The sequence below is a fragment of the Lentzea sp. NPDC060358 genome (assembly GCF_042725365.1).
GTDB lineage: Bacteria > Actinomycetota > Actinomycetes > Mycobacteriales > Pseudonocardiaceae > Lentzea.
The window spans coordinates 1-56,865 of record NZ_JBHXCW010000022.1 but is presented as its reverse complement, the minus strand read 5'-3'; the positions used below and the strand labels follow the sequence as shown (position 1 = coordinate 56,865).

The 56,865-nt window shown below is 73.3% G+C and carries 50 protein-coding genes (1 of these 50 only partly in view); 23 read left to right on the top strand and 27 right to left on the bottom strand.

The annotated features are described in order from the left end of the window. Window positions 1-7, bottom strand: partial view of a response regulator gene (locus tag ACFWGZ_RS07505; protein WP_382450640.1) — the 5' end (the start) only. 677 nt of this gene lie to the left of the window's left edge; only the first 7 of its 684 coding nucleotides appear in the window; it begins with the start codon at window positions 5-7; its stop codon lies off the left edge, out of view. A 246-nt stretch (window positions 8-253) separates the two neighbouring features. On the opposite strand from ACFWGZ_RS07505, the gene ACFWGZ_RS07500 reads away from it, so the two are divergent. The 3 genes from ACFWGZ_RS07500 to ACFWGZ_RS07490 all read left to right on the top strand — a co-directional run bounded on the left by ACFWGZ_RS07500 (window position 254) and on the right by ACFWGZ_RS07490 (window position 2,385). Beyond that, the gene (locus ACFWGZ_RS07500) at window positions 254-448 is read left to right on the top strand and encodes a hypothetical protein (RefSeq protein WP_382450639.1); all 195 of its coding nucleotides are present in this window, start codon (window positions 254-256) and stop codon (window positions 446-448) included. 184 nt (window positions 449-632) lie between these two features. Continuing rightward, a complete protein-coding gene (locus ACFWGZ_RS07495; RefSeq protein WP_382450638.1) occupies window positions 633-1,247 on the top strand; it encodes an NAD(P)-binding protein in 615 nt (204 codons plus the stop codon). 349 nt (window positions 1,248-1,596) lie between these two features. Next, a complete protein-coding gene (locus tag ACFWGZ_RS07490; RefSeq protein WP_382450637.1) occupies window positions 1,597-2,385 on the top strand; it encodes an ANTAR domain-containing protein in 789 nt (262 codons plus the stop codon). A 33-nt stretch (window positions 2,386-2,418) separates the two neighbouring features. On the opposite strand, the gene ACFWGZ_RS07485 is transcribed toward ACFWGZ_RS07490, so the two are convergent. From ACFWGZ_RS07485 to ACFWGZ_RS07475, 3 genes are all read right to left on the bottom strand, one after another. Beyond that, window positions 2,419-3,936, bottom strand: a complete 1,518-nt coding sequence (locus tag ACFWGZ_RS07485; RefSeq protein WP_382450636.1) for a catalase — start codon at window positions 3,934-3,936, stop codon at window positions 2,419-2,421. A 297-nt stretch (window positions 3,937-4,233) separates the two neighbouring features. Then, a complete protein-coding gene (gene zwf, locus ACFWGZ_RS07480; RefSeq protein WP_382450635.1) occupies window positions 4,234-5,628 on the bottom strand; it encodes a glucose-6-phosphate dehydrogenase in 1,395 nt (464 codons plus the stop codon). A 30-nt stretch (window positions 5,629-5,658) separates the two neighbouring features. After that, the gene (locus tag ACFWGZ_RS07475; RefSeq protein WP_382450634.1) at window positions 5,659-6,693 is read right to left on the bottom strand and encodes a zinc-dependent alcohol dehydrogenase family protein; all 1,035 of its coding nucleotides are present in this window, start codon (window positions 6,691-6,693) and stop codon (window positions 5,659-5,661) included. A gap of 182 nt (window positions 6,694-6,875) precedes the next feature. Here ACFWGZ_RS07475 and ACFWGZ_RS07470 point away from each other — a divergent pair, with 182 nt between their 5' ends. Together ACFWGZ_RS07470 and ACFWGZ_RS07465 are read left to right on the top strand one after the other, a co-directional pair. After that, window positions 6,876-7,586, top strand: a complete 711-nt coding sequence (locus tag ACFWGZ_RS07470) for a ThuA domain-containing protein (protein ID WP_382450633.1) — start codon at window positions 6,876-6,878, stop codon at window positions 7,584-7,586. After that, complete coding sequence (locus ACFWGZ_RS07465; protein ID WP_382450632.1) at window positions 7,556-8,635, top strand: Gfo/Idh/MocA family protein; 1,080 nt, start codon at window positions 7,556-7,558, stop codon at window positions 8,633-8,635. Before ACFWGZ_RS07470 ends, ACFWGZ_RS07465 begins: the two co-directional genes overlap by 31 nt. A 59-nt stretch (window positions 8,636-8,694) precedes the next feature. Here ACFWGZ_RS07465 and ACFWGZ_RS07460 read toward each other — a convergent pair whose 3' ends face one another. The 3 genes from ACFWGZ_RS07460 to ACFWGZ_RS07450 are packed head-to-tail and all read right to left on the bottom strand — an operon-like array spanning window position 8,695 to window position 10,749. Further along, window positions 8,695-9,801: a CU044_5270 family protein gene (locus ACFWGZ_RS07460; protein WP_382450631.1), complete on the bottom strand. Its 1,107-nt coding sequence runs from the start codon at window positions 9,799-9,801 to the stop codon at window positions 8,695-8,697. Continuing rightward, entirely contained in the window at window positions 9,798-10,364 is a 567-nt protein-coding gene (locus tag ACFWGZ_RS07455) for an RNA polymerase sigma factor (RefSeq protein WP_382450630.1), read from the bottom strand. Before ACFWGZ_RS07455 ends, ACFWGZ_RS07460 begins: the two co-directional genes overlap by 4 nt. Window positions 10,365-10,413: 49 nt before the next feature. Continuing rightward, entirely contained in the window at window positions 10,414-10,749 is a 336-nt protein-coding gene (locus tag ACFWGZ_RS07450; RefSeq protein WP_382450629.1) for a hypothetical protein, read from the bottom strand. A gap of 158 nt (window positions 10,750-10,907) precedes the next feature. Here ACFWGZ_RS07450 and ACFWGZ_RS07445 point away from each other — a divergent pair, with 158 nt between their 5' ends. The 5 genes from ACFWGZ_RS07445 to ACFWGZ_RS07425 all read left to right on the top strand — a co-directional run bounded on the left by ACFWGZ_RS07445 (window position 10,908) and on the right by ACFWGZ_RS07425 (window position 16,136). Beyond that, entirely contained in the window at window positions 10,908-12,266 is a 1,359-nt protein-coding gene (locus ACFWGZ_RS07445; RefSeq protein WP_382450628.1) for an alpha/beta hydrolase family protein, read from the top strand. A 127-nt stretch (window positions 12,267-12,393) separates the two neighbouring features. Beyond that, entirely contained in the window at window positions 12,394-13,296 is a 903-nt protein-coding gene (locus ACFWGZ_RS07440; RefSeq protein ID WP_382450627.1) for a transporter substrate-binding domain-containing protein, read from the top strand. Continuing rightward, window positions 13,293-14,183, top strand: a complete 891-nt coding sequence (locus ACFWGZ_RS07435) for an amino acid ABC transporter permease (RefSeq protein ID WP_382450626.1) — start codon at window positions 13,293-13,295, stop codon at window positions 14,181-14,183. The genes ACFWGZ_RS07440 and ACFWGZ_RS07435 overlap by 4 nt, the downstream gene beginning before the upstream one ends. Beyond that, window positions 14,180-14,986, top strand: coding sequence for an amino acid ABC transporter ATP-binding protein (locus ACFWGZ_RS07430; RefSeq protein ID WP_382450625.1), 807 nt, complete (start codon window positions 14,180-14,182; stop codon window positions 14,984-14,986). The genes ACFWGZ_RS07435 and ACFWGZ_RS07430 overlap by 4 nt, the downstream gene beginning before the upstream one ends. Continuing rightward, window positions 14,979-16,136 (top strand): CapA family protein, encoded by a 1,158-nt coding sequence (locus ACFWGZ_RS07425; protein WP_382450624.1) that lies wholly within the window; start codon window positions 14,979-14,981, stop codon window positions 16,134-16,136. Before ACFWGZ_RS07430 ends, ACFWGZ_RS07425 begins: the two co-directional genes overlap by 8 nt. Here ACFWGZ_RS07425 and ACFWGZ_RS07420 read toward each other — a convergent pair. Further along, window positions 16,124-17,032: a PaaX family transcriptional regulator C-terminal domain-containing protein gene (locus ACFWGZ_RS07420; RefSeq protein WP_382450623.1), complete on the bottom strand. Its 909-nt coding sequence runs from the start codon at window positions 17,030-17,032 to the stop codon at window positions 16,124-16,126. The genes ACFWGZ_RS07425 and ACFWGZ_RS07420 overlap by 13 nt on opposite strands. Before the next feature lie 237 nt (window positions 17,033-17,269). Further along, entirely contained in the window at window positions 17,270-18,190 is a 921-nt protein-coding gene (locus ACFWGZ_RS07415; protein ID WP_382450622.1) for a PaaX family transcriptional regulator C-terminal domain-containing protein, read from the bottom strand. Between the two features lie 70 nt (window positions 18,191-18,260). Here ACFWGZ_RS07415 and ACFWGZ_RS07410 point away from each other — a divergent pair, with 70 nt between their 5' ends. Genes ACFWGZ_RS07410 through ACFWGZ_RS07400 form a run of 3 tightly spaced genes read left to right on the top strand, consistent with a single transcriptional unit; the run spans window position 18,261 to window position 21,800 of the window. Beyond that, window positions 18,261-19,493, top strand: a complete 1,233-nt coding sequence (locus ACFWGZ_RS07410) for a CaiB/BaiF CoA transferase family protein (RefSeq protein WP_382450621.1) — start codon at window positions 18,261-18,263, stop codon at window positions 19,491-19,493. Window positions 19,494-19,495: 2 nt separating this feature from the next. Beyond that, window positions 19,496-20,560, top strand: coding sequence for a 2-hydroxyacyl-CoA dehydratase (locus ACFWGZ_RS07405; protein ID WP_382450620.1), 1,065 nt, complete (start codon window positions 19,496-19,498; stop codon window positions 20,558-20,560). Further along, window positions 20,553-21,800 (top strand): 2-hydroxyacyl-CoA dehydratase, encoded by a 1,248-nt coding sequence (locus ACFWGZ_RS07400; protein ID WP_382450619.1) that lies wholly within the window; start codon window positions 20,553-20,555, stop codon window positions 21,798-21,800. Before ACFWGZ_RS07405 ends, ACFWGZ_RS07400 begins: the two co-directional genes overlap by 8 nt. Before the next feature lie 270 nt (window positions 21,801-22,070). On the opposite strand, the gene ACFWGZ_RS07395 is transcribed toward ACFWGZ_RS07400, so the two are convergent. Further along, entirely contained in the window at window positions 22,071-23,753 is a 1,683-nt protein-coding gene (locus ACFWGZ_RS07395; protein WP_382450618.1) for an aminotransferase class V-fold PLP-dependent enzyme, read from the bottom strand. A 217-nt stretch (window positions 23,754-23,970) separates the two neighbouring features. Here ACFWGZ_RS07395 and ACFWGZ_RS07390 point away from each other — a divergent pair, with 217 nt between their 5' ends. Together ACFWGZ_RS07390 and ACFWGZ_RS07385 are read left to right on the top strand one after the other, a co-directional pair. Then, the gene (locus tag ACFWGZ_RS07390; RefSeq protein WP_382450617.1) at window positions 23,971-24,540 is read left to right on the top strand and encodes a M15 family metallopeptidase; all 570 of its coding nucleotides are present in this window, start codon (window positions 23,971-23,973) and stop codon (window positions 24,538-24,540) included. Window positions 24,541-24,648: 108 nt separating this feature from the next. Beyond that, the gene (locus ACFWGZ_RS07385; protein WP_382450616.1) at window positions 24,649-25,260 is read left to right on the top strand and encodes an SRPBCC family protein; all 612 of its coding nucleotides are present in this window, start codon (window positions 24,649-24,651) and stop codon (window positions 25,258-25,260) included. A 6-nt stretch (window positions 25,261-25,266) separates the two neighbouring features. Here ACFWGZ_RS07385 and ACFWGZ_RS07380 read toward each other — a convergent pair whose 3' ends face one another. The 7 genes from ACFWGZ_RS07380 to ACFWGZ_RS07350 form a co-directional block, all read right to left on the bottom strand. Continuing rightward, on the bottom strand, window positions 25,267-27,171 hold the full coding sequence (locus tag ACFWGZ_RS07380; RefSeq protein ID WP_382450615.1) for a glycoside hydrolase family 44 protein: 1,905 nt from the start codon (window positions 27,169-27,171) through the stop codon (window positions 25,267-25,269). Window positions 27,172-27,333: 162 nt separating this feature from the next. Further along, a complete protein-coding gene (locus tag ACFWGZ_RS07375; RefSeq protein WP_382450614.1) occupies window positions 27,334-28,296 on the bottom strand; it encodes an ABC transporter permease subunit in 963 nt (320 codons plus the stop codon). Next, window positions 28,293-29,171: an ABC transporter ATP-binding protein gene (locus ACFWGZ_RS07370; protein WP_382450613.1), complete on the bottom strand. Its 879-nt coding sequence runs from the start codon at window positions 29,169-29,171 to the stop codon at window positions 28,293-28,295. The genes ACFWGZ_RS07375 and ACFWGZ_RS07370 overlap by 4 nt, the downstream gene beginning before the upstream one ends. Then, window positions 29,168-29,563, bottom strand: coding sequence for a GntR family transcriptional regulator (locus ACFWGZ_RS07365; protein ID WP_382450612.1), 396 nt, complete (start codon window positions 29,561-29,563; stop codon window positions 29,168-29,170). The genes ACFWGZ_RS07370 and ACFWGZ_RS07365 overlap by 4 nt, the downstream gene beginning before the upstream one ends. Window positions 29,564-29,624: 61 nt before the next feature. Then, a complete protein-coding gene (locus tag ACFWGZ_RS07360; protein ID WP_382450642.1) occupies window positions 29,625-30,098 on the bottom strand; it encodes a DUF5980 family protein in 474 nt (157 codons plus the stop codon). 176 nt (window positions 30,099-30,274) lie between these two features. Then, window positions 30,275-31,666: an FG-GAP-like repeat-containing protein gene (locus tag ACFWGZ_RS07355; protein WP_382450611.1), complete on the bottom strand. Its 1,392-nt coding sequence runs from the start codon at window positions 31,664-31,666 to the stop codon at window positions 30,275-30,277. A gap of 295 nt (window positions 31,667-31,961) precedes the next feature. Further along, on the bottom strand, window positions 31,962-32,315 hold the full coding sequence (locus tag ACFWGZ_RS07350) for a YciI family protein (RefSeq protein ID WP_382450610.1): 354 nt from the start codon (window positions 32,313-32,315) through the stop codon (window positions 31,962-31,964). Between the two features lie 265 nt (window positions 32,316-32,580). Between ACFWGZ_RS07350 and ACFWGZ_RS07345 the strand changes: the two genes are divergently transcribed. Next, a complete protein-coding gene (locus ACFWGZ_RS07345) occupies window positions 32,581-33,777 on the top strand; it encodes a zinc-dependent alcohol dehydrogenase (protein ID WP_382450609.1) in 1,197 nt (398 codons plus the stop codon). Further along, window positions 33,774-34,661, top strand: coding sequence for an SDR family NAD(P)-dependent oxidoreductase (locus ACFWGZ_RS07340; RefSeq protein WP_382450608.1), 888 nt, complete (start codon window positions 33,774-33,776; stop codon window positions 34,659-34,661). Before ACFWGZ_RS07345 ends, ACFWGZ_RS07340 begins: the two co-directional genes overlap by 4 nt. A gap of 9 nt (window positions 34,662-34,670) precedes the next feature. On the opposite strand, the gene ACFWGZ_RS07335 is transcribed toward ACFWGZ_RS07340, so the two are convergent. After that, window positions 34,671-35,561 carry an alpha/beta fold hydrolase gene (locus tag ACFWGZ_RS07335; protein WP_382450607.1) on the bottom strand — a complete coding sequence of 297 codons (891 nt, stop codon included), beginning with the start codon at window positions 35,559-35,561 and terminating at the stop codon, window positions 34,671-34,673. 85 nt (window positions 35,562-35,646) lie between these two features. Between ACFWGZ_RS07335 and ACFWGZ_RS07330 the strand changes: the two genes are divergently transcribed. Beyond that, window positions 35,647-36,126: a MarR family winged helix-turn-helix transcriptional regulator gene (locus tag ACFWGZ_RS07330; protein WP_382450606.1), complete on the top strand. Its 480-nt coding sequence runs from the start codon at window positions 35,647-35,649 to the stop codon at window positions 36,124-36,126. Window positions 36,127-36,160: 34 nt separating this feature from the next. Here ACFWGZ_RS07330 and ACFWGZ_RS07325 read toward each other — a convergent pair whose 3' ends face one another. The 3 genes from ACFWGZ_RS07325 to ACFWGZ_RS07315 form a co-directional block, all read right to left on the bottom strand. Then, window positions 36,161-37,333, bottom strand: a complete 1,173-nt coding sequence (locus ACFWGZ_RS07325; protein ID WP_382450605.1) for a cytochrome P450 — start codon at window positions 37,331-37,333, stop codon at window positions 36,161-36,163. Next, a complete protein-coding gene (locus tag ACFWGZ_RS07320; RefSeq protein ID WP_382450604.1) occupies window positions 37,330-38,301 on the bottom strand; it encodes a hypothetical protein in 972 nt (323 codons plus the stop codon). Before ACFWGZ_RS07320 ends, ACFWGZ_RS07325 begins: the two co-directional genes overlap by 4 nt. Window positions 38,302-38,390: 89 nt before the next feature. Beyond that, window positions 38,391-41,894 carry a S8 family serine peptidase gene (locus ACFWGZ_RS07315; protein ID WP_382450603.1) on the bottom strand — a complete coding sequence of 1,168 codons (3,504 nt, stop codon included), beginning with the start codon at window positions 41,892-41,894 and terminating at the stop codon, window positions 38,391-38,393. A 187-nt stretch (window positions 41,895-42,081) separates the two neighbouring features. Here ACFWGZ_RS07315 and ACFWGZ_RS07310 point away from each other — a divergent pair, with 187 nt between their 5' ends. Both ACFWGZ_RS07310 and ACFWGZ_RS07305 read left to right on the top strand, forming a co-directional pair. Beyond that, entirely contained in the window at window positions 42,082-42,585 is a 504-nt protein-coding gene (locus tag ACFWGZ_RS07310) for a SigE family RNA polymerase sigma factor (RefSeq protein ID WP_382450602.1), read from the top strand. Next, entirely contained in the window at window positions 42,582-43,622 is a 1,041-nt protein-coding gene (locus ACFWGZ_RS07305; RefSeq protein ID WP_382450601.1) for a hypothetical protein, read from the top strand. Before ACFWGZ_RS07310 ends, ACFWGZ_RS07305 begins: the two co-directional genes overlap by 4 nt. A 109-nt stretch (window positions 43,623-43,731) precedes the next feature. Here the strand turns inward: ACFWGZ_RS07305 and ACFWGZ_RS07300 are convergent, their stop codons facing one another. From ACFWGZ_RS07300 to ACFWGZ_RS07280, 5 genes are all read right to left on the bottom strand, one after another. After that, window positions 43,732-44,895 (bottom strand): hypothetical protein, encoded by a 1,164-nt coding sequence (locus ACFWGZ_RS07300; protein ID WP_382450600.1) that lies wholly within the window; start codon window positions 44,893-44,895, stop codon window positions 43,732-43,734. 244 nt (window positions 44,896-45,139) lie between these two features. After that, window positions 45,140-45,628, bottom strand: coding sequence for a flavin reductase family protein (locus tag ACFWGZ_RS07295; protein ID WP_382450599.1), 489 nt, complete (start codon window positions 45,626-45,628; stop codon window positions 45,140-45,142). Continuing rightward, on the bottom strand, window positions 45,625-47,670 hold the full coding sequence (locus tag ACFWGZ_RS07290) for a tetratricopeptide repeat protein (protein ID WP_382450598.1): 2,046 nt from the start codon (window positions 47,668-47,670) through the stop codon (window positions 45,625-45,627). The genes ACFWGZ_RS07295 and ACFWGZ_RS07290 overlap by 4 nt, the downstream gene beginning before the upstream one ends. Then, window positions 47,667-48,830 (bottom strand): hypothetical protein, encoded by a 1,164-nt coding sequence (locus tag ACFWGZ_RS07285; RefSeq protein WP_382450597.1) that lies wholly within the window; start codon window positions 48,828-48,830, stop codon window positions 47,667-47,669. Before ACFWGZ_RS07285 ends, ACFWGZ_RS07290 begins: the two co-directional genes overlap by 4 nt. 76 nt (window positions 48,831-48,906) lie before the next feature. After that, the gene (locus ACFWGZ_RS07280) at window positions 48,907-49,029 is read right to left on the bottom strand and encodes a hypothetical protein (RefSeq protein WP_382450596.1); all 123 of its coding nucleotides are present in this window, start codon (window positions 49,027-49,029) and stop codon (window positions 48,907-48,909) included. Window positions 49,030-49,152: 123 nt separating this feature from the next. Between ACFWGZ_RS07280 and ACFWGZ_RS07275 the strand changes: the two genes are divergently transcribed. After that, window positions 49,153-49,752 (top strand): flavoprotein, encoded by a 600-nt coding sequence (locus ACFWGZ_RS07275; protein ID WP_382450595.1) that lies wholly within the window; start codon window positions 49,153-49,155, stop codon window positions 49,750-49,752. Window positions 49,753-49,756: 4 nt separating this feature from the next. Here ACFWGZ_RS07275 and ACFWGZ_RS07270 read toward each other — a convergent pair whose 3' ends face one another. After that, window positions 49,757-52,519, bottom strand: coding sequence for an ATP-binding protein (locus ACFWGZ_RS07270; protein WP_382450594.1), 2,763 nt, complete (start codon window positions 52,517-52,519; stop codon window positions 49,757-49,759). 149 nt (window positions 52,520-52,668) lie between these two features. Between ACFWGZ_RS07270 and ACFWGZ_RS07265 the strand changes: the two genes are divergently transcribed. Next, window positions 52,669-55,764 carry a tetratricopeptide repeat protein gene (locus tag ACFWGZ_RS07265; RefSeq protein ID WP_382450593.1) on the top strand — a complete coding sequence of 1,032 codons (3,096 nt, stop codon included), beginning with the start codon at window positions 52,669-52,671 and terminating at the stop codon, window positions 55,762-55,764. 196 nt (window positions 55,765-55,960) lie between these two features. After that, on the top strand, window positions 55,961-56,857 hold the full coding sequence (locus tag ACFWGZ_RS07260) for a hypothetical protein (protein WP_382450592.1): 897 nt from the start codon (window positions 55,961-55,963) through the stop codon (window positions 56,855-56,857). The last annotated feature ends 8 nt before the right edge of the window (window positions 56,858-56,865 follow it).

Here is a 56,865-nt window from a genome sequence, read left to right as displayed (position 1 = left end):
GTTCCATGACCTGCTTTTCCTCACTGGTGTCCGGTGCCGCTGCCACCACGTTGTCATGGTGACGGCATCGACGCACCGCCGCGTGCCTTCGGAAGGAGTTCGCAAGGTTGCACAGTGCAAGTGTCGTGCATGCTGGTCGCCGCGGGTGATGGCCCGCGGTGGGCGCGCGTCCGAGCGCGCTCGGGGAAGGTCGGGCGCCCGCCGCGGCGACGCGGCGGCGTCCGTCCCGGTACGACGAGAGGCTCCGCGAGTCGTGACAGGCATGCCCCTCACCGGCGACGGCGTCCAGGGCACCGTCCTCGTCTGCGACGGTTGTGGACGGTCGCGCCGCACCACCGCCACCGGTCTGTTCGCCTGGGACCTGTTGTGGCTGCAGGCGGCCCAGGCCGGCTGGACGGGGCTCGACCGGCGGCTGGGACCGCACCTCTGCACGATCTGCGCCGGGTGAGGCCCGGCGGGTGCTGATCGAAAGGGCCTCGCAAGGTTGCACCGCGCGGGTTTCCCGCAGAATGACGAGGCGGACGCCACCGGTCGGGGCGGGCGTCCGCACCACAGCCACCACGGGGAGATCCGGGTGCCGGCCGACGGCGAAAGCGGCCGGCACCCGCCCTCCCCGGGATGAGGAACGCCGGATGCGCTCACACGCCGTGCTCGTCGGTTACAGCACCCGCGGCCGCGTCGTCCTGAGCACGTTGTTCGCCGCAGGTCACGCGACGGACTTCACCGTCGTCGACTCCGACCCCGGACGCGTCGCCCAGGCCGAAGTGGACGGTGTGCGCGCCGTGGTGGGCGAGGGCTGGCGGCTCGACGTGCTGTGGGCGGCCGGGGCGCACACCTCGGACCACGTCGTCGTGGCCGTGACCGACGACGCCTTGGCCCTGCGGATCACCTCGGTCGTGCGCAGCGTCAACGAGGACGCCACGATCACCACCGTGGTCAGGAGCGAGGAGCTGCGCGAGCTCATCGAGTTCCTCGGCGCCGACCACGTCCTGGCCGCCGAAGGGGTCGGCGAGTGGTCGCGCGCGATGGCGCGCGTTCCGCACGAACGGCACCCGCAGCCGGAGTGGACCGTGCTGCGGCGCCCGGTCGCGCGCGACGAGATCGGCAGCTCGCCGCTGGCGTGCGGGAGCGAGGTGCTGGCCGTCTTCCGGGAGGGCCGGCGGATCTGGGTGGAGGACCCCGCCGTGGGCGAGCTGCGCCACGACGACGTGCTGGTCGTGCTGAGCAGCGCCCCGGCCGGCGGCTGACGGCCCCGGCACGCGCACCAGCGGGGCCACAGCCCCGGACCGAGCCGGGAGAGGGACGGGTCCGGGGCTGTGGGCCGTGCCGCGCCGGCTGGCCGTCGCGGTGCCGGCGCGGGCCGGAGCAGCCGCGGGGACCGGGGGAGACTCCGCGGGTGCGGAGGTGGGAACGGCCGGGGCGGCGGCTCTGCCCGCTGCCATCGTGCGGGGCGGACCGGTCACCTGCCCGACGGCCGGGCCGCCGCCGGCGAACACCACCCGTCCGGCCCAACGCCGTTGCGCTCGTCAGGCAGCCGTGGTGCCGGGGTGGTTCGATCTACGGGGATGCCGACGGCCGTGGAGGTGGCGGGGAAGCGTGGGTGGCGAGACTGGCTGGGCCCGGGAGAAGGCCGAGTTCGTGGGGTACGCGGGAGACTCCTCCGCGGGATTGCTGGCTGACCAGTTCGCGCGGCTGACGCAGGCGCTGCTCGCCGCGTCGACCGTGCAGGAGGTGCTCGACCAGGTCGTGCAGGCGGCGCGCGAGGTGATACCGGGCGCGGACCTGGCGTCGTTCACGTTCCGGCAGGACGGGCGGTGTCACACGCTGGCGCACAGCGGCTCGTCCGCGCTGGAGCTGGACGAGCTGCAGTACGAGTTCGGCGAGGGGCCCTGCCTGACCGCGGCCGAGGGAAGGGGCCCGGGGTACGTCCGGTGCGACGACCTGGCGCACGAGCCGTCGTGGCCCGAGTTCGGTCCCGCCGCCGCGGAGTTCGGCTACCGGGCGGTGCTGGCCACCGCCGTGCTGCCGGACAACCGCTCGCCCGAGCCGATCGCGGCGCTGAACATCTACGCGCGCGACCCGGAGTCGTTGCCCGCCAACGCCCACGAGCTCGCGCTGCTGCTCGCCTCGCACGCGACGCTCGCGCTGTCCTCGGTGGAGAAGCTGACGCGGGCGCAGGTCCAGAGCGCCCAGCTGCGGCAGGCCATCGACTCGCGCGACGTGATCGGCCAGGCGAAGGGCATCCTGATGAACAGACACGGGCACACCGCGGACAAGGCCTTCGACGTCCTGCGCCGCGCCTCCCAGGACCTCAACATGAAGCTGGTCCAGGTCGCCCACGCGGTCGTGACCCACCGCTCGGAGCTGGGCCTGGCCGAACGGTGACCGGACGCGGCCGCCCGGTCACCGCGGCCGCGGTCAGGCCTTGCGCTGCATGCTCTCGCGGGCGGGGTTCGCCTGCTGCCCGGCCTTCGGGTCCGTCTCGTCCTGCTTGGCCCGCACGCCTTCCTCGACGCGCTTGCCGATCTCGGCGTCGACGTTGCGCCAGTACTCGAAGGCACGGGCCAGGACGGGCTCCGACACGCCGTTGAGCAGGTGCCCCACGACGTTGTCGACCAGCCGCGTCCGCGCGTCGTCGTCCAGCACCTCGCGGACCATCGTGCGCGCCTGGCCCCAGTCGTCGTCCTCGGCGTGGGCGACGTAGGCCGAGCGCACCATGTCGCCCTCCGCGCCCCAGTTCGCCGTCGGGCCGTACCGCTGCGGGTCCGCCTGCGGCCCGCCCTTGGAGTTCGGCGCGTACACCGGGTCCGACACGGGCGTGTACCGCATCGCGCCGTCCTTGCTGTAGCTGTGCACGGGCGACTTGGAGGCGTTCACCGGCAGCTGCTTGTAGTTGACGCCGATGCGGTAGCGGTGCGCGTCGGCGTAGGCGAACAACCGGCCGAGCAGCATGCGGTCCGGGCTCGCGCCGATGCCGGGCACGAGGTTGTTCGGCTCGAACGCGGCCTGCTCGATCTCGGTGTGGTGGTCGGTGGGGTTGCGGTCCAGCGTCAGCTTGCCCACCTCGGTGAGCGGGTAGTCGGCGTGCGGCCAGACCTTCGTGAGGTCGAACGGGTTGAACCGGTAGCCGTCGGCCTCGTCGAACGGCATCACCTGGACGAACATGGTCCAGCTCGGGTGCTCCTCGCGCGCGATCGACTCGAACAGGTCGCGCGTGTGGTAGTCGGTGTCGGCGGAGGCGAGCTGGTCCGCCTCGTCCTGGGTGAAGAACTCCACGCCCTGGTCGGTCTTGAAGTGGTACTTCACCCAGAACCGCTCGCCCTCGGCGTTGACCCACATGTAGGTGTGGGAGCTGTAGCCGTTCATGTGGCGCCACGTGCGGGGGATGCCGCGGTCGCCCATCAGCCAGGTGACCTGGTGGGCCGACTCGGGGGACAGCGTCCAGAAGTCCCACTGCATGTCGTGGTCGCGCAGGTTGTTGTCCGCGCGGCGCTTCTGCGAACGGATGAAGTGCTGGAACTTCATCGGGTCCTTGATGAAGAAGATCGGCGTGTTGTTGCCGACCATGTCGTACACGCCCTCGGAGGTGTAGAACTTCACCGCGAAACCGCGGGGGTCGCGCCAGGTGTCGGGGCTGCCGCGCTCGCCCGCCACCGTGGAGAACCGCGCCAGCACCTCGGTCGTGGTGCCGGGCTGGAACACGGCCGCCCGCGTGAAGCGCGAGACGTCCGCGGTCACCTCGAACCGGCCGAACGCCCCGCTGCCCTTGGCGTGTGGCTGCCGCTCCGGGATCCGCTCGCGGTTGAACTGGGCCATCTGCTCGATGAGGTAGTGGTCCTGCAACACGATCGGGCCGGCGGGGCCGATCGTCAACGAGTGCTCGTCGCTCTCCACCGGGATGCCGGCGTCGGTGGTCGTGGCGGGGTGCTCGGCCATCAGGTCCTCTCAACCGCGGATCGACTGGGGGCGGCGCAACACGGGTGGGCCGCTCCGGCACGGATCGACCACCCGGCGTCGCGGCAAACATGGCAGCCGGACGGCCGCCGCGCGACACGGATCACCGATCCGGGTGTGCGAACCGACCGGCGAGCGGGGTTCGCGCGGGGACGGGATCGCCGAGCAGCGGCGGCTGTCGTCCTCGCACTGTCCGTTGTGGAGTTCCAGAGGACCACCCGTGCGCCGGCCGGCTGCGCGACGAGGACCTGGTCGGCGGGGTGGCCCGCGCAGGACCGGTCAGCCCGGGCCCACGCGCCAGCCGCGCTCCCCGGCCAGCTCGAGCGCCGCCTCCGGCCCGAAGGACCCCCGGGCGTAGGGCCGGGTCTCGGGCGGGGAGTCCAGGACCGGCGCGCACACCTCCCACAGCCGTTCGACCTCGTCCGCGTGCGTGAAGAGGGTGCGGTCGCCGTGCAGCACGTCGAGGAGCAGCCGTTCGTAGGCTTCGAGCGGGTCGCCGTCCATGTCGTCGGTGAGCCGCGTGGTCAGCGACGCGCCGCCCAGCGTCAGGCCCGGTCCGGGGTGCTTGGCCCGCACGTCGAGGGTCAGCTCCGGCTCGTCACCGAGTTCCAGCACGAGTTCGGTGCGCGTCCCGGCGTCGCCGTCGAAGAGGTCGAGCGGCGGATCGGTGAACGTGACGGTGATCGTGCGGCGGGTGGCGCCCATCGCCTTGCCGGTGCGCAGCAGGAACGGGACGCCGCGCCACCGGTCGTTGTCCACCCACGCCCGCAACGCCACGAACGTCTCCCGCTCGGAGTCCTCCGCGACCCCGTCCTCGTCGCGGTAGCCCTCGTACTGGCCGAACACGACCTCCGCCGGGTCGAACGGGCGCAGCGCCCGGAAGAGCTCCAGCCGTGCCGCCCCCAGCGACGCGGGGTCGAGCCGCGCCGGCCGTTCGAAGGCGAGGAACCCGAGCAGCTGGCTGAGGTGGGTGGAGATCATGTCCCGGAACGTGCCGGTGGACTCCATGAACGACGCCCGGCCCTCGATGCCGATCTCCTCCGGCACGTCGATCTGCACCGACCGCACCCGGCCGCGGTGCCAGGCCGGTTCGAACACGCCGTTGGCGAACCGCAGCGCCAGCACGTTCTGCACGGCCTCCTTGCCCAGGAAGTGGTCGATGCGGAACACGTGCTCCTCGTCCAGCACCTCGTGCACGGCGGCGTTGAGCTCGCGGGAGGAGTCGAGGTCCCAGCCGAACGGTTTCTCGAGCACCAGCCGCGCGTCCTCGGCCAGGCCCGTGCGGCCGAGCATCGCGACCATGGGCCGCATGGCCTTCGGCGGCACGGACAGGTAGAGCAGGACGCGGCTGTCCTCGCCGAGGTCGGCGCGCGCCTTGCGGACCGCCTCCGCCAGCGCCTCGCCGTCGTCGCTGTCGGAGGTCTGGAACGTGGTGCGGGCGGCCAGCCGGGACCACACGTCGTCGTCGACGTGGTCGCCGAGCGACTCCCGGACGCGGTCGCGGAACTCGTCGTCGGTGCCCGGCGAGTGCCGGCCCGAGCCGATGACGCGGAAGTCGGCGGGCAGCAGGCCCGCGCGCAGCAACCGGTACAGGCCGGGGAACAGCTTGCGCCGGGCGAGGTCGCCGGACGCGCCGAACAGGACGAGGACGTGCGGGGGTGGCGTTGTGGTCACGGCCGGCTCCTGACGGTGTCGAGTGCCCGGTCAGGGGCGGATCATGACCTTGAGCGCCTTGCGCTCGTTCATCGCGCGGTAAGCACCGGGCACCTCGTCGAGCGGGACCGTCCGGTCGAACACGCGGCCGGGCTGCACCCGGCCCTCCAGCACGTCCGGCAGCAGCTCGGGGATGTACGCGCGCGCCGGCGCGACACCACCGGTCAGCGTCAGGTTGGCCATGAACGTCTTGCCCCCGAAGGGAACCCGCTCGTACTGCGGCACGCCGACGCGGCTCACGACACCTCCGGGCGAGACGACGCCGAGCGCCGTGTCGAAGGCGTCCTCCATGCCGACGCACTCCAGGACGTGGGCCGCGCCGTCACCGCCGGTCAGCTTCCGCACGGCTGCGACCGCCTCCTCGCCGCGTTCGGCCACGACGTCCGTGGCGCCGAACTCCCGGCCGAGATCGGTGCGCTCGGTGTGCCGGCCCAGCAGCACCACCTGCTCGGCGCCGAGCCGCTTGGCCGCCAGCACGGCGCACAGCCCGACCGCGCCGTCCCCGATCACGACGACCGCGGACCCCTTCTCCACCCGCGCGCGGACCGCGGCGTGGTGGCCGGTGCTGAACACGTCCGACAACGTCAGCAACGACGGCAGCAGCGCCTCGTCGACCGGCCCGGGCACCTTGACCAGCGTGCCGTCGGCCTGCGGCACGCGCACCGCCTCGCCCTGCCCGCCGTCGACACCGGGAGCGCCCCAGCCGCCACCGTGCCGGCACGAGCTCTGCCACCCGGCGCGGCAGCGGTCGCAGGTGCCGTCGGACCACAGGAACGGTGCGATCACGAGGTCGCCCGGCCGCACGGTCCCGACCTCCGAGCCGACTTCCTCGACCACGCCGACGAACTCGTGCCCGATCCGGTCGCCGTGCTCGGTGGCGTCCCGGCTCTTGTACGGCCAGAGGTCACTTCCGCACACGCAGGCCCGCACCACCCGCACGAGCGCGTCGGTGGTCTCCCGCAGGACCGGGTCGGGAACTTCTTCCACCCGGATGTCTTCGGCACCGTAGATGAGCGTCGCGCGCACAGGTTCTCCTCGCTTCGTGGTGGGCCGATCGGCGGTTACCCGCGCTGGCCAACGGCGCAAACGGAACTGCTGCGTCTCACAGCTCACGCTCCCGTCCCGGGCGGTGATCGCGCGCCCGATCTTGACCATCGATCACCAGCGGGGCAGTGTGCAGAGCGGAGTGCGACTGCCAGGGGGTGAGCGTGGCACGACCGACAGCGTTGGTGGTCCGCGGCGGGTGGGAGGGCCACCGGCCGGTGGAGGCCACCGAGTTGTTCCTCCCCTTCCTGCGGGAGAACGGGTACGCCGTGCGGGTCGAGGAGTCGACCGAGGTGTACGCCGACGCCGCCGAGATGGCGGGCACGGACCTGGTCGTGCAGTGCGTGACGATGTCGGAGATCACGCCGGACCAGGTGGCCGGGCTGCGCGTGGCGGTCGAGGCCGGCACGGGGTTCACCGGCTGGCACGGGGGGATCGCGGACTCGTTCCGCGCGTCGTCGGACTACCTGCACCTGGTGGGCGGCCAGTTCGTCACGCATCCGGGCAAGGAGCCGTGCGAGCGCGAGGGCGGGCAGGAGGACAACTACCTGCCGTACACGGTGCACATCACCGATCTCGGCCGGGAGCACCCGATCACCGCGGGCCTCGGGGACTTCGACCTGGTGACCGAGCAGTACTGGGTGCTGCACGACGACCTGGTCGACGTGCTGGCCACCACGACCCACCCGGTCCGGCCGTGGCACCCGTGGCACCGGCCCGTCACCTGTCCCGCGGTCTGGACGCGCCGGTGGGGTGCCGGGAGGATCGTCGTGACGACGCCGGGGCACAGCCTCGACGTGCTCGCCCATCCCGCTGTCCGCACCGTCATCACGAGGGGGATGTCGTGGGCGACCCGCACCGCGTCGGCATCGTAGGGACCGGGTTCATCTCGGGCGCCTACCTGGACACGCTGCGCGACCACCCGGCGGTGCGCGTCACCGCGGTCGCCGACCTCGACGCCTCCCGCGCGGCGGAGGTCGCGGCCGGTCTTCCCGGTGCCGAGGCGGTCGACGTCGAGGACCTGCTCGGCGGGGACGTCGACACGGTGCTGAACCTGACGACTCCCGCCGCGCACGCCGAGCTCACGCTGCGCGCCATCGACGCCGGCAAGAACGTCTACGTCGAGAAGCCGCTCGCCGTCACGTTCCCGGACGGGCGGGAGGTCGTCGACCGGGCCGCCGCGGCCGGGGTGCGCCTCGGGTGCGCGCCGGACACCGTGCTCGGCACGGGCACGCAGACCGCGCGGGCGGCGATCGACGGCGGGCTCATCGGGCACCCGATCTCCGCGTCGGCCGTCATGGTCACGCCGGGGCACGAGCGCTGGCACCCGAACCCGGACTTCTACTACACCGCCGGTGGCGGTCCGTTGCTGGACATGGGGCCGTACTACCTCACCGCGCTGATCCACCTGCTCGGCCCGGTGCGCTCGGTGATCGGCGCGGCCGGCCGCCTGCGCGCCGAGCGCGTCATCGGGTCGGGCCCGCGGGCGGGCGAGCGGGTTCCGGTCGAGGTCGACACCCACGTCTCCGCCGTGCTCGAACACGCCAACGGCGCGCTCTCGACCATCACGACCAGTTTCGACGGCGTGGCCACGACCGCCGCGCCGATCGAGGTGCACGGCGAGACCGGCACGCTCGCCGTCCCGGACCCCAACCACTTCGACGGCGACACCCGTCTCTTCCCGCTCGGCGGCACGGACTGGGAGGTCCTCGCCCCCAGCGCGGGCCACCGGGGTGCGGGGCGGGGGATCGGCCTGCTCGACCTCGTCGCGGCCGGCGACCGGCGCGGCCCGCGCGCGGGCGGTGAGCTCGCGCTGCACGTGCTCGAGACGATGACCGCGGTGCTGGCCTCGGCCGGTGAGGGGCGGCGGATCGAGCTGACGACCACGGTGGAGCGCCCGCCGCCGGTGCCCCTCACACCCTGACCGGGTGCGCGTGACGGGGCCGGAGGACGGCAGAGCGCCCTCCGGCCCCGCGACGTGGATCAGCTGACGCTGTCGACCACGGTGGAGGTGATGGCGACCGACATCGTCACCGTGCCCTCCGGCAGCCAGGTCTCGTCGGTCTCCGGGCCGACGAGGGTGCGCTGGCCGATGAAGTCACCGGTCTCCTGGTCGATGACGAGCTCGGTGCGCTGCAGCTTGTCGGCGAGCGTGATCCCGGTGCCGGTGCGGCCGTCGATGGTCACGGCTCCCTCGGACAGGACGACGCCGTCGATCTTGGCGATCGCCCGGTACCACTCGGCCCGCAGGTCGGCGGGCATCAGACCGGCCCGCAGGATCTCCGTGGCCGTGCCGAACATGGCCTGCGGCGTGGAGCCCTTGGCGCTCGTGGCGGTGCTCAGCCAGCCGTAGAGGGCCTTCGGTTCGCGCGGCAGCGCGGCGTAGAAGGCGGGGGAGTCCCAGTCGGCCGGGTCGCCGCACACCTTCTTCGGCGACGACTTCGGGAAGAAGTCGCCGCAGGCACCCCGGCGCTCCCCGGTGTCGGTGTCGGACGGCGAGTACGCCGCCTCCTGCTGCGAGACGTTGCCGCCCAGCCACTTCGGCTCGCCGGTCACCGCGCGCCGGTTGACCCACTCACCGGTGACGTCGGACGGGATCCACGTCTTCGTCGTCTGCGGGAGCAGCCAGGTCCCGCCGCGCAACGGCTGCGGGTCGTCGACCGACGACCCGAACGACACGCCCCGCCCGTAGGTGCCGGTCTCGGTGATCAGCCGGTACTTGCCGGGCGGCACCGGCTGGTCGGTGGTCTTGATCCGGCTCGCCGCGCCGGTCAGCGCGTCCTTCGCGGACACCAGCGTCATCTTCGACACCGTGCGCTCCTGGCTGGTGGGCGCGGCGGCCGAACTCGCCGGGGCCGCCGCGGGCGGTGCCTGGGGCGCCGCGTCGTTGGCCTGCACCACCACGACACCGGCGGCGACCACGGCCACCGCGGCGGCGGCGACCGCCACGGGCATGAACCTGCGGCGGCGCATCGGGACCACGTTTCCCGAGGCGGCTTCGAGCACCTTGGCGCGCACGTCCCGCAACGACCGCGTGCTCTCCCGGTCGTCCCTGTGCAGCAGGGCGAGGGCTTCGTCCAGATCGGTCATGACTCTTCTCCTGTCAGCATCGCCTGCACCTTCGTGCGCACACGGTGCAACCGTGAGCGGACCGTGCTGGCAGGCAGTTTCAGCGCGGTCGCGACTTCGGACGGGTCCAGGCCGGCCCAGGACGTGAGCAGCAGCAGGTCCCGTTCCCCGGCGGACAGCCTCGGCAGGACGCGGGCGAGCTGGCGCTGGGCGTCGACCTGCGCGGCCACCCGCGCGTCGTGCCCGTGCTCGGTCTCCGAGTACAGCCGCTCGGTGGCCTGGTAGCCGCGCAGCTCCCGGCGGACGTGGTTGCGCAGCAGGTTCGTCGCGATGCCGTAGAGCCAGCCGCGCACCGGCGCCTGGGCCGGGTCGTAGTCGGCCCGCCGGCGCAGCGCGACGAGGAACGTCTCCGCGACCAGGTCGTCGGCGGTGTCGAGGCCGACCCGGCCCGCGAGGTAGCCGCGCAGGGCGGGGGCATGGGTGTCGAAGAGCGCGGCGAACGTGCCGGCGGGGTCCGCGTCGCCCTGGTCGGGGCTGTGGTCCCGCGGGGTGCCGTCGATGGCGCGCTCCTGGGGTTTGGTCACACCGGTACTTGTCCGGACACCGGCGGGCGTCCCCCGAGTGTGACCGCCCTCACTTCCCGGGGGTGGCGACGATCAGGCCGGCGATCGCGGCCGGGGGAGCGGCGAGGCCGGGACCGCCGGCGTCGACCCAGTCCGCGACACCGTGCACGGCCTCGTCGTCCAGGACCGAGCCGACCCACACGGCTCGCGCACCGGTCGCGCGGGCGGCCGGGCTGGGGCGCACGACGACCACGTTCGACACCTCGCACGCGTCCAGGCAGTCGGCGACCGTCACCGCGGCCAGCCGGGAGCGCAGCAGCGCGAGCTGGCGGTCGTGGTCGACGTCCGGGTGCTTGCGCTCGGTGCCGCAGCAACATCCCCGGCAGACCGTGATCCGTGCACTCATGATCTCGTTCTAGCCCACCCGCGTCCCGGACAGGCGGGAACGTGCTGCGGTTCTCATCGAACCGGTTTCATTCGACACAATCATTGACGGGCGTTGTCGGATGAGCACATCATGGCTCTGCTCTCGAAGGTGCACGCCCGGCGAGACTGGAGACACCGATGTCCACAGTGCGCACCCTGGCCTCCGTCCTGGCGGCCGCGTCGGCCCTCGTGGCGGGCTCGGCCACCGCGAGTGCCGCTCCACCGGACGTGGTCCCGTGCCTCGGCACGGCGGCGTGCGCGTCCGGGCAGCTGTCCGACGGCACCCCGTACCAGTTCGCCAAGCCCGCGCGGTGGAACGGCGTGGTGCTCGTCGACCTGGACTTCGCCGCCGGGGGACTGGGCACGCCGCTGACCGCGGCCCTGCTCGGCCGGGGCTACGCCGTGGGCGGCACGACCAGGACCGTCACCGGCTGGCGGATCGCCCAGGCGATCGACAACCAGGCCGCCGCGCTCGGCCGCTTCGAGGAGGCGTTCGGCCCCGCGCGGTGGGCGGTCGCGCAGGGCCGGTCGATGGGCGGGTTCGTGGCCGCGGGTGCCGCGCAGGTCCACCCCGGCCGGTTCGACGCCGCCGTGCCGATGTGCGGCGGGCTCGGCGGGTCGGTCGGGCAGTGGAACCAGAAGCTCGACACGGTGTTCACGCTGAAGACGTTGCTGTTCCGCGACTCCGCCCTGCCGGTCACGGGGATTCCGGCGGACGTGCCGGGGGCGCAGCAGCAGTGGATCTCCGCTCTCGCCGGCGCCCAGGCCACCGCGGGGGGACGGGCGCGCATCGCGCTCGCGTCCACCATCGGCCAGCTCCCCGGCTGGGGGCTCGCGGCGGACGGCACCACGACGCCCGTGCCCGCGTGGTGGGACTCGGCGGGGATCGAGAACGGCATGCACCTGGCGCTCGCGGGCGGGCCGCTGCCGTACATCGGGCAGGCGATGAGCAGCAGGCGCGCGATCGAGCAGGTGACGGGCGGCAACCCGTCGTGGAACACCGCGGTCGACTACGGCCGCCAGTTCGCGCTGGCCGAGCCGAGTCATCAGCTCGCCGTGCTGCGGCTGTACGCCGAGGCCGGTCTGGACCTGGTGGCGGACCTGCGGACGCTGGCCGCCGCGCCGCGGGTGGCCGCCGACCCCGCCGCCGTCGCCCGGTTCGCCGAGGGCGTCGTGTTCACCGGTGACGTGCGGGTGCCGGTGCTCACGGTCAACGCCATCGGCGACCAGATCTCCACGGTGGCGCAGCAGCAGTCCTACGAGGAGCTGGCCCGCCGCGCGGGCAACGGGGCGCTGGTCCGCCAGACGTACGTGCGGACGGCCGGGCACTGCACGTTCACGGTGGGGGAGCAGGTCGCGGCGATCGAGAAGATGCGGCAGCGGCTGAGCACGGGCCGCTGGCCGGACGTCTCCCCCCGCGCCCTGAACGCGCAGGCCGGTGACGGCCGGTACGTCGACCACACCCCACCGCGCTTCAGCAGGCCCTACGCGGGCTGACGGGCACCCGCCGCCACGGCGGCCGTGTTGAAACAGGAGTCGGCCTTGACACGACCGGGGGCTGACATAAGACACTATTCTTCACGACCGTAATCCAAATGCGGTTCAAGCGACGGCGGGAGCACTGATGCTCAAGTCTCGTAGACCACTCCTCCCCGTGCTGGCCGCGGTGGTGATCGCCGCGTCCGGCTGCGGGGGCGGTTCCCCGGACGCGGCGCCCGGCGCCGGTGGCGAGCAGGCCGGGAGCAAGCACGACGCGCTCCCGCAGCAGTTCAAGGACGCCGGGGTGATCCGCTTCGCCGGCGACTCCCACCCGCCGTACCGGGTCGTCGCCCCCGGCGGCGGCGCGGTCACCGGCCTCGACCACGACCTGCAGCAGGCCTTGGGCGAGGTGCTGGGCGTACGCATGGAGATGACCGTCGTGTCCGGCCTGCCCGCCGCGCTGTCCGGCATGCTGTCGAGCCGCTACGACGCCTTCAACGGCCCGGTCAAGGACACCGCGGAACGGGAGAAGCAGTTCGACGCCGTCGTCTGGATGGTCACGCGGACCGCCTACCTCGTCCCGAAGTCCGGCTCCGGCTCGATCAGGGCGAGCGACGACCTGTGCGGCAAACGCGTCGCCGCCATCTCCGGCAGCATCATCCAGGACCAGGTCGTCCGGCTCACGGACTGGTGCGTGAAGGCGGGCAAGCCGGCCGTGCAGTTCATCGGCTTCGCCGACACCAACGGCACGATCCTCGCCGCGAAGTCCGGCCGGGCCGACGCGGCGGGCATGACCGAGAGCGCCGCGATCGACGCGCTGGAGGCCGCGAAGAACGATTTCACCTACGTCAAGCAGACCGACGAGCAGGGGGCCGGTGTCGACAAGCTCGCCATGCTGGTGCCGAAGTCGAGCGGCCTCGGACCGGTGATGCACCAGGCGTTCCAGGAGATCTTCGCCAACGGCGAGTACGACCGGATCATGAAGCAGTACGGCCTGGAGAACGTGAAGGTCGACAAGCCCGAGCTCAACACGGCGGCCGGCCGGTGACCGCGACCGCCGCGCCCGCGACCGGCGACCTGCCGGACGTCGACGTAGCCACGGCACGACCGCGGCCGAGGCCGTGGCGCTGGCTGGCCGGCGCGCTCCTCGCCGTCCTCGCGTTCCAGGTCGCGTGGTTCGTCACGCACAACGACCGGTTCGAGTGGCCGGTGGTCGCCGAGTACCTGTTCGACCCCGACGTGCTGGCGGGTCTCGGGATGTCGGTCCTGCTCACGGTCGTCGCCATGCTCGCCGGGTCGGCGCTGGGCGTGCTGCTCGCGCTGGGCCAGCTCGCGGACTTCGGGCCGGTGCGGTGGGTGTGCACGCTCTACATCGGACTGTTCCGCAGCATCCCGCCGCTGGTGCAGCTGCTCTTCTGGTTCAACCTGGCCTACCTGCTGCCCCGGCTGTCGATCGGCGTCCCGTTCGGGCCGACGTTCGGGTCGTGGCCGACCAACGACCTGATCACGCCCCTGACGGCCGCGCTGATCGGCCTCACGCTGCACGAGGCCGCGTACATGGCGGAGATCGTCCGCGCGGGCGTCCTCTCGGTCGACCCCGGTCAGCGCGACGCGGCGCTGGCCATGGGCTTCACCGGCGGCCAGACGTTCCTGCGGGTGGTGCTGCCGCAGGCGATGCGGGTGATCATCCCGCCGAGCGGCAGCCAGTTCATCTCGCTGCTCAAGGGCACGTCGCTGGTGAGCGTCATCGCCATGACCGACCTGCTGCACGCGGTGCAGACCGTCTACAACCAGACCTACCAGATCGTGCCGATGCTGATCGTCGCCTGCTTCTGGTACCTGGTCGTGGTCACCGCGCTGTCCTTCGCTCAGCAACGGCTCGAACGCCGGTTCGGCCGGGGGCAGCGCTCGTCGCGGGGGGAGTGGCTCGCATGACGGATGTGCCGGTGCTGAGCGTCCGGAACATCCGGCGCAGCTTCGCCGACCACGCGGCGCTCGACGGGGTCAGCCTCGACGTGGGCCAGGGGGAGGTCGTCGCCGTCATCGGGCCGTCGGGCTCGGGCAAGTCCACGCTCGTGCGGTGCGTCCACCAGCTCGAGCCGATCGACAGCGGAGCCCTGTACCTCGACGGCGAGCTGCTCGGCCACGAGTTCGCCGGCGGACGGCTGCGTCCGCTGCCGCCGCGCCGGGTCGCGGAACAACGCCGCCGCATGGGCATGGTCTTCCAGCAGTTCCAGCTCTTCCCGCACTGGACGGTGGCGCGCAACATCAGCGAGGCCCAGGTGCGGGTGCACGGCCGCAGCCGGGAGCAGGCCCGGGACCGCACCCTGGAGCTGCTCGGCAGGGTCGGGCTCGCGGACAAGGCCGACGCCCACCCGCGGCAGCTCTCCGGTGGCCAGCAGCAACGGGTGGCGATCGCGCGGGCCCTGGCGACCCGGCCGCGCGTGATGCTGCTCGACGAACCGACCAGCGCGCTCGACCCGGAACTGGTCGACGAGGTGCTGACCGTGGTCCGGGACCTGGCGGCCGCCGGGCTGACCATGGTCATCGTCACGCACGAGATCGCCTTCGCGCTGGAGGTCGCCGACCGGTTCGTGTTCATGGACCGCGGCCGGATCGTCGACCAGGGACCCGTCGCGGACGTGCTCGCCGACGACAGGCCGGACCGGCTGCGCGCGTTCCTGTCGCGCTACACCCAGGCGCACGGCACCGCGCGGGAGAGGGGTACCCGTGTCTGACGTGGTGACCGTGTTGTCGGTCGGCGACCTCATCCTCGACGAACCGGACCCGGCATCTTTCCTCGTGCCCTCCTCGCCCGCCCTCGCGCGCGGCGACCTGGTGATCGGCCACGTCGAGGTGCCGCACAGCACGACGGACGTCCAGGTCAGCACGGACGTCCCCGCGCCGCCCGCCGACCCGGCCGGGCTCGCGGCGCTGGCGGACGCGGGCTTCCACGTGGTCACCCTCGCGGGCAACCACGTCTACGACGCGGGCGAGACCGGTGTGGTGGACACGATCGCCCACGCGCGTGCCGCCGGACTCGTGACGGCGGGCGCGGGACCGGACCTCGCCGCGGCACGCCGGCCGGCCGTGCTGGAGCGCGGCGGGCTGCGGATCGGCGTGCTGAGCTACAACCTCGTCGGCCCGCGCGAGTCGTGGGCGACCTCGCGCAAGGCCGGCTGCGCGCACGTCCGGGTGCTCACGCACTACGAGCTGGACCACGCCACCCCCGGCGGGCCGCCGAGCGTCTACACGTTCGCGGACCCGGCAGGCCTGGCCGCGATGGCCGCCGACATCCGGGCGCTGGCGTCCGAAGTGGACGTCGTCACCGTGTCCATGCACAAGGGAGTGGGCCACACGCCCGCGGTGCTGGCGATGTACGAGCAACCGGTCGCGCACGCCGCCATCGACGCGGGGGCGCACGCCGTGTTCGGCCACCACGCGCACATCATGCGCGGCATCGAGGTCTACCGCGGGCGGCCGGTCTTCCACGGCCTCGGCAACTTCGTGACCGTCACCCGCGCGCTCACCCCGACCGGCGGCGACAACGCCGAACGGGCCGAGTGGGCGCGCAGACGCGTCGAGCTGTACGCGTTCGCGCCGGACCCGGACATGCCGTTCTACCCGTTCCACCCGGAGAGCAGGAACACCGTCATCGCCGTCTGCCGCTTCGGCCGCACCGGCCTGGTCTCGGCGGGGTTCGTGCCGTGCCGGATCGACGGGCGGGGCAGACCGGTGCCGGTGGCGCGTGCGGACGGCGGGGAGGCCGTCGCCGAGTACGTGCGGGGCATCGGGGAACGGGCGGGCCTGGCCGCGGAGTTCGCCTGGGACGGGGACGAGGTCGTCCTGCCGCGCGTGGGCCGGGAGCTCCGCGCTCAGCCCGCGTAGTCACTGCCGTGCCCGCGCACCAGGGCGGCCACGTCCTCGTCGTACTGGCCGACGACCTGCTTCACGCGCTGCTCGGCGAGCAGCGCGAGGTCGTCGTAGAGCTCGGTGAACAGCGCCCTGGCCCGCGCCCGCGGCCACGGCTGCGGCAGCAGCGCGGACGGCAGGCCGGGGTCGAGGCCGGGGAACCGGTTCCAGGCGTCCATGAGCGCGGTGCGCACCACGAGGGCCTCGGCCGTGCCGACCAGACCCGCGGCGAGCCGTGCCCGCACCGCCGAGTACTCGTCGATCAGCGCGTCGTAGCGGGCGCGCAGCGCGTCGAGGTCCCAGGCGTTGAGGGGGTCGCCGCCCAGCGGGCTGCCGTCGGCCACCTCCGCGCGCAGCACCGCGGCGGAGTCGATGCCGAGCTCGGCCAGCACGCTGGTGATCTCGGTGACCCGGTCGTGCGGCGAGACCCACACGCCGTCGAACAGGGACGCGAACCCGAGCCAGCTCAGCCGTGTGCGCAGGGCGTGGCGCAGGTCCCGCTGGTCCTCGGGCACCGAGAACACCGCGACCGTCCACGTCCCCGGCCACGGCTCCTCCGACGCGCCGAACGCCACGATCTGGCGCAGCCCGTCCTCGAGCACGCGCGCCGCGCGGTCGCTCAGCGCGTAGTAGGTGTGCCGGCCCACCCGCGAGAGCTCCAGCAGCCCGCGGCGGGAGAGCCTGCTCAGCGTCGCCCGCGCGCTGATCCCGGTGATGCCGAACTCGCCGAGCAGCGCCACGAGCGCGGCCGAGGGCAGGGGCGCGCGCTGCCCGTACCAGTAGTCGCCGAGCAGTGTGAGGAGCAGGTGCTGGGGACTGCCGCCGGACTGCAACCGTGGGAGCGCGGGAACGTCGGGAGAAGCGGCGGTCATGGGGTCATCGTACAGTTCTGCTGCCGATCGTCACAGCACCAGCTGTCTTCTGAGCGAGTTCTGCCGCTGCTGCAACGCATGCGGACGCATGCTCGGAAGAGGCACCGGATAGAGCGAACCCAAATGCTTGACACTTCTCGTTGCGGGTGGTGCTCTAGGAGTCTAGTTAAGTCGCGTTCGTCGGCCGTGACCTGGGACGTTGAAGGGGGAGTGCGCATGCGGCAGGTCCCCCGGAGGTCAGGGAACGCGGCTGGTCGTGTGGTGGCGCACCAGACCGGCGTCGTCGGGGTCCGACTCGAGCACGATCTGCCGGACGCGGTGCTCGGCCAGCGGCCCGAGCCCGTCGTACACCTCCGCGAACAACGCGCGCGCCGTGTCGCGCGGCCAGTCCCCGGGCAGCAGCGCGGCCGGGAGGCCGGGGTCCTTCCAGCGGAACGTGCGCCACTCGTCCATCACCTGCGTGCGGCACACCAGGGCCTCGGCGGAGGTGACCGCGCCCGCACGGACCCGGTCCGCGAGCGGCGCGGTGGTGGCGATGAACTCGTCGTAGAGGCCGCGCACCTCGTCGAGGTCCCACGCCTCGGTCAGCGGCCGTCCCCCGGCCGCGCCGTCGGTGCGCAGCACGACCGCGCTCGTCACCCCGAGGACGTCCAGCTCGTGCACGGTGTCGCCGGCGGAGGCGGTGGGGGAGATCCAGAAGCCGTCGAAGATGGGCGCGAACCCGAGCCAGCGCAGCCGGGTGCGCAGCTGGTGGCGGATCTCGCGCTGCTCCTCGGGGACGGAGAACGCGACGGTCGTCCACATGCCGTCCCACGGCTCGGACGTCACGCCGAACGACAGGACCTTGCGCACCGAGTCGGCCAGCGTCGCGGCGGCGGCGCCCTCGACGCCGTAGAACGTGCGGCGGCCGTGGCGGTGCACGTTCATCATGCCGCGCCGGGACAACCGGCTCAGGGCCGCGCGCCCGCTGGTCCCGGTGATGTCGAACTCGGCCAGCAGGCGGACCAGCGCGGCCGACGACGCCCAGCCGTCGGTGGAGAGCCAGTAGTCCGCGTAGAGCGTCATGAGCAGGTGCTGCGGCGCGCCGCCGTGCTGCTGCCGGGGCAGCAGGTCGGAGCGAGGACCGCGCTGGGCGGCGGATCGCGGCGTGGCCGTCACGATCGGCCAGTGTAGAGGTGGGACACCGGCCGTCACCGGACGCGCCGGTCGTGACCGAGGAGGTGCGCAGGTGGCAGAGCAGCCGCTCGCCGGGCGGACGGTCGTCGACCTCACGACGGCGCTCGCCGGGCCGTACGCCACCCTGGTGCTCGGGGGCCTGGGCGCACGGGTGATCAAGGTGGAGAACCCGCGCACGGGCGGGGACTCCTCGCGGGGCAACGCCCCGTACCTCGGCAGGGACGGCCTCGGTCTCGGGCGCGTGCACGCCGACGACGTGTCGGTGTCGATGCTGCTGCGGGGCCGCAACAAGGAGAGCGTGACGCTCGACCTCAAGCACCCCGGTGGGCGTGACGTCCTGACCGACCTGGTGCGGCACGCCGACGTGCTGGTCGAGAACTACAGCGCGGGCGTGACGGAGCGGCTCGGCATCGGCCCCGCGGCGATGCTGGCGGTGAACCCGCGGCTGGTCTACACGTCGATCAGCGGGTTCGGGGCGCAGGGCGGGCCCGCCAAGGCGATGGACACGATCGTCCAGGCGCTGTCCGGGATCATGGGCACCGCCGGGCGCGAGGGCGACGACCCGGTCCGCAACGGCCTGCCGGTCGGCGACCTGGTCGCGCCGCTGTTCGCGGTGATCGGCACGCTGGCCGCGGTCGTGCAGGCCGACCGCACCGGCGCCGGTCAGCACGTGGACGTCTCGATGCTCGGCGCGCTGACGTCGCTGGTCGCGTGCGAGCCGTTCGACGCCTACGCCGCCGTCGGTCTCGCGCAGCGCACCGGTTCCCACGTGCCGCGGCTCGCACCGTTCGGGTTGTTCGAGGCGGTGGACGGGTGGCTCGCCCTGTGCGGGCCGACCGACCGGTTCGCCGCGGGGGTGTTCCAGGCCATGGGCGACCCCGCGCTCGCGGCGGACCCGCGGTTCGCCACCAGGGACGCGCGGGTCGCGAACGCGGGCGTGCTGCACGAGCTGATCGGGCGGTGGACGGCCGGGCGGCGGCGGGCCGAGGTGGTGGCGCTGCTCGTCGGCAACGGCGTGCCCGCGGCCGAGGTGCGCGAACCGGCCGAGGCCGTGCGGGACCCGCTGGTCCGCGCGCGCCGCGAGGTGGTCGCACTGGCCCACCCGGTCCACGGCGCGACCGCGGACATCTCCGCCACCGGCGTGCCGATCGTCTTCTCGGGCGCCGACGCCGGGTTCGACCGGCCCGCCCCGGCGCTCGGCGAGCACAACGACCCGGTGTACGGCGAGCTGCTCGGCTACAGCGGCGACCGGCTCGCCTCGCTGCGCGCGGACGGGGTCATCTGAGCATGGGCACCCCGCTGCAGCGCCTCGTCGAGCACTACGAGCGGCGGTACCCGGCCGACTGGGACGGTCTCGTGATCGGCTGCGTCGGCCAGGACGTCCCGGTCGAGCTCGTGACCGCGGCGGGCGCGCTGCCGGTGCGGCTCGCGGGCCTGCCGGGCGCGGACGTCACGGCGGGGGAGACCTACCTGGGCCGCGGGGTGGACCCGGCGGCGCTGTCGGTGCTGACCCGGTTGCTGGCGGGGGAGTACGGCCGGCTCGACCGGCTGCTGGTGTCGCGGGACTGCGAGGCCTCGCTGCGGCTGTTCTACGCGGTACGGGAGCTGCGCCGGCTCGACCCGGGCCTGGGGCTGCCCGAGACCTGCCTCGTCGACGTGCTGCACCTGCCGCACTGGACGACCACCCGGTACAACCGGGCCCGCTTCGCCGAGCTGGTCGCCGTGCTGGAGCGGTGGACCGGAACCCGCCTCACCGCACCGAGGATCGCGTCGGCGATCACGCTGCACGACGTGCGGCGGGAGCTGTGGCGCGCGGTGTCCGCGCTGCGCAGGGACCTGCGGCTGACCGGTGTGCAGGCGCTGGCGGCGTTCGGCGCCGTCCTGCCGGTGGTGGAGCACAACCGGTTGCTGCGCGGCCTGCTCCAGTCCGATGTGGACGTCCATACTGGACGGCGGGTGTTCCTCACCGGCAGCTCGCACGACAACCCGGACGTGTACCGGTCGCTCGAGGAGCTCGGCAGCGTCGTGGTCGGGGAGGACCACGACTGGGGGGACCTGCTCGCCACCCGGCTCGTGGGCGAACCGACGCTCGCCGCGCTGGTCGAGCGCTACCAGTACAACGGCCCCACGGCCGCCCGCGCGTCCATCGCGGCTCGTGCTGCCCACACGGCGCAGGCGGCGGCCGACTGCGGCGCCGAACTGGTCGTGTCCTACGTGCGGCGCAACGACGACGCCCCGCCGTGGGACTTCCCGGCGCAACGGGAAGCGCTGCGTCCGCACGGGATCCCGGCCGTGCTGTTCGACCGCCAGGAGTACGGCTCGATCGACCTGTCGGAGGTGTTCGTTGGCTGAGAAGCTGCTGGCCTCCGCCACCGAGGCGACCCGCCACCAGCGCGAGTGGTTCCGCGACCTGCAGAAGTCCGCCGCCGCCGGAGGCCCGCTCGCGCTGGTGAACGCCGACGCGCCGCAGGAGATCTTCCGCGCGATGGGCATCCCGTACGTGGTCAACCAGTGGTGGGCGTCGGTGGTGGCGGCCAAGCAGCGCGCGCCGCACCACCTGGAGCTGCTGCGCGAGCGCGGCTACCCAGACCACACCGAGCAGTACAGCTCGCTCTCGCTCGCGTCCCTGTTCGACCCGGAGCCGCACCTGGCGCCGTGGGGCGGCCTGCCGCGGCCCACGATCGTGCTCGCCGAGACGGTGGGCGACGGCGGCCGCAAGATCTTCGACGTCTGGGGCAGCCAGCCCGGCATCACCTACTACGCCCTGGAGAGCGCCGCCGAGAACACCGTCCCGGTCAACTGGTGGGAGCTGATGCCGCACGACTGGGAGAAGGCGGTCGGCACGGCGCGGCTCGACCTGATGGAGGCCGAGCTGCACAACCTGGTGCGGTTCCTGGAGACGACGACCGGCCGGGTGTTCAGCGAACGCGCGTTGCGCCGGGTCCTCGACCTGGTCAACGAGCAGGCGGAGTGGAACAGGCGCACCCGCGACCTCATCGCCCGCACCAGGCCCAGCCCGCTGGCCGTCACGGACAGCATCCCGAGCGTCATGATCCCGCAGTGGCACCGGGGCACCGAGTGGGCGCGCGACGCCGCACGGCGCTTCTACGAGGAGGTGGCAGAACGCGTCGAGGCGGGTGCGGCGGTGTGCGAGGACGAACGGGTCCGGCTCATGTGGATCGGCCGCGGCCTCTGGTACGACATGGACTTCTACCGCAGGTTCGAGCAGCGCCACGGCGCCGTCTTCGTGTGGTCGATGTACCTGGCGATCGCGGCCGACGGGTACCCGCGCTACGGCGACGACCCGCTGCGGACGCTCGCGGCCCGGTTCGCCGCCTTCACCGACCAGCTCTACACGCCGCCGTGGTCGAGCGAGTGGTACGTCAAGGAGGCGAGGCTGCACGGCGTCGACGGCGTGGTGCACCTGGTCTCCGACGACGCCAGGGGCAGCTACTTCACGAACCGCGCGCTGCGTGCCGCCGGCATCCCGGTCTACGAGCTGCACGCCGACAACGTCGACACCCGGTCGTTCCGGGAGTCGGCCGAACGCGGCCTGGAGGACTGGCTGGACCGGGAGGTCCTGCACCGCTGACCCCGTCAGTCCGCCACGAGCCGCCTCGCGCGTCCGTGCCGCGGCGTCGGGGGTGGTGCGCGTGGCGCCGGTGTGGCTGAAGAGCGGGCAGGCGCCGGCCGTCGGCCCCGACCACCCGGCGCCGAACAGGAGCAGCCGCTCGGCGTGCGCGAGCACCGCCGCGTCGAACTCGTGCTCCGGCACCGTCGCCGAGACCTGCCGCACCGACTCTGCGGCCGCGCGTTCGATCGCGAGCTGCGCGCCGTACCCGGAGAACTTCCACGGGCTCGGTCACCGCACCAGGCAGCCCGGCGGCAGGACGAACCAGCGCAACCCCTCGAAGTCCTCCGGCAGGCCGGTGGGACCGCCGTCGACCGCGTCCGGGCGTGCGGCGAGCAGGCGCCGGGCGTTCTCCAGCTGCGTCGCCAGGGCGACGTCGGCACGGGCCTGCGGGAAGTGCGCGCCGAGTGCGGCGCGCAGGTCGGGCAGCTCCGCACTCGGCACCGGAGCGCGGTGGCGCCACCGCCCGGTCCGCGGGTCGAAGGTGTAGTCGGGCAGCAGGCGGTGGCCGTACCGGGCGACCAGCCGCACCGCCTCGACGAGGTAGTCGCGGACGTCGTCGGTGAGGAAGTAGCTGAGGTTGAGCCGCACCCAGCCGGGCTTGAGCCCGTCGCAGCCGGCGGTGACGTGGCGGTGGAAGGCGTCGGACCGCTCGGTGTCGATCCCCAGCAGCCGGTGGCCGTAGGGCCCGGCGCACGAGCACCCGCCGCGGGACTGGACGCCGAACAGGTCGTTGAGCACCGCGACGACGAAGTCGTGGTGCAGGAACTGGCCGCCGGACCGGATGAGGAACGACACGATCGACAACCGGGCGGCGCGGTGGTCGCCGAGGATCTCGATGCCGGGCTCGTCCTCCCACGCGGCCAGGACGTGCCTCCACAGCCGGTCCTCGCGCTCCTGGATCACGTCGGTGCCCACGGCGTCCTTGAGCGCGAACACCAGGCCGGCACGGATGGACTCGACGATCGCGGGCGTGCCGCCCTCCTCCCTCGCCACCGGGTCGTCCAGGTAGTGGTGGCCCTGCGGGCCGACGAACGCCACCGTGCCGCCGCCCGGAGCCGTCGGCACCCGGTTCGTGACGAGGCCGCGGCGCACCACCAGCACGCCGGGGGTCTGCGGGCCGCCCACGAACTTGTGCGGTGACAGGAAGATGGCGTCCTTGTGGTCGCCGCGTCCGGGCGCGCTCTCCCGCACCCGGATGGGCACGTGCGGCCCGGCCGCCGCGTAGTCCCAGAAGGACAGTGCGCCGTGCTCGTGCAGCAGCGCGGCGATCGCGTCGGTGTCGGTCAGCACCCCGGTCACGTTGGAGGCGGCGGAGAAGCTGCCGATCCGCAGCGGCCGGTCGGCGTGGCGGACCAGCTGCCGGCGCAGCTCGGCGAGGTCGACCTGGCCGCGGTCGTCCTCGCCGATGGCCACGACGTCCGCGAGGGACTCGCGCCAGGGCAGCTCGTTGGAGTGGTGCTCGTACGGCCCGACGAACACGACCGGCCGTTCGGCGAGCGGGATGCGGTCCGCGAGCGAGTACCTCTCGTCCAGGCCGGCGGGCAGCCGGATCTCCAGGATCCCGACCAGCTTGCTGATCGCGGCGCTCGCCCCGGAGCCGCAGAAGATCACGAGGTCGTCGTCGGTCCCGCCGACCGAGTCGCGGATGAGCAGCCTGGCCTGCTCCCGCAGCCCCGTGGTGTGGCGGCCGGTGCCGGAGCTCTCGGTGTGGGTGTTGGCGTAGCGGGGCAGCACCTGCGCGCGGACGAAGTCCTCGACGAAGTCCAGGGCCCGGCCCGACGCGGTGTAGTCCGCGTAGACGATCCTCCGCGGCCCGTAGGGGCCGTCGAGCACCGCATCGTCTCCGAGGAGCCCGCGGCGGATGCGGTCGAGCAGCGGTACGCCCGGGCGGCCGGGCTGTGTGCTGATCACCCTCTCCATTATGAGAACGATTTCACGACGTGCAGCGACTGTTCGGCCTACTGCGCCGGGGCTTCCGTCTCGAATGGAGCGACGAAGACCGGACCGGTTCCAGATCAACGCCGTCGAGGACCTGTTGCACAACGGGGACATTCCGCGCACGGGCCGCTGACACCGGTCCCGCAGGCTCGGTGGTGTCGCCGGACCGCAGGGAGGACAGCACGTGCGCGTGACGAGAAGGAGCCTCGGCCAACGCTTCTGGACAGCGTCCGTGATCGCCGTGCTGGCGGTCGCGTGCGCGCCGGGGGACGGCCGGTCAGGGGGAGTGGAGCCGGGCAGAGGCCCGTCCACCTCGGGGCGCGTCGCCGGAGACGGCAGCATTCCGGGCAACGGAAGCATCTCGCTGGACGACAGCGCCCATCCCGCCCTCGCGAACCTCGACCCCGCGCTGCTGGCCGCGGTGCGGAAGGCGGCGGTCGACGCCCGTGCGCGCGGTGTGGAGCTGAGGGTGACCTCGGGCTGGCGCAGCCGGGAGTACCAGCAACGCCTGCTGGACGAGGCGATCGCCCGCTACCGCAGCGAGGAGGAGGCGCGGCGGTGGGTGCAGCCGCCGGAGAAGTCGAACCACGTGACGGGCAAGGCGATCGACATCGGTCCGACCGACGCCGCGGACTGGCTCGTCCGCTTCGGCGCCGAGCACGGCCTGTGCCAGGCCTACGCCAACGAGATGTGGCACTTCGAGCTGCTGACCACGCCCGGCGGAAGGTGCCCGCTCCCGTCGACCGAACCGACCGGCTGAGACGTAGGCATCCGGATCTCGGCACACGTTGCCGATGTGGGGCCACCTCCCGGCTGGGCACGATCGAGCCGTACGAGACGAAGTGCCCACCAGGTGAGGAAAACCCCGATGAACCCCAAGTCCACGTTCCTGCGCTGCGCCGGCATCGCCGTGCTCGGCGCGGCGGCCACCCTGGCCACCACGCCGGTCGCCGCGGCGGACGACGCGCGACCCGCCACCCGCGGCCACGAGGTGTGCCGCGGCGTCACGGTCGACAAGACCGCCCCGGTCATCAGCAAGGCGAGCGTGCTCGTCAAGGCGCCCGTCGCCACCCTCTGGCGGCTGCACACCGACATCGACGCCTGGTCCGGCTGGATCCCCGAGATCACCCCGGCGAGCAAGAACACGCCCGGCCCCCTGCGGCCCGGCTCGACCTTCACCTGGTCGCCGCAGAACATGACGGTCACCTCGACCGTCACGGCGGTCTCACCGCAGGTGTGCACCGCGTGGGCCGCGCCGGTCAACGGCATCGACGGCGTCCACCTGTTCACGTTCAAGCCCGTGCGCGGCGGCGTTCTCGTCACCACCGAGGAGTCGTGGGCCGGCGCTCCCGTCGAGGCCGACGTCCCGGGCAGCCAGGCGAGCCTCGACGCCGGCCTGCGGGACTGGGTGAACCGCATCCGCGACACCGCCGAGGCGCGGACGAACTGCCCGCGCCCGGCGACCGCCCTGACCGACTGACCGCGCTCAGGCAGGGGTGCAGGTCAGCGCCGTCGGCGGCGGTGCCCCGGTGGCCTGGAAACCGAAGCTGGTGCTGCCCCGCGCACCCACCGAGCCGTTCCAGCCGGCGTTCGCGGCGACCACGCGCGCGCCGTCCTGCCGCACGGTCGCGCCCCACGAGGTGGTGATCTGCTGACCGGCGGGCCACGTCCAGCCGACCCGCCAGCCGGTCAGCGCCGTGCGGCGGTCGTTGGTGACCGTCACCGTCGCGACGTGCCCCGTGCCCCACTCGCCGTTGACGTGCACGGTCACCGAGCACCCCGCCGGCGGCAGGACCAGCAGCGTGATGGAGTTCGCCGGGTACGCCGCGTCGACGCGCCCGTCGTCCACCGGCACCTCGCCGCGCACGATGGCGCCCAGGTTCGCCGGTCCGTAGGTGAAGCGCTGCGCGGTGCCGGTGGCGTCGAACCCGGCGACCGACAGCGGCGAGGTCAGTTCGTCGCCGGTCTTGTTGACCACCACGACGGTCAGCGCGCCGTCGGCCGAGCGCTGCGCGGCGTAGACCGACAGCCGGCCCTGGTCGGCCGAGGTCGCCGACACGCTGACGTCGCCGAACCGCCCGCCCGAACCGTCGTAGTTGCGGTACATCCGGAACGCGTACGCGCCCGGATCGGTCGGTTCGGGCTCACCCCACATCGTCGCGAGGTCGAGGCCCTCCCGCCCGAAGATCCCGAGGACGTCGGCCTGGGCCAGCGCGCCGTTGATGTCGTCGAGGGCGCCCCAGTTGTACTCGGTGATGGCGGTCTTCGTGCCGGGGTTGTACTGCGCGATCCACGACTTCATCGTGCGGATGAACTGCAGCGGCGGCGCGTTGACCCCGCCCGGCCCGATCCAGGACTCCTCGACGTAGGTCGGGTCCCACAGCGAGCGCACCGACCGCAGCCGCAACGCGTTGGACTCGGGGTCCTTGCCGCCGCCGATCTGCGGGTAGAAGTGCTGGTCGAAGTAGTCCAGATAGCGCTTTCCACCGTGCGCGTCGCTGTAGTCCTTCATGTTCTTGAGGTACCACTGCGACAGGTTGAGCCCGCCGTGCGCGGCCGCGTCGGCGCCCGGCCCGCAGCCGTCCACACCGGACGCGACCCACTCGCAGTACCCCCAGCCCGACGGCCCGAGCACCGCCGCGCCGGGGTCGGCGGCCTTGATCGCCGCGGCGGTCGCCGTGCCCTTGCCGCCGAGCTCGTCGTACGAGACGGGCTCGGGGTGCACGTCGCGGTGCGTGCTGGACCAGAGCACGGGCTCGTTGTCGAGCTCGTAGATCGGCACGCCGCCCTGCGCCGCCGTGCCGTACCGGTCCACCAGGTGCGCGACCATCTCGCCGGCGAAGGCCGCGCCCGCCCGGACCGACGTGTCCTCGGGCACCGCGCCGGTGAGGTCCTTCCCGTCGAGCTGACCGTTGCCGCAGTTCGGGTCCCACTCGTCGAACCGGTCCTGCGCGGGGAAACGGGTGGCCGGGAACCCGCAGGCGAACGGGTGCGCGGACGGCGAGTCCTTGGCCACCCAGCCCGACATCGGCACGGTGACGACCGGTTTGATCCCCCGGTCGAGGCTGGACCCGACCATCCACTCCAGGGTGTGCTGCTCGTCGGCGACGATGTTCTCGAAGAACCAGTCGCTGCCGGTGTTGTAGGTGTGGTTCTTGAAGTTGTAGCGGCTGGAGGCGTTGCCGCCCCAGCGCGCGACCGACTGGCCGATCTCGGCGTTGAACGCCGGGTCGCCCCCGTTGAGGCCGTAGATGTCCGGGCTGATCGCGTGCCGGGCGGCGGACACGTCCACCGCCAGCGCGGGCCCGTCGGCCGCCGCCACGGCGTTCGGGGCGCCCTGGACGAGGAACATCGCCGCCACCAGCGACGCCACCGCGCCGCCGGCGGTCACCGGTCGTGCTCCTCGCCGTCTCCGACTTCCCACCACAGCTGCTCCCGCCCGGTCCGACGCGCCGATCTTCGCCACCCGACAGTGGCGGCGGACTGCAGGGGCGTCAAGCAGACGGGCATCTTCGACGGCGTTCGAGTCGAACGCGGGAAGCCGTTGGCACGGCTAGAGGATGCGCCGCCGCACCCGCCACACCACCACACCGATCAGGACCGCCGCGACCGTGACGAACAGGGCCGTCTCGATCAGCTGGAACGTCCAGAACCGGTCGGCCGGGTGGTGGACCCGCACCCGCTGGAAGCCCTGCGCGTGCAGGAACTGGCCGAGCGGGGTGCCCGCCCGGTCCGCGGCGGCTTCCAGGTCGTGGTACTCGGCCGAGGACACCCTGCGCCCGGCGGCGTCCGCGTAGCCCTGCTCGACCGTCCAGTCGGCGAACCCCGGCCCGCGCTCCTTCGCACCGGCGGTGGGGATCGGCTCCAGCGCGGTGAGCGGTGTGGCGTAGGAGGGGCGGGCCAGCAGCGCCACTCCCATCCGGGCGGCGAGGAAGGCCCCGAACGCCACGCCGAACGCGGGCAGGCTGCGCCGCAGGAGCGCCCCGGCGGCGGTGGCCACGCCGAACGCGAAGAGCGCGTACGCCACCGGGACGAGGCCCTGCAGGTCGAAGGAGTCGTACTGGAACCGCCCCTCCCACGCGTCGAACGGCTGCCGGAACCAGGTGAGCACCGCGGTGAACGCCCCGGTGAGCGCGGCGGTCACGCCGGCCAGCGCCACGAGCTTGGCCGTGAGCCAGCGCATCCGCGGCACGGCCTGCGTCCAGGCGAGCTGCCAGGTGCCGTCCTCCAGTTCGCGGGCGAGCAGCGGCGCGCCGAGGAACGCGCCGATGACGACGGGCACCACGTAGAAGGCCGCCAGCAGGTTCTCGACGAAGCCGTACCGGTCGTCGAGCCGGCGGAACGCGGCCGTGCACGCGTCGGTGGCACCGGCCTCTCCCGCGCACGTGGCGGGACCGCCGGGGAACAGGTCGTGGGCCTGCGTCCCGAGCACGAGCAGCACCGCGCCGAACAGGCCGGCGAGCACGCCCAGGACGCAGACCTCGGTCCGGTGCTGGCGCCAGATCAGCCACGTCATGCCGCGCTCACCCCGCCCGGCCGGCGCAGGTACGCCAGCACCAGGTCCTCCAGCGCGACCGGCTCGGCCTGCCACCCCGGCGCGGCCGGGATGCCGCCGTCGCGGACCAGCAGCGTCGTGTGCCGGTCGCTGTGGACGGTCTCGACCACGGCGCCGTCCCGGCCGGGGCCGGTGTCCGTGCGCGGGCCGACGAGCCGCCGGTGCTCGGTGAGCAGGGTGTCGATGTCGCCGGCGAGCGTGACCCGGCCGCGGTTGAGCACGACCAGGTGGTCGCAGACCCGTTCGAGCTCGTGCACGACGTGGGAGGAGAACAGGACGGTCACCCCGTCCTCGGCCACCGCGCCCATGAGCACCTGGAGGAACTCGTGCCGTGCCAGCGGGTCCAGGCTCGCCACCGGCTCGTCGAGCACGAGCAGGTCCGGCCGCTTCGCGAGCGCCAGGGCGAGCGCGACCTGGGCCTGCTGGCCGCCGGAGAGCGTGCCGGTCCGGCGGTCGAGCCCGATGCCGAGCGCCGCCAGCCGCCGTTCGGCGAGCCCCTGGTCGAACCGCAGGTTGCAGGACCGGCCGAAGCGGAGCATCTCGGCGACGGTGAAGCGCTGGTAGAGCGGGTGGTCCTGGGCCAGGAACCCGATCCGGGACAGGGTGTGCGGGGTGCTGGCGGTGACGTCGTGGCCCAGGACCCGCACCGTGCCGGTGCTCGGTGCCAGCAACCCGACCGCGAGGCGCAGCAACGTGGTCTTGCCCGCGCCGTTGGGACCGACCAGGGCGATCACCCCGCCCGCCGGCAGGTCCAGCGTGCAGTCGCGCAACGCCCAGCCCTTGCGGTACCGCTTGCCCAGGCCGTCGGTGCGCAGCGCGAAGCCGTCCGCCGTCACGCCACGCCCTCGTTCCTCGTCTGCTGGTGCACGGAGGCGAAGAGCGCGTTGACCGCCTGCTCGTCGAGACCGGCCGCGTAGGCGCGGCGCAGCCAGGTCGAGAGACCGCGGTGCAGCGACGTGTACGTCGACGCCGGCACCGCGGCCGACTGCTGCTCGGTGACGAACGTGCCCTGGCCGGGCCGGCCGGCGACCAGGCCCTCCTGCTCCATCTGCCGGTAGGCCTTGGCGACGGTGTTCGGGTTGATCGCCAGGTCCTCGACCACCTCGCGGATGAGCGGGAGGCGGTCGCCGGGGTGCAGGAAGCCCAGCAGCACCGCCTGGCGGACTTGCTGGACGAGCTGCAGGTACGGCGGTACGCCGGAGTGGGTGTCGAGCCGGAAGACGAACACGGGAGCCCCTCACTGCTTTACTAGGAACATAGTAAAGCAGTAAAGGGCGGTCGCCGCGAACTCACGGGCGGTTCATGCAGTCCACCCAGGACTCGGTGGTGACGATGATGTCGGTGGGCAGCGTCTCGGTCACGACCCCGTCCGACACCCAGATCGGGGCGCGGTAGGTCGCCAGCGGCACCGAGGCCGGTCCCTGCACGCCGATGAACCCGTTGACGGCGATCCCGCCGTCGGGCGAGTGGTAGTTGGAACCCGGCGGGAGGTGGAACTCGGTGGCGGTCCAGCCGGGAGGCAGGCCGCGCATCCCGTACTTCAGGTCGGTGGTCCACTTCCCGCTCACCACGAAGATGAAGTACGAGGCGTGGATCCTGCCGTCGGGACCCTGCTGGACGCACATGCGGCTGACCCGGTCGAACTGCTCCAGGTGCCACGTCTGCTTCTGCGGGGCCGCCTGCGCCGGCGCGGCGGTCGGGCCGGCCAGGGACAGCAGGGCCACCGAGGCCAGGACGAGCGCCGATCTGGCGATCCGGAACATCACTCTCACTGAACCCCTCCTGGAACTGGCGTGAACGAAGTCCGCTCCACGCTAGCGAGCTGATCTCAAAGCACTCTGAGAACAGGGGTCGGGGGCGCGAAGTGAGACGCCACAAGGAGAACACGCGCCGAAGCGCACCCGGCGGGGGTGCCGGGTGCGCTCGCGGGGTGGGTGTGTCAGGCGATGACGTTGAACATGTTCCAGCCGTTGCCGAGCTCCTCGCCCTGGCTGTAGGGCTTGCCGTTGTCGCGCAGGATGTTGTTGGAGTACATCCAGAGCGAGCCGTCGGGCTTGCGGGCGACGAGGTCGGCGAAGGCGTCGCCGGTGACGTTGGCGCCGGCGATGGTGTCGAACATGTTCCAGCCGGTGCCGAGCTCCTTGCCCTGGGAGTAGGGCTTGCCGTTGTCGCGCAGGATGTTGTTGGCGTACATCCACAGCGAGCCGTCGGGCTTGCGGCCCAGCATCTCGGAGAAGCCGTCGCCGGTGACGTCGGCTGCCAGGAGCTTGTCGTACATGTTCCAGCCCAGACCGAGGTCCTGACCCTGGGAGTAGGGCTTGCCGTTGTCGCGGACGATGTTGTTGGAGTACATCCAGAGCGAGCCGTCGGGCTTGCGGCCCAGCACCTCGGCGTAGCCGTCACCGGTGACGTCGGCGGCGACGAGGGTGTCGAACATGTTCCAGCCCAGGCCCACGTTGCGGCCGGAGCCGTAGGGCAGGCTGTCCTCCTTGCCGTCGTTGGCGTACAGCCACAGCGACCCGTCCTCGGGCTTGCGCGCCAGGACGTCGGTGTAGCCGTCGCCGGTGACGTCCGCGGTGACGACGATGTCGAAGCCGTGCCAGCCGTGGCCGATCTGGGTGCCCTGGTGGTAGGGGCGGCCGTCGTCGCGGATGATGTTGTTGGCGTACATCCACAGGGTGCCGTCGGGCTTGCGGCCGACGAGGTCGGTGAAGGAGTCGCCGGTGATGCTGTGGTTGACGATCGGGCGCTCGGAGCCGCCGCCTCCGTCACCGATGCCGACGGGGGAGATGTAGCCGTCGATGTCGCCGTTGGAGCGCTGGTAGCTGCCGCGGCGGACCCGGCTGGGGCTGCCCTGGTTGCCGCCGATGGTGTTGACCCTGGTGCTGGAGGCGCTGGTCACGATCGCCACGTGGTCGATCGGGTGGTCGTCGCCGCCGCTGTGGTCCCAGTCGAACACGATCGCGTCACCGGGTTGCGGGGTGTAGCCGCTGGAGCGGGAGTGGTAGGTGCCGTTGTTCTTGCCGTAGGTCTTGAACGACTGCGCCCACCCGTCCAGTCCTTTGAGGTCCGACACGCCGCCCTTCTTCCACACCCAGCGGGCGAACTCCGCGCACCACGGCATGCCGCAGCTGTTGTTGTAGCCGGGCGAGCAGGCCGATCCGCCGAGCTCCTCGGTGGCGATGTCGACGATCCGGTCTCTGGACGGCTCCGCCTGTGCTGGAGGCGCCATCAGCAGTGCGCCGGCCATCACCGCGAGCGCGGCGGACACGACGGTGCGGGAGGTCTTGCGCAGACCGGTGCGCGGTTGACCGGTTCGGGAGCGGAACACGGGGTTCTCCTCGGTTCTGGTGCAGGTCCGGCGGGTGGTCCCGGCCGGCGATGGACCCAACAGTCGCGAGGAGAGGTTTCAAGACGGTCCACGAAACCTTTAACCGCAGCACAAAACACGTGCACGCGGTGTCGTGGCGTCCGGTGCGGGCGACCGGACGAGCACACGGCGTCCAGACGGACGCACCGGGCGTTGAAGAAAAATTCCAGAACCGGCCTGCACCGTCGTGCGGGCGCGAGCGCCGGCCCGGTCGCGGCGGTGAGCTCGGGTCACCGCCGCGACGACCTCGGCCGTGTCAGCCGCGCTCGACCAGGGGACGGATCTCCAGGCCGCTGTGCGTGTGGTTCAGCTCGGGCAGCAGCTTCGCGAGCTCCTGCGCCTCGTCCAGGTCGGCCGCCTCGATCGTGTAGTAGCCGCCGAGTCCCTCCTTGGCCTTCAGGAACGCGCCGTCGGTGGTGTGGACGCGGCCGTCCGCGTCCGAGCGCAGCGACGTGGCGGAGCCCGGCACGAACTGCTGGCCGTCGACGAGGGACTCGCCGGCCTTGGCCAGGAACGCCTGGTGGCCGGTGTGGTGCGCCTGCCACTGCTCCTCGGTCATCGCGCCCCACTGCTCGGCGTCGCCGTAGATGAGGATCATGTACTTCGCCACTTCGTCAACCTCCTGGATGCGGGCCTGGTGCAGGCGCCTCGAACCTAGGGGGCACCGGCAGGTGATCCGCTCGAGCGCCGGTGGAGCGTCACCGGATCGAGTGAAACGGTTTTGAGTCGATTTGCTCGGGTATGGCTGCCGGGACAACAGCAGCCATGAGGGGAAGTCGAATGCCTCGGACCACCCGCTCGACGGGGTGCGCGTCACCGCGCGTCCCGCTCGTCTCCGCACGTCCCGCCACCCCGGCCGGGGAGGTGGCGCGACCGTGAAGGCGCTGACGTGGCAGGGCAACGAGAAGGTCGAGGTCGTCGAGGTGCCCGATCCGCGGATCGAGGAGCCCACCGACGCGATCGTCAGGGTGACCTCGACCGCGATCTGCGGCTCCGACCTGCACCTGTACGGGGTCCTCGGGCCCTACCTGAAGCCGGGGGACGTGCTCGGCCACGAGGCCATGGGCGTCGTCGAGGAGGTCGGCTCCGGCGCGAGCGGACACCTCAAGGTGGGCGACCGGGTCGTCGTGCCGTTCAACATCTCCTGCGGCCACTGCTGGATGTGCGAGCGCGACCTGTTCGCGCAGTGCGAGACCACGCAGGTGCGCGGTGAGGGCAAGGGCGCGAGCCTGTTCGGCTACACCTCGCTCTACGGCTCGGTGCCCGGCGGCCAGGCCGAGTACCTGCGCGTGCCGCAGGCCCAGTTCGGGCCGATCGTCGTCCCGGAGGGCACGCCCGACGAGCAGTTCCTGTTCCTGTCGGACATCCTGCCGACCGCGTGGCAGGCCGTCCGCTACGCCGACGTGCCGCCCGGTGGCACCGTCGCCGTGCTCGGGCTCGGGCCGGTCGGCCAGTTCGCCGTCCGGATCGCCCGGCACCTCGGCGCCGGCCGTGTCATCGGTGTCGACCGCGTGCCCGAACGCCTCGCGCTGGCCGAACGCCACGGTGCCGAGCCCCTGGACCTCGACCGGCTCGGCGGCGCGGAGGAGGTGGCGGCGGCGCTGATCGACATGGTGGACGGTCGCGGGCCGGACGCCACGATCGACGCCGTCGGCATGGAGGCGCACGGCGGGGGCCTCGTCGCCGCCGCGCAGAAGGCCGCCGGGTTCCTCCCCGACCGCCTCGCCCAGAAGGTGATCGACAAGGTGGCCCTGGACCGCCTCGACGCGCTGCACGCCGCGCTGAAGGGCGTGCGCCGCGGCGGCACGGTGTCGGTGTCCGGTGTGTACGGGGGCGAGCAGGACCCGATGCCGATGATGGAGATGTTCGACCGCGGCATCCAGCTGCGGATGGGGCAGGCCCACGTGCGCCGGTGGACCGACGAGATCCTGCCGCTGGTGCTGGACCCGGCCGACCCGCTCGGCACCCTCGACCTGACCACGCACCGCCTGCCGCTCGCCGAGGCCGCGCGCGGCTACGACCTGTTCCGCGCCAAGAGCGACGGCTGCATCAAGGTCGTGCTGAGCCCGTGACCGGCCGGGTGGTGCTCGTGGTCGGGGCGAGCAGCGGCATCGGGCTGGCCGCGGCGGTGGGGTTCGCCTCCCGCGGGGACGCCGTGGTCCTGGCGTCCCGCAGCGGTGAGGCGCTCGACGCCGCGGAGAAGGCCTGCCGGGCGGCCGGGACCGCCGCGGTCGACGTCGTCGCCGACGACATCGGCGATCCCGGCGGCGCCGGCCGCGTCGTCGGGCGGACCCTGGACCTGCACGGGCGGATCGACGTCGTCGTGCACACCGCGACGGTGATGGGGTACGGCACCGTCGAGGACATGCCCCCGGACGTGTTCACCTCGGTCGTGGACACCGCGATCCACGGCACGCTGCACCTCGCGCAGGCGGTCCTGCCGGTGCTGCGCCGCCAGCGCCGCGGGGTGTTCATCGGCGTGAACTCGTTGCTCGGCTCCATCACCGTGCCGCAGATGGGCGCCTACTCCACCGCCAAGTGGGGACAGCGCGCGATCCTGCGCACCCTGCAACAGGAAACGCGAGACGAGCCGGGGGTGCACGTGTGCATCGTCAGTCCCGGCAGCGTCAACACGCCGATCTACGACCAGGCCGCCAACTACACCGGCCGGGAGGCGCGGCCACCGGTCCCGGTCCTGAGCCCCGAACGGGTCGCCGCCGCGATCGTCAGCCTGGCCGGCCGTCCACAGCGGAACGTCTCGGTGCGGGTCGGTCCGGCGAACCCGGTGGTCATCACGGGGTTCCGCCTGCTGCCGCGCCTGTACGACCTGCTCGTCGGCCCGCTGTTCCGCCTCGCGGCGCTGACGGGCAGGCAGGTCCCGCCCACGCGGGGCACCGTGTCCGAGCCGCGCCCCGGCGGGGAGGGGGCGCACGGGCGCTGGCCCGCGAAGCGGTGAGGCGGGTCGTCAGCCGGCGTCCACGCCCGCCCAGAAGCCGAGCACGGCGGCGGCGAGCTTCTGCGGTGCCTCCTGCGCCACGAGGTGGCCGACCTGCGGGAACCGCAGCGAGGTCACCTCGGACGCGGCGACACCGCGGAAGGCCTGCTCGGTGGCGGAGCCGCTGAACGAGTCGACGGTGAGCACGGGGACGGTCAGCGGGGCGGCCTCCGCGAGCGCCCTGGTGGCGCCCCGGTCGGTGAAGATGGCCTGGTAGAGGGCGGACGTGCCGCTCCAGCCGCCGGGGCGGGCGTAGGTGCGGACGAACTCGTCGAGGTCCGCGCCGGTGACCGCCCCGTCCGCCGCCGTCATCATCGGGTAGGCCCAGTCGGCGATCATCCGCCGCTCGGAGCCGGTCAGCAGCAGCTCCGGAACGCCGGGCGCGCCGAGGAAACCGACGTGCCACGAGCCGCCGCGGGTGACGTCGGCGAGGCCCTCCAGCCCGAAGCCGGCGAGCGTCGTCTCGATCGCGGTCAGGCTGAGCACGTCGGCGGGGTGCTCGGCGGCGAGCCGGAAACCGGTGCCACCGCTGATGTCCTGGCACGACAGGTGGACCGGGCCGGCGCCGAGGTGCGCGATGAGCTGGTGCAGGTCCTCGGCGTAGGTGGCCTGGTCCGCCCCGGCGGTCGCGGCGGCGGAGTCGCCGAACCCGCGCAGGTCGACGGCGAAGACGCGGTGGTGCCGCGCGAGCAGCGGGATGAGCTCGTGGAAGGCCCACCACGTCTCGGGCCAGCCGTGCACCAGCAGCACGGGCGAGCCGCCGGTGCCGGCCGAGACGTGGTGCAGCCGGGTGCCGTTCACGTCGGCCACGTGGTGGGTAACGGCGTCGATGGTCGCGCCGGCGGGGGAGATGGCAGGCATCGGGGCATCCTCAAATTAGACAGCTTGGGTGTCGAAATTTAGACAGCCAGGGTGTCGAAGTCAAGGCGGTTGCTAGGCTCCGCGGGTGTCTCGATCCGGCGCCACGCTCGCTCTGCTGCTGTTGGGCGGCTTCCGCAACCTGGCCGACAGCGCCACCGCCGAGCTCTCCGAGCGGGGCTACGGGGACGTCCGCACGGCCCACGACTTCGCGCTCACGGCGATCCTCGCGGGCGCCGACAACGTCTCGGAACTCGGCCGGCGGCTCTTCATCACCAAGCAGTCCGCCGCGAAGCTGGTCGCGGTTCTGGAGGAGCGCGGGTTCGTGAGCCGGGAGCCGGACCCGGTCGACCGCCGGCGGATGCGCCTGCACGTCACCGAACGCGGCCTCGCGATGCGCAGCGAGGGCCAGCAGATCTTCGACGACCTGCGGGAGCGGTGGGAGGAGCAGGTGGGCGCGGACACGGTCAAGACCGTGGAGGACGCGCTGCGCCGACTGCTCGGGGACAACGCCGGCCGGCTCGACTCTCCCGGCTGGCTCGTCCGGGACCTGCCCGCCGACTCCTGACCGGGGGTCACCGCGGAGCGGAGGGCCGGAGGGCTCACCCGAACACGACGGGAAGCCGTTCGAACGACCGCGTCCGGTGCGAGGGCCGCCTCGGCAGGTCCGCGGCCGGCCCGGCGAGCTCCAGGCCGGGGAACCGGTGCAGCAGCGCGGTCAGCACCACCTCGGCCTGCGTGCGGGCGAGGAAGTCGCCGGGACACCGGTGCACGCCACCGCCGAACGAGGTGTGCGGGCACCGTTCCCGGCCGAGGTCCGGCTCGCCGGGCCAAGGGAAGACCGCCGGGTCGTGGTTCGCGGCGGCGAGCGAGAGCAGAACGGTCTCACCCGCGGCGATCCGCGCGTCCCCGATGTTCAGGTCCTGCAGGGCGAACCGCCGGATCGCCAGCGAGAGCGGGGCGTCGTAGCGCAGCAGCTCGTCGAGGGCGCGCGGCAGCCGTTCCGGCTCCGCCACCAGCCGCTCCCAGCGCTCGCGGGGGTCGAGCAGCGTCGCGAGGGCGTTGCACAGGAAGTTCGCGGTCGTGTCGTGCCCGGCGGCCAGCAGGACGAAGCACAGGCTGACGATCTCGTCCTCGCTCGGCGGGTCGGCCTCGAGGCGCAGCAGGTCCGAGAGCAGGCCGTCGTCGGGTCTTTCGCGCCGGTGGGCGACGATCGCGCGCAGCTGGGACTCGGCGTCGGACATCGCTCGCGCCAGCGCCGGACCGCCTTGCGGCGTCAGCATCGTGCTCGTCCACCCGTGCACGCCCGCGCGGGCGTCGGCGGGGACGCCGAGCAGGTCGCAGATGGTGGTGAGCGGCAGCGGCAACGCGACCGCTCGCAGGAAGTCCACCGGCTCGCCGAGCGGGACGCGGTCGAGCAGGAGCCCGGTCTGCGCCTCGATGAACGGGCGCAGCGCTCGCGCCGAGCGCTGGGTGAAGGCGTGCGCCACCATCCGCCTCAGGCGGGTGTGGCGCGGGGGATCGAGGTGGAGCAGGTCGTTGCGCAGTGCCTCCGGCAGGGGAAGCCCCTGGTAGCCGTGCCCGTTGCTGTGCGCCTGGTTCGTCGACAGCCGGCGGTCCCGCAACGCGGAGTGCGTCTCGCCGTGACCGACCACGAGCCAGGCGGGCGAGCCGTCGAACAGGCTCACCCGGTGCACCGGCCCGGAGTCCCGCAGCGCGGCGGTGGTGGGGTACGGATCGGTGAGGAACTCCGCGGGCAGCGCGAGGGGCGTCATCCCGCCCACCTGCCGCTGATCACGTGGCAGTCGACGCAGGCGCGGATCATCAACGCGAGCCGGGAGGCGAACAGGACCGCCTGGCCGACGTCGTGGTCGTCGAAGCCGCGGTCGCGCAGCGCCCGCGGGAGCGCGGCCTGGAGCGCGGCGAAGTCGCCCGCCCGCGCCTCGATCAGCGCGGCGACGTCGCCGAGGCAGTCGCGCCACGGTGTGCCGCCGCGGGCGGCGACGAGGAAGACGAGGTTCACCTCGCCCGCCTCGGCGTCCTTCGGCGCGGACCAGAGGTCGTTCACCCAGCCCGCGGTGTCGAACACCGCGTCGACCAGGCCCCGGTACTCCGGCCCGTCGAAGAACCGCTCGTCGAGCGACAGCCCCAGCAGGACCTCGAGCATGTCGCAGAAGATGGCCGCGCCGATCGACTCCCGCCGGCGGTCGAGGTAGACCGCCTCGCCGACCGGGCCGGTCTGTCCACTGCGGACTCGGGCGTGCCACCAGATCGACTCGGTCATCCGGCGGCAGTCCCGCGCGAACCGGGCCCGCCAGGCCGGTGTCGTGCCGGCGGAGACACCGGGCCACAGGTCCTGCGCCACCGCGAGGGTCAGCGGGTGGGACGGCTCGGCCGGATCGCCCCGGAAGATCGCGTCCAGCTCGGCGAGGAGGGTGTCCAGCACGGCGCGGTGCTCGTCCACGGCGACGGGGCCGAGCTCGTCGTCCACGAAGTCGTCCAGCAGGACCAGCCAGACGTACCACCGGGAGATCGTCTCCGCCCGCGGTCCCGGATCGTCGCCGAAGTACCCGGTTCCACACAGGACGATCCGCGACGCGACGAGCCGCCGGTACCCGCGTTCGTCCACCAGCCCCCGGTCGAGGGCCCAGCGGTACGCCTGCTCCTCGAGCTCCGCGGCGCCGGCCGGGACGGTGCAGCGGGGCAGCGGCAGGGACAGGTGCGGAACAGGTGACCGGGACACTTCGCCTCCTGCCGCGAAATCGTACTGTCGCGGGGAGGCCCCGTGCGCGGCGGACGCCCTCGTGCCCGCCGCGCACGCGCAACCGCCGGTCAGCGCACCGGGTAGGCCCTGATGACCGTCTGGGTCACCGTGTTGCCGTCCTGGTCCGCGGCACCGGCCCGCAGCGACACGAACCCGGACGCCGGGTTCCGCACGACCGCCGTCCAGCCGCCGCCGGTCCGCAGCAGCGGCACCCGCTGCCAGGTCCGGCCGTCGTCGCAGGACATCTCGACCTGCTTCGGCTCGGCCCCGCCGCCCGGCGCGCCCGCCTGGCGTTCGACGCGCACCGGGATCGGGAACGGCGCGCTGCGCGGCGCGTGGTTGGCCAGGTCGAGCCGGGGGTCGAACCGGACCGACAGCAACGGCAGCGGCGTCGCGGAGTCCGTGCGGCCGGAGCGGAAACCCCACTCCGCGCTGACCTTCGTGGACAGCGGCCACCCCGGGGCGGTGCGGCTCGCCTCGGCGGTGAGCCGGTACTCGCCCGTCGCGGCGGGCACCGTGAACCGCCCCGTGCCGGGCTGACCGCTGCGGGCGACCTCCTCGCCACCGGCGTGCAGCACCGTGTCGCCCGTGTCCGCGGGCCCGGCGAACCCGGCGTGCCCCGCCGAGTCGGAGAACAGCGGCAACCGGGCGGTGATCTCGTCTCCCGACCGGTACGCCAGGTGCGGCTCGGCCGCGAACATGCCCGGCGACCCGGTGACACCCGGCCCGATCACCGACTTGCCCCAGTCCTCTGTGGACTTCTCACCTGCCTTGACGGTCCGGGTGGCCGCCGCGTAGTCCTGTGCGGCGCCTCCCGCCACGACGGTCGCGGAGTTCGTCCAGGTGGCGGGGGAGTAGTACTCGGTCCGCTCGCGGGGCACCGGTGTCGTCGTCGACTCCAGCCCGCTCTCCAGCTCGTACTTCCCGTCACCGGCGAACGCCGTCACGTACCCCGTCCCGTCCACCGCGGACCGGTAGGTCGCCTGCACGGTGGCGAGATCGCTGTTGCGCGGCCGGTAGGTCACGTTCGCCGGGATGTCGCCGTAGCTGGGGAACACCAGCTCGTACCGGTACGGGCTCGCGGGCAGGCCGGTCAGCGTCACGGACGCGTCCGGCGTCTTCTCGAGCCGGGCGCCCTCGGGACCGAACGCGGCCGCCACCGGGAGCGGCGGCGCCTCCATCAGCCGCACGGGACTGCCGGAGTAGTGGAACAGCGCGGAGTTCGCGCCCGCCTCGGCGATCGCCCGCACCCGCGGGCTGAACTCGAGCCCTTCGCCCTCGCCCAGGGTGAACACCGCGAGCGCGCCGCGCAGGTCGGCCGCGGCGATCTCGGCCGGGGTCGCGTGCCCGACGTCCACAGCGGACAGTGCGCGGGTGCCGGTCGTCCGCGGCGAGTCCGGGACCCACTCGGCGGGGACGTCGAACGACTCGGGCCGGTCGACCGTCAGCCGCACCTGGGGGCGTTCGAGCTTCATCCGGTCGAAGTACCGGAACTCCCTGGTGCGCTTGCTGGTCGGCACGGCGTGGTCGTCGAAGTCCGACATGCTGTAGTAGCCGACGCCCCTTGCTCCGGTGTCGACGACCATCCCGTTCGTCCAGGAGAACGGGCGCGCCTCCTTCTCGTCGGTCTGGACGGTGACCCTGTTGCTGTTCCTGGCGTCCAGCACGACCGTGGTGTTCCCGCGCAGGTCGACCTCCGGGTCGGCCACCCTGGTGCTCGCGGGCAGCGGCCGGCCGGGTACCGCGGTCTGGATCGTGCCCAGCACGGCGTAGCGCCCGGCGGGCAGCCGCACGGTGCCTCCGTCGGCCAGCAGGTCGAAGTCGTCCCGGCCGGTGCCCAGCGGGACCCACATCGCGCTCGAGAGCAGGGCACCGGACGGTGCGGCGCCGTTCTGGTCGATGAGCTTCAGCGTCAGGTCGTGGCTCTCCGGCTCCTTGTACGCGCCCACCGGTGTCTGGACCACCGTGCCGCCGTCGGTGCTGCGGGCGGTGACCCTGCCGCCGGAGGCGCCGATCTGCGCGGCCGTGTGGTCGAACGTGACCGGCACCGACGTCTCACCGCCGGCGGGCACCACGACCTCGGCCGCGTTCGTGCGGAACGCGGGGCCGTCCGTGCTCAGCCGCAGCGAGACCGGTGCGGTGCCGGAGTTGCGGTAGGTGAGCTGCTTGGCCGGCGCGGGCCGGTCGTGCGGCCACCGCACGACACCGAGGTTCAGGCTCGCCTCGGCGGGAACGACCTCCTGCCGGGTCGCCCTGCCCACGTCGAGCCTCCCGGCGCCCTGCTGGTGGGTGGTGGCGTCGATCGGGGTCGCGCTGCCCATCAGCGCGGCCTTGAGCTGCGCGCCGGTCCACTGCGGGTGCTGCGCGGAGAGGATCGCGGCGGCACCGGCCACGTGCGGCGTCGCCATGGAGGTGCCGGTCAGCCGGGCGTGGTGCTCGTCGACGGCGTTGTCGGCGAGCGTGCCCCTGGCCCGTGCGGCGACGACGTCCTCACCGGGCGCGGCGATGTCCGGCTTGACGGCGTGGTCCCCGAGCCGCGGCCCGGGCTGCGAGAACCTGCTGTAGACGTCCTGCTTGGTCACGCTCGCCACGGCCAGCGCGGCGTCCGCGGAGGCCGGGCTGGAGACCGTCCTGCCCTGGCCGTCGTTGCCGGCGGCGACCACGAACAGCGTGCCCTTCTCGGCGGAGAGCCGGTTGACCGCGATCTCGAGCGGGTCGCTGACGCCGTCACCGGGTCCGCCGCCCAGGCTCATGTTCACGACCTTCGCGCCGCTGTCCGCGGCCCACTGCATGCCCGCGAGGATCGCGTCGTACCGGCAGCCGCCCGCCACGCAGACCTTGCCGACCAGCAGGTCCGCGCCCTTGGCCACGCCGGTGTACCGGGCGCCGCGGCCGGCGACGGTCGAGGCCACGTGCGTGCCGTGCCCCACCGTGTCGACGATGCCCTCACCGGTGAAGTCCTTCTCGCCCTTGACGATCCCGGCGAGGTCGGGGTGTGCCGGGTCGTAGCCGGTGTCGAGGACCGCGACGGTCGCGCCCGCGCCGGTGTGCCCGGCCTGCCAGGCGGCCGGAGCGCCGACCTGCGGCACGCTCACGTCCAGTGCCGGGCGGAGCTTGGCGTTGAGCCAGATCCTGCTCTCGCCGGCCTTCTCGAACAGCGCGGCGGCCCGGTCCTTCGGCGTGGCCACCGCGGAGAGCTGCACCGACGGCAGCTCGCGGGTGACGTCGCCGAGCGCGCGGGCGCCGGAGGACTCGACCAGCAGCGGGATCTCGGCCGTGCGGGCGTCGTCGTAGCCCTGCTCGACCAGACCGGTCACGTCGAAGAGCTTGCGGTCCAGCCTGCCCGCTCTGATCAGCGGCTCGGCGACCGACGGGATCACCGTGACGCCCTGCGCGCCCACCGACTTGAGGAACCGCACCGGCCCGAGCCGGGCGGCCGGCTGGATCGTCGCGTCCCACGACCCGTCCTTCCTGGTCACCGTGACCTTGTCGCCGGTGATCAGCGTGACCGTTCTCGGCGCCTCGCCCGGCGCCGGCGCGCTTTGCCGCGCGGCCGCCGGCAAGACTGTCACACCGGTGGCCACCAGGGCGAGGACCGCCGCATGGATGAAACCGCGTTTGTGCACAGATCGCCCCTCATGACGTCAGCTGGTTTTCCCCCAACACTTCTAGGACTGGCCGAGGGGCCCCGGCCGTGTACTCCGGATTCGATCGGGGAACGGGTAAACGGTTCGCCGCCGGCACGAGTCTTCAAGGGTGATGGCTGACTACGACGACTTCGCCCGAGCGCAACTGCCGCGGTTGCTGCGGTACGCGACGATGCTCACCGGCGAGCGGGAACAGGCGGCTGATCTGGTGCAGGACGTGCTGGTCAAGATGTACCGGCACTGGGCCAGGATCAGCCGCGCGGACCACCCGGAGCGCTACGTGCTGAGGATGGTGACCAACGGCTACCTGTCCTGGCGACACAGCTGGTCCGCGCGCGTGATCACGTCGGCGGACGTGCCCGACGCGCCGCGGGCGGACGATTTCGCGTCGGACCACGCCGCGCGCGAGGACATGTGGCAGCGCCTGGCGCGGCTGCCCAAGCGCCAGCGGGCCGTGGTGGTGCTGCGCTACTACGAGCAGCTGCCCGACGCCGAGATCGCCGGACTGCTCGGCTGTGCCCAGGCCACCGTCCGCGCACACGCCCACAAAGCCTTGGCCGCACTGCGAAACGGCCTGGTCATCGAGCAGATGGCACAGGCCGGGGAGACGGGATGAACATCGAGAACCTGATCAAGGACACCTTCTCGGAGCGCGAGGACGACGCGCCCGACAGCGACGCCGTGCTCGCCGCGGCGCGCAGGCGGATCGACCGGCGGTCCGGGATGAGCAGGCCGCTGGCGGTCGCCGCCGGGGCGACCGTGCTGACCCTCGGCGCGGTCACCGCCGTGGTGCTGAACCGGCCGGACTCCGAGGCGCAGCAGCAGACGATCGCCACCGCCGCCGGGGCCCCGAGCAGCCAGGCCGCCGACCAGGCCGGGGCGGGGCTGCGGATGCCGTTCTCCCTCGGCTGGCTGCCGCCGGGCGCGGTCTCGCACCGGGCGCAGCGGGTCAACATCGGGTCCAGCACCGCCAACCCGGACGTGCCGTTGTACGGCGGCGAGTACATGCTGACCGTCACGGCCGACGGCCAGGCCCTGGACGTCGGCGTCCAGCAGTTCCGCATGGTTCCGGTGGAGCAGGCGACCTTCAAGTCGGGGCCGGGCCAGTCCGTGACGGTCCAGGGCCGCGCCGGGGTCGAGAGCTCGGTGTCCGGCGGGCCCGGCGGGTACGAGCTGTACCTCGCGCACCCCGAGGGCGGGTCGATGTACGTGCACGTGTCCGCCGCGGCGGGCAGCACCGCTCCCGCGCAGCAGCTCGTCGACGCGGGCCGCCGGATCGCGGAGAACATCCAGTTCCCGGGTTCGACGACCGTCACCCCGTCCTACGGCCTGCGCGATCTGCCCGCCGGGATGAAGGTCTGCGCCTTCGGCGTCGAGCGGAGCAGGGACCGGTCCGAGGTGCTCAACACGAAGTACTCGCTGGGCACCTGCACCGTCCTGCCGCCGATCTTCGTCAACAGCGCCGTCGCCGGGGACCCGGCCGGCACGCCGGGCGACCCCGTGCAGGGCCACGCCACGCGCTACTCCGACAGCGGCGGCTACCGCCAGCTGTGGGTGCTCGACGCGCTGGACGGCGGCCCGGTCGCCGTCGCCGGGAAGGTTCCCCTGGCGGACCTGTACGACATCGCCAACCGGCTCGTCCTGCCGCACTGACCGCGGTCCGGACAGCGGTGGGCCCGCGACCTGTTGCCGTGCGGAACTGGGGGTACGGCAACAGGTTCCGGGCTGACCGGGGTGGTGGACGCGGCGATCGCCCCGTCCACTACCCGGACTGCTCGGCCTCCGTCAGGTGGCGGAGCATCGCGGCCACGTAGTCCGCGGGCCCCTCGGCGCCGCGCGCCAGCACGACGGCGTTCCCGTCCCCGTCGAACGTCACCACGGCTCCGGAGCCGGGGTCCGGCCCGAGCCGGTAACCGGGTTCGCCGGCCAGCGCCGCCACGAGGTCGTCCCAGTCCTCGTGCCGGAAACCCTTGAGCCGGTTGACCCTCCGGACCTGCCGCGCCCTGCCCGCGGGCGGGGTGAGGACGAACAGCCTGCGGCAGGCACCCAGCTCCCTGATCACCCGGAACTCGTAGCGCAGCTCCGGCCAGTCACCCGGCGCCATGACGACGCACCGCGCCCCGGCGACGAGCCCGGCGAACTGCTCGCGCCACGAGTCGTCGGTCGCGTAGTGCCGGTCGATCCCGTCGGGCGGGAGGTAGTCGCGCGGGTTGCCCAGGCCGTACCCGCGGCCGAGCCCGCCGGCGATCGCGGGCGCGAAGTACTCCTCGAACGACATCGGCTCCTCCCGGCGGCTGAACACCTTCCTCAGCTCGGGCCGGGCACGGGTCTCCGCCGCGTCACGGCGCCGGAAGCCGAACAGGCGGCGCTCGTTGCCGAAGCCGCGAATCCACACCACGGCCGGGCGCGGGTCGGGCGGCGGCAGCGCGTCGATCCGATCCGCTCGCCGTGCCGCGGAGTGGCACAGCGCCGACAGCACGGCCATCGGCAGCAGCAACTGCGTGCCGAGCGTCGCCGGCCGGCCGCTCAGCAGCAACGCCAGCGTCACCACCAGCGGCAGCGCCACCGCGAGGTTGCCCAGCAGCCGGAACGGGGTCCGCGGCCGCCGCCGCCTCCCGGACCGGACCGGCCGCGCGGGCAGCAGGTGCACGGCCAGGGCGAGGACACCCAGCGCCGCCACCACGCCGAGCAGGCCGGCGAGACCGGCGATCACCCCGGCGTCCTCCGGGGGTGCCAGCACGGCGGCGAGGAGCGCCCCTCCCGGCAGCCCGGCGAAGGTGGTGGTCAGGAGGACCGCGGGGGTGACCGGTCCGGTGTAGCCCTTGGCCTGCGCCCGTCGCCACACCCGCATGAAGGCCGCGACCGCCAGGTAGGGCACGGTCAGCGCCGCCGCGAGCACGGCGGCTGCGGCGAGCAGCCCGAGCACCAGCCGTGTCCCGTCTGGCGAATCGCCGGCCCGCGCGAGCACACGCCCTCCCCGTGGCCGTGGAAGCCACCCGTTCTACGCCCCTCAGGCCCGGACCCGGGACCGCTGAACCGGCGAAACCCCGCCAGAAGAACGCCACCTCCAACTTCCGACGCAAACTAGCTCGCCGCCTGGTGGGCGGTCGCGGTGGTCCTGCTGGTGCAGGCCGCCGCCCTCACCCGGGTCGCCCGCGGGCCGGCGGTGCTCAGCCGAGCCGCCGGTGCGCGCTGCCGAAGAACACCAGCGGGTCGTCCTCGTCGCGCTGCCCGCACCAGCACGGGCTGCCGAACACCAGCACGTGGTCGGCGACCTCGACGATCTGGCGGACGTCGCACACCACCGCGGCCGCCGCGGCGTCGAGGACCGGGACGCCCAGCTGCGGGCTCCAGTCCACTCCCGCGAACCGGTCGCCGCCGGGTGCGGCGAACCGGGTGGCGAGCAGGCGGTGCGCGAAGCCGAGCACGTTGACGCCGAACGACTCCCGCCGCCGGATCGCCGCGAGCGTGCCGCTGTGCCGGGCCAGCGAGACCATCAGCAGCGGCGGCCGCAGGGAGATCGACGTGAACGCGTTCACCGTGCAGCCGACCGGGGCGGTGCCCGCCGTGCTGGTCACCACCGCGATGCCGGTGGGCCAGGCGCGCATGAAGCCCAGGAAGTCCGCGCCGGTGAGCGCGGGCTCAGCACGGGCTGTCACCGGTGGTCCACGAGCTCGGCCTCGCACATCCCGCGCCGCTGCAGCAGTTCCGGCTCGTCGGCGCCGGGCAGCACCAGTGCGCGGGTGTAGTCGTCGATGGCCTCGCGGTACCGGCCGGCCGCCTGGAGCACGAAACCCCGGTTGTAGAACAGGTCCGGGTTGGCGGAGTCGAGCTCGATGGCGGCGGTGAGGTCCTCGACGGCGGCGTCCTGGTCGCCGCGGGAGTGGGCGAGGGCGGCGCGGCTGGCACGTGCGGCCACGAGGCCGGCGTCGACGCGAAGGGCATGGTCGAACTCCCGGGCCGCGAGGTCGAGGTCGTCGTTCTCCACCGCGAGCAGGCCGCTCGCGTGCAACAGCCGCGCGTCCTGCGGGTGCACCCGCAGGCCTTCGTCGACGTGGGCGCGGGCGGTGTCGAGCGCGCCGGCCTCGATCAGGAGGCTGATCAGGTTGATTCGCGCGTCCAGCTGGTCCGGTTCCAGTTCGACCACGTAGGACAGGTCGGTGACCGCGCCCTCGAGGTCGCCCAGTTCGGCGAGCAGGTCCGCCCGGTTGTAGTGCAGCTCCAGGAAGGGCGCGGTGAGCGTCGTGGCGGTCGCGTAGTCGGCCAGCGCGCGTGCGGGCTCGCCCAGCTTGCGCCAGACGTCGGCGCGGTCGAAGTAGTAGTCGGGGTAGTTGGGGTCGACCTCGATCACCGCGTCGAGGTCGGCGAGCGCCTCCTCGACGCGGCCCAGCGCCACCAGCACCTTGGCCCGGTTGTTCAGCAGCACCGAGCGGTGCAGCTGGTGCTTGTCGGGGTCGAGCTCCGCGTCCAGCCGCCGGACGCCCTCGTTGACGAGGTCGAGCGAGCCGGGGAGGTTGCCGAGGTGCATCTCGACCAGGGCCTTGCCGTTGTTCTGGAACACCGTCTGGAACGTCCGCTGCTCGAGGTCGGGCAGCAGCGATGCGATGGCGACGGCGTTGTTGAGCAGCACCTTGGCCTGGTGGTGGTCCTTGTGCTCCGGCGGGTGGTGGCGCGTGTAGAGCATCGCCATCGCGTAGGAGCAGAACAGGTGCACCATCGGGATCGTGTAGCGCTCCCGCAGTTCGTCGTAGTACGGCAGGCTTTCCAGGCTGCGGTCCAGGGAGGCGAGCGCGGTCGTCATCTTCGTGGTGAGCAGCCAGTGGCGTTCCTGCTCCTCGAACGGGTCCGTGATGGCCCGTCCGCGCGGCACGATGTCCAGCAGTGCGTGGTAGAAGCCCATGTCGAAGCAGTGGTTCGCCGCGTCGAGCATGGCGGTGCTGCCCGCCTGGGCCGGATCGCTGCCGTGCTCCAGGTGGTGGAGCAACGCCCCGAGGCCGAGGCTGCTGTCGCCACCGGTGAGCTCGGCGGCGCGCTCGTCGTGCAGCCGTGCGACGACGGCGGGGTCGGCGGTGGCGTAGGCGGTGAGCTGCCGGGGGTCGTCGGAGACGCAGTCCGCGCCGATGAACGCCCGCAGCGCTTCCTCGTCGGTGCAGGCGTCGTCCGGGCGCGGGGGTGCGGTGGTCTGCCGCGCGTACTGGTGCAGCGAGGCGCTCAGCTCGTCGACGACGTTCCTGGTGCGCGTCGTGATCACGAACCGGAGCGGGCCGGACCGGGCCCGCCGCAGCGCGATCGCGGCGAACTCCTGGTCGGTGTGGTCGGCCTCGTCGAGGTTGGTGAACGCCAGCGTCAGCGGGTCGTGGCCCGCCAGCTCGGCGTAGGAGCGCAGGAACTCGAAGATGCCGTGGGCGAGCCGGCGCGTGCGGTTCGCCGGGTAGATCCTCGTGCGCTCACTGGGGATCGCGAGCGACGTGAGGGTCTGCGGCCCCGCGCCGATCAGGCCGGACAGCTCGGGCGCGGCCGAGAGGATCTCGAGCGCGTGCCGGGCGACGAGGTCGGGCCACCGGCCGTGCGCGTCCGGCACCAGCCGGCGCAGCAGGGTGCCCACCCCGGTGTAGGGGCCGCGCAGTCGGCGGTGGCAGTCGACCTCCTCGTCGCCGAAGGCCTCGGCCCGCGGCCCGATCCGCCACAGGTGCTCGCTCATGCTGCTTCCTTCCGCGATGTGCGGTCGCGGCGGGAGACCACGACCAGCAGGACGACCTGGACCACGATCAACAGCACGGACACCGCCGAGTCCCAGAAACCCGCGCCGCCCGAGGTGCCCTGGGTCAGCGCGGTCCACGTCCGGACCGCGAACCCCGCGACCACCGGCACGACCGCGACGGCGAGCGTCACCAGCAGGAAGGCGACGCCGGCCACGCTGATCAGCGCGAACCACGGTGCCACCCGCCGGTCGCGCGGCGACCAGTCCTCGTCGTCCGATGTGGACTCGCGCACTCCCGGCAGCCGGGAGAACTTCCCGCGCAGCCAGGCGGTCGTGGCCTCGTGCAGGTTCGTGCAGCCCAGCGCCGTGGTGAACACGAAGTAGAGATCGGTGCGCAGGAACACGTAGAACTGCCAGGCCAGCCGCAGCACGATCAGGTACGCGACGGCGAGACCCAGGCGTCCCACCAGGTTCGGTCCCGTCAGCGCGGCGGTGACCGTCAGCAGGCTGAACAGCAGCACGTCGGCCAGCATCCCCGCGAGGAACGGCAGGTACCGCCGCCGGCGCGGCACGCTGAGCAGGCCGTCGAGCTCGGTCTGCACGACCAGGAAGTAGAGCCGGCGGCCGACGCTGAGCCGGGACGGCAGGCCGAGCCGGCGCCCGGCCAGCACGTGGAAGCTCTCGTGCAGCAGGATCGCGGGCACCTGGGACAGCGTCAGCACGATCTGCACCGCGACGAGCGACGAGGTGAAGAAGACGTGGTCCGCGTGCGGGCGCAGCGCGGGCAGGAGCACCAGCACGGCGAGCGCGGCCACCACCAGCGCGGCGTAGGCGGACCAGGCGAGCGGCGAGAACACCGCGCGGCCGAGCCGCTGGAAGCGGACTTCCCGCCGCACCGCGGGACTCTCGCCGTCCTCGCGGATGAAGCGCAGCTCGTGCAGCGCCGCGACGAAGTCCTCCATGTCGATGGACTCGCCGAACTCCGCCCGGTACCAGTCGGCCGCGTCCGGCACCGGCATGCCCTCGGACAACCGGCGCAGCAGCGCGGCCCCGTCCTCCGGGAGCGTGGCGTAGGACTCGGCGTCGGGCCGGCCGACGGTGATGCCGTCGTGCTCCTCGACGAAGGTCAACGGGTGGAACTCGAGGCGTTGAGGGGACATCGACGACTCCGAGGGGTCTGTGGTGGATGGCCGCCCGTGGGTGTCGGGACACCGGGGCGGCCATCCGCCCGGTTCATCAGCAACAAGGCGTGCAGTAGCCGGGCGCGGACGTCGTGAGCTTGATGGAGCCGGTCTTGCGGATCGCGATCTTCTTCATGGGGATCACCTCCGTTTCCGCCGAGGCGTCGGCGGATCCCACCGTGTCAGCGTCGGGGCCGCCGGGCAGTGGGGATCCGCACCCGTGATCCGGGAGTCGCGCCGGGCGGGGAACGGGGGCTCGCCCCCATGTCCGGCACCGGGTGGCGCGGTGCACGGTGTGGGCATGCGAGACGACGCGCTTTCGATCATCGTGACCGGATCCAGCGCCGCACTGGGGATGCCGGGCTACCTGACGTGGTTGCGGCAGGAGGTCGACCTGAGCCTGCGGGTCCTGCTCACCCACAGCGCGGAGCGGTTCCTGCGGCGCGAGGTCGCGGGCTGGTACGCCGACGAGGTGTGCGTCAGCGACGACCCGGACCTCAACCCCGTCGAGTTCGCCCGGCGGTCGCTGGGGATCGTCGTGCTGCCCGCCACCGCGAACGCGCTCGCGTCCTGCGCGCTCGGCCTCGGCTCGTCGCCGGCCCAGACCGCGGTGCTGGCCGCGACCCGGCCCGCGTTGTTCTTCCCCGCGATGAACGAGGTCATGTGGGACAAGCCGGTCATGCGCCGGCACGTCGAGACGCTGCGCGCGGACGGGCACACCGTGGTCGAACCGCAGCACCGCCCGGTTTTCGAGCTGTGGCAGAAGGAGAACGTGCTGGGCATCGGCATGCCGGAGCCGGAGGAGGCGACCGAGCTGATCGTCGCGTGGCTGGAGGTCCTCCTCGACGACGGCGTCGCCGAGGAGGACACCGCGGCGCAGGCCGTGCCGCTCACCGGGTGACCGGTCAGCCCGCCAGGCCGCTCACGTGGTCGATGGCGAACCTGTGCAACGACCTGCGGTCGAGCTCACCGGTCTTCGCGAGCAGGCTCGCGACGTGCTTCTCGGCCGTGCGCGGCGAGATGTAGAGCCGCCGGGCGATCTCGGTGTTGCCGAGCCGTTCCGCGAGCAGCCGCAGCACCTCGTTCTCCCGCGCGGTGATGCCGAGCACCCGCAGCCGGTCCGGGACGTCGCCGCGGCCGCGGCGGCGGTGCGACGCGGTCCACCCGGCACCGCGCAGCATCGAGCGGCAGGCACCCGCGACCGCGGTCAGCCGGGTGACGTGGAAGTACTCCTCGGCCTCGCGCAGCCAGGTCGCCGGGTCGCCCCACCCGTCGGCCAGCGCGGCCTCCGCGACCAGCCGCAGACCGAGCCGGCGCGCCAGGGCGAACGGCGCGGCGACCGTGCCGTGCTCCGCCATCGCCGCGGCCGCCTCCGCCCGCCGCCCGCTCCGTCCCGCCAGCACCGCCTCGGCGAGCAGGAGGAACTGCCGGTGCCACGCCCATCCGGAGGCGGCCGCCTCCGGGTGCTCGATCCGGTCCGTCCTGCCGTCGAGCACGGCCAGCAGCGCCCTCAGCCCGTGCGGCCAGGTCGCGAGGTGGTGCGCCGGATGTCCCGCTCCGGCACCGACGGCGAGGTCGAGCGCGCCCATCGCTCGTGGCCGGTCCTCCTCGGCCAGGGCGCAGAACGTCTCGCACACCGCCCGCACCAGCGGGGCCGCGCCGCCCTCCAGCGACCGCACCGCCCGGTCCATCGCCGGCCGCTGCCCGAGGTGCGCGAACATCACCGCCTTGGCGACCACCACCCCCTTGGCCGCGCCCCGCAGACCCAGCCGGGTCGTCGCCGCCAGACCGCGGTCGGCGAGCTCGGTGGCGCGCACGAACTCGCCGCGCAGCACCGTCGTCAGCACCAGGTCCGCCTGCAGCAGGTGGCCCTCGAGCACCGCGCCGGTCTCGAACGCCCGCGCGCACGCCTGGCCCAGCCGGGTGTCGTCACCGGACCGCAGGGCGTCGTTGAACCCGGACCTCGCCCGCGACCGCAGGCGCATCGCGGGCAGCCGGTGCTGGTGCGCCAGCTCGGCCATCCGCCGGAAGTGCGCGTCCGACTCCGCCAGGTCCCGGTGCCGCGCCAGGGTTCCCAGCAGCTCCAGCGCCTCGCAGGCGACCACCGGCAACGTGGACCGCGCGGCTTCGGCGAGCGCGCGCAGCGCCGGTTCGCCCGCGCCCGTCAGGTTCGCGGTGATCAGGTCGATCCGCGCGGTGAGCTCGGGCGCGGCGTCCGGGCCCAGCAGCGCGCGGGCGGTCTCCACCTCGCGGTTGCCCAGCGACCACAGCCGCGCCCGCACCGCCACCAGCGCCAGCGTGGTGTGCAGCACGACCCGTCCCCGGTCGTCGAGCCCGAGGTCGTCGATGCTCGCGGCCACGGCGAGCGCCTGCTCGACCTCGCCCGCCTCCGCCAGCGCGGCGAGCAGCGGTGCCAGCACGGCGATGGGCTCGCAGCAGTCCGTCGCGAGGTCCTGGGCCCTGCGCAGCAGCCGCACGGCACCGGTGGCGTCGCCGTCGACGAGCGCGCGCCGTCCGGCGTCGACGAACAACCGCCGGGCGGCCTCGGGTTCTCCGGCCGCGAGCCGCAGGTCCGCCGCCACCGCGCACCACGGGCCGGGCATCCCCGGCTGCCAGGTCTCCAGCGCCTCGGCCGCGCGCCGGGCGAGCACCGCCCGTTCACCGGCGCCGGCCAGCCGCAGCAGCGCGGGCGCGGTCAGCGCCTGCCGGAACGAGTACAGATCGGCGGCGAGGTCGTCCGGCGCGACGAGCTGCCGCGCGACGGCGGGGCGCAGCAGCCGCACGAGGTCCTGCGGTCCGAGGCCGCCCGCGATCCGCAGCACCGGCAGCGGGAACCGGCGCCCGAACACCGCCGCGAGGGTGAGCAGCTCGGCGAGCTCGCAGCCCAGCCGCCGCACCCGTGCCGCGACGCTGTGCACGACCGCGTCCGGGACCTCGGTACCGGTGGCTCCGGGGCGCAGCAGCTCCTCCGCGATGAACGGCACGCCCTCGCTGGCGCGGAACACCAGGTCCACGGTCGCGGCGGGCGCCTCGCCGAGCCGCGCCGCCACCAGGTCGCGCACCTGCGACCGGTCGAGCCTGGCCGGCCGGACGACCGCGACGCGGCCGGTGCCCCGCACCAGTTCCAGCACGGGGCTCTGCCCGGACCGTGCGGTCACGAGCACGGCGACCCGCCCGGGCAGGTTGTCGGCGAGGTAGTCCAGGACGGCCACGGTGTCCTCGTCGGCGTCGTGCAGGTCCTCCAGCAGCAGCACGCACCCCGTGTCGCGGCCGATCGCACCCAGCAGGCGCAGTAGTCCTTCCGCGACGACGGGAAGCGGCTCGTCGCCGCCCGCGACGCCGCTGTCGCGCCATTCCGGGGCGAACCGGGCGAGCGCGCGGTGGTAGGGCAGCAGATCGGCGCCGGACGGCAGCCCGCTGTTCCTGCCGAGCGACAGCAGCGCCTCCGACAGGGCCCGCAACGGGGTGGACGCCTCGGCCCGCCCGCGCAGCACCCGCATCCCCAGCGCCACCGCGTGGTCCGCGGCCGCGGTGGCGAGCCGCGACTTCCCGATGCCCGGCTCGCCGAGCACGACCGCGACACCACCCCGTTCCACGACCGTCCCGAGCACCCGCAACTCCTCGTCGCGCCCGATCATCCGGGACGACTGCACACCGACGGCTCCCATTCCCGCCACGATCGGCCGTTCGCGTACACAACGCCGTACACGGCCTCGTGTACGGCACGGGTGCTTCACTCCGATTGGGTGCGTACGACCCGCGTTCCCGACCGTAGGCTCGACCGGTCGACACGTCCCGCCGACGGTGGAGAGTGCAGGTGAGGCTTCGCATCCTCGGACCGGTCGAGATCGCCACGGACCACGGTCCGGCGCTGCCGGCGCGCCGGATGGCCAGGGTGCTGCTCGGCACGCTCGCGTTGCACGCCAACACGTTCGTCCCGGCCGACCGGATCGTCGACGCCCTGTGGGGCGGCTGCCCGCCGCGTTCCGCGCGGATCAACCTCCGGTCGTACGTCAGCGACCTGCGCCGGCTGCTGCGGTCCGGTGGCCGCGACGGCACGCGGATCGAGACGGCCAACGGCGGCTACCTGCTCGCCGCCGAACCGGACGACCTGGACGTGCTCGCCTTCACCGCCCTCGCGGAGGCGGGCCGCGACTGCCTCGCCCGCGGTGACTACGAGCAGGCCGTCGACCGGCTGACCTGTGCGGGCGAGCTGTGGCGCGGCCAGGTGCTCGACGGCGTGCCGGTGCCCGACGCGGTCCAGCCCACCGTCCGGATGCTGGAGGACCGCCGCGTCGACGCCATCGAGGACTGCGTGCAGGCCCGCCTCGAACTCGGCCGGCACGCCGGGCTCGCCGCCGAGCTGCGCGAGCTCACCGGCCGGTACGAGCTGCGGGAACGGTTGTGGGGCCAGCTGATGCTCGCCCTGTACCGCAGCGGCCGGCCGGGGGAGGCGATGCGGGCGTACGACCGGTTGCGGCGGGTGCTCGACGCGGAGCTGGGCGCCGACCCGAGTCCCGAGATCAAGCAGCTGTACCAGCGGATCCTGCGCGACGACCCCCGCCTGGCCGGACCCGCGCGGCCCGCCGCCGTGCTGCCGCGGGCCGCGCCCGTGCCGTGGCAGCTGCCGCCCGGCGCCGACCCGTTCGTCGGCAGGCACGACGAGCTGCGCGGGCTGGACCACTTCACCGGCGCGGTCGCCGCGGTCGTCGGGACGGCGGGCGTCGGCAAGACCGCGCTGGCGGTGCACTGGGCGCACGGCGCGCGCGGCCGGTTCCCCGACGGCTGCCTGTACGTCGACCTGCGCGGCTACGGCCCGGACGCGCCGGTGCCGCCGGAGCAGGTGCTCGCCGGGTTCCTGCGGGTCCTCGGCGAACCCGCCGCCGGCACCGGGTACGAGATCGCGGAGCTGTCCGGCCGGTACCGAACGTTGCTCGCGGACCGCCGGATGCTGGTGGTGCTGGACAACGCGCGCGCCTCCGACCAGGTGCGGCCGCTGCTGCCGGGCACCGCGGGCTGCCTCGTCGTGGTGACGAGCCGCGACGACCTGGCCGGCCTGGTCGCGCGGGACGGCGCGCACCGCGTGCGGCTGGACCCTCTGCCGCCCGAGCAGGCACGAGCCCTGCTCGTCCGGTTGATCGGCGACCGGGAGGGCGTCGCCGCGCTCGTGCGGCGGTGCGCCGGGCTCCCGCTGGCGCTGCGCATCGTCGCCGAGCTCGCCGCGCAGTCCGGCACCTCGCCGGCCGAGCTCGCCGACGGCCGTCGCGACCTCGACGAGCTGGACGCGGGCGGTGACCCCGGCACCGCCGTGGTCGCGGTCTTCGACTGGTCCTACCGCGTGCTGCCGCCCGCGGCCGCACGGGCCTTCGCCCTGCTCACCTGGCATCCGGGCGCCACCTTCGACGAGCACGCGACCGCCGCCGCGGTGGGCACCACCCCCGCCGAGGCGGGCCGGCTGATCGGCGTGCTCTGCCGCGCCCACCTCGTGCAGCGCGACGGCGGGGGCCGGTACCGCATCCACGACCTGCTCCGCGCGTACGGCAGGCGGCTGCCGGCCGACGACGCCGTGCGGACCTCGCTGACCGGTCTCTTCGACTACTACGTCCATGCCGCGACCACCGCCGACACGACCCTGGCCTGCCGCCCACCCGGTCCGCCCGCGGTCCCGACCCCGCCGCTGCACGACCAGGTCCTCGCCGCGCAGTGGCTCAACACCGAACGGGCGAACCTGATCGCCGTCCTCGTGCACTGCGCGACGCACGGCTGGCCCGCGCACGCCTGCGTGCTGTCCCAGGCCCTGCGCTCCTACCTGGACCAGGGACGTCACCTCGCCGAAGCTCTCACCGCCCACCAGCACGCGTTGCACGCGGCCCGCGTCCTTGACGACCCCGCCCACCTCGGCGCCGCGCTGAACAACCTCGGCGCCGTGCACCACCACCTGGGCCGCTACGCCGAGGCCATCGAGCACTTCGAGGCCGCGCTGGTGCTGCGCAGGCAGACCGGCGACCGCGCCGGTGAGGCGCGAACCGTGAACAACCTGGCCGGCGCGCACAGCAGACTCGGCCGGCACGCCGAGGCGGGGGAGAACTACGCGCTGTCCCTGCGCATCGCCCGCGAGACCGGGGACGAGGCCGGCGAGGCCATGGTGCTGGCCAACCTCGCGTTCGTGCACCTGCGCCTGGGCCGCTACCGGGACGCGGTCGACTACCACGAGCGCGCCCTGGACCTGGCCGAGCGGCGCGGCGACCGGACGATGGAAAGCGTGGAGCAGAGCAACCTGGGCCTGGCCTACGCCCTGCTGGGACGCTACCGCGACTCGGCGCGCGCACTGCACCGGTCCGCCCACCTGTGCCGGGCGCTGGGCGACCAGCAGGGCGAGGGGTTCGTCTCCGGCAACCTGACCGTCCTGCACACCAGGCTGGGCAACCACTGGGTGGCGGCCCGCCACGCCGAGCGGGCCCTCGCCGTGCACCACGCCTCCGGCGACCTGGCCAGCGAGGCCGCGGTGCTCACGTTCCAGGGCGACCTGCACCTGCGGATGGGCCTGCCCGCCCAGGCCCTGCACTCGTTCCGCCAGTCCCTGGCCCTGAACAGACGCCTCGGCGAACGGTTCCAGGAGGCCCAGGCCCTCAACGGCACCGCCGCCGCGGCCGCGGCCATGCGCCGCTTCGACCAGGCGGAACGACACCACGGCGAGGCACTGGACCTGGCCACCGCCATCGGTGACCGCTACGAACAGGCCCGTGCCCTCGCCGGCCTGGGACACCTGAGGTGCACGGCGGGCGACCCGGCCGCGGCCGCCGCCCTGTGGCGCGAGGCGGCCGCGATCTACACCGACATCGAGGTGCCCGAGGCCGAGCAGCTCCACGCACGTCTGCGGGCGATGACGCCCCTGTCGTCCACAGTGGACTGATGCCGAGAGCGGGCCGCAGGTGTGCAACTGCGGCCCTCCCGGCCCGCTCACCGCACGACCGGACACCGTCGTGAACTGCCCGGACTCCGCGCCGCGCGCCAACCGGTCCGGACGAACCCTTTGGCGGCTAGGCGAGTCCCGCGCCGTGCGGTACGAACGGTCCCGGCACGATCACGTGCCGCTGACAGGGGGATTCATGAAGCGAAGAAGTGTGGTCCTGCGCGCCCTTTTCGCGCCCGTGCTGGCCATCGCGCTGGCGGTCACCGCCGCCGGCACCGCGTCGGCGCAGCCGGTCACCGACGGCGCGGTCGAGTTCTCGGGCGACCCGGGGGACTGGATCACCGGGGGCGGGTCCTACAAGTACTCCGAGGCGGCGGGCGACGACCTCACCGTCCAGGCCAGCGCCAACCGCACGTTCCTGTCGGTGGGCATCGAGGGCGCCAACGGCGACTGGTGGTCCGTCGAGCTGGCCGCGCCCCAGAACGACGTCCTCTCCGCGAAGACCTACGAGAACGCCCACCGCTACCCGTTCCAGGGCACCGGGCCGGGTCTGGACCTGAGCGGCAACGGCCGGGGCTGCAACCAGCTGACCGGCGAGTTCACCATCAGGGAGATCTCCTGGGGCCCGCAGGGCTACCTCCAGAAGCTGGACGCGAGCTTCGTGCAGCACTGCGAGGGCGGCGCCGCGGCCGCGCGCGGCACCATCTTCATCAACAACCAGCCGCCCCCGCCCGAGCTGAAGCTGGAGACCACCATCGCCGAGGAGGGCAAGGCGAACACGGTCAACGGCAAGGCCCTGGTGAACGGCACGATCTCGTGCACCACCAACGCCGCCGTGCAGATGTCCGGCACCGTCACGCAGGTCAAGAACAACGTGATCATCCGAGGCACCTTCTCGACCAGCGTCGACTGCACGGCCGGCACCCCGGCGGCCTGGACCGCGGCAGCCGACCCGACCGGCACGACGCCGTTCCAGCGCGGCAAGGCCGAGGTTCTCACGCGGTCCACCGCGCAGGACCCGAACTACCCCGGTCAGGCGATCAATGAGAAGACCGCCATCGTCGAGTTGAAGCGCTACGTCCCCACCGCGTGACCTGACGG

What these genes read in the sequence shown, in the direction of transcription:
- ACFWGZ_RS07445 (WP_382450628.1), top strand. Translation starts at nt 10,908, where the DNA reads ATGTCCACAGTGCGCACCCTGGCCTCCGTCCTGGCGGCCGCGTCGGCC.
- ACFWGZ_RS07385 (WP_382450616.1), top strand. Translation starts at nt 24,649, where the DNA reads ATGAACCCCAAGTCCACGTTCCTGCGCTGCGCCGGCATCGCCGTGCTC.
- ACFWGZ_RS07305 (WP_382450601.1), top strand. Translation starts at nt 42,582, where the DNA reads ATGAACATCGAGAACCTGATCAAGGACACCTTCTCGGAGCGCGAGGAC.
- ACFWGZ_RS07285 (WP_382450597.1), bottom strand. Translation starts at nt 48,830, where the DNA reads ATGTCCCCTCAACGCCTCGAGTTCCACCCGTTGACCTTCGTCGAGGAG.
- ACFWGZ_RS07405 (WP_382450620.1), top strand. Translation starts at nt 19,496, where the DNA reads ATGGGCACCCCGCTGCAGCGCCTCGTCGAGCACTACGAGCGGCGGTAC.
- ACFWGZ_RS07310 (WP_382450602.1), top strand. Translation starts at nt 42,082, where the DNA reads ATGGCTGACTACGACGACTTCGCCCGAGCGCAACTGCCGCGGTTGCTG.
- ACFWGZ_RS07430 (WP_382450625.1), top strand. Translation starts at nt 14,180, where the DNA reads ATGACGGATGTGCCGGTGCTGAGCGTCCGGAACATCCGGCGCAGCTTC.
- ACFWGZ_RS07360 (WP_382450642.1), bottom strand. Translation starts at nt 30,098, where the DNA reads ATGTTCCGGATCGCCAGATCGGCGCTCGTCCTGGCCTCGGTGGCCCTG.
- ACFWGZ_RS07495 (WP_382450638.1), top strand. Translation starts at nt 633, where the DNA reads ATGCGCTCACACGCCGTGCTCGTCGGTTACAGCACCCGCGGCCGCGTC.
- ACFWGZ_RS07450 (WP_382450629.1), bottom strand. Translation starts at nt 10,749, where the DNA reads ATGAGTGCACGGATCACGGTCTGCCGGGGATGTTGCTGCGGCACCGAG.
- ACFWGZ_RS07375 (WP_382450614.1), bottom strand. Translation starts at nt 28,296, where the DNA reads ATGACGTGGCTGATCTGGCGCCAGCACCGGACCGAGGTCTGCGTCCTG.
- ACFWGZ_RS07335 (WP_382450607.1), bottom strand. Translation starts at nt 35,561, where the DNA reads ATGCCTGCCATCTCCCCCGCCGGCGCGACCATCGACGCCGTTACCCAC.
- ACFWGZ_RS07440 (WP_382450627.1), top strand. Translation starts at nt 12,394, where the DNA reads ATGCTCAAGTCTCGTAGACCACTCCTCCCCGTGCTGGCCGCGGTGGTG.
- ACFWGZ_RS07275 (WP_382450595.1), top strand. Translation starts at nt 49,153, where the DNA reads ATGCGAGACGACGCGCTTTCGATCATCGTGACCGGATCCAGCGCCGCA.
- ACFWGZ_RS07260 (WP_382450592.1), top strand. Translation starts at nt 55,961, where the DNA reads ATGAAGCGAAGAAGTGTGGTCCTGCGCGCCCTTTTCGCGCCCGTGCTG.
- ACFWGZ_RS07290 (WP_382450598.1), bottom strand. Translation starts at nt 47,670, where the DNA reads ATGAGCGAGCACCTGTGGCGGATCGGGCCGCGGGCCGAGGCCTTCGGC.
- ACFWGZ_RS07270 (WP_382450594.1), bottom strand. Translation starts at nt 52,519, where the DNA reads ATGGGAGCCGTCGGTGTGCAGTCGTCCCGGATGATCGGGCGCGACGAG.
- ACFWGZ_RS07485 (WP_382450636.1), bottom strand. Translation starts at nt 3,936, where the DNA reads ATGGCCGAGCACCCCGCCACGACCACCGACGCCGGCATCCCGGTGGAG.
- ACFWGZ_RS07325 (WP_382450605.1), bottom strand. Translation starts at nt 37,333, where the DNA reads ATGACGCCCCTCGCGCTGCCCGCGGAGTTCCTCACCGATCCGTACCCC.
- ACFWGZ_RS07460 (WP_382450631.1), bottom strand. Translation starts at nt 9,801, where the DNA reads ATGACCGATCTGGACGAAGCCCTCGCCCTGCTGCACAGGGACGACCGG.
- ACFWGZ_RS07420 (WP_382450623.1), bottom strand. Translation starts at nt 17,032, where the DNA reads ATGACCGCCGCTTCTCCCGACGTTCCCGCGCTCCCACGGTTGCAGTCC.